Here is a 56,645-nt window from a genome sequence, read left to right on the forward strand (position 1 = left end):
TTCACCGAAGCCCAGGGTCACGATCGCCAAATAGTCACCGCGCAGGCGCAGCACCGGGAAGCCCAGCAGGAAGCCGAACGTGGCCGCCGCCATACCCGCCAGCGGCAGGCAGATCCAGAAGCCCCAGCCCAGGTAATGCGAGAGCAGCGCGTAGGTGTAGGCACCCACGGCATAGAAGCCCACATAACCCAGGTCGAGCAGCCCGGCCAGGCCCACCACGATGTTCAGGCCCAGGCCCAGCAACACGTAGATCAGGATCAGCGTGGCGATGTCGACGGCGCCGCGCGAGCCGAAGAACGGCCAGATCAACGCCGCCACGATCAGGCCGATGATGATGTAGCGCTGGGTGCGCGGCAGGGTCAGGAATTGGCTGACCTTGGGCGACACCAACGGCCCACGGTTGCCCTTGAACAAGGCACCGACCTGCTGGGTGAACAGCACGCGCAGGAACATCAGCACCGAGCACAGGGCGATGATGGTCAGGGTCACAGGACCGGTGCCATGCACTTCCAGGTTGATGCCGACAATGCTCAGCTTGAGGCCGAGTACCGGAAAGGCCACGGCCCATACCAGCAAGGCGCTGAAAAACGCCGATTTAAGATATCTGCTCATACTTTCTCAACCTCCGGACGGCCCAGAATGCCGGTCGGACGGAACAACAGCACCAGAACCAACAGGCCGAACGCCACGACGTCCTTGTATTGGTCGCCGAAGATATCGGCACCAAAGGCTTCAGCCACGCCCAGCACCAGCCCGCCGAGCATGGCGCCCGGAATACTGCCGATGCCGCCCAAGACCGCCGCGGTAAAGGCCTTGAGGCCTACCAGGAAACCGGCGTTGGGGTTGATCACGCCGTACTGCATGCTCAGCAGCACAGCCGCGACGGCCGCCAGCGCAGCACCGATGACGAAGGTCAGGGCGATGATGTTGTTGGTGTTGATGCCCAGCAGGTTGGCCATCTTGATGTCTTCGGCGCAGGCCCGGCAGGCGCGCCCCAGACGGGAGCGGGAGATGAACAGGGTCAGGCCCAGCATCGCCACCAGGGTGACGACGAATACGAGGATCTGCATGTACGAAATCAGCACTTCTTGTGCGCCGCCTGGGCCGAAGGAGAAGCTCCCCGGGATCAGGTTGGGAATGGACTTATCCTTGGAGTCCTGGGACAGCAATACAGTGTTCTGCAGGAAAATCGACATGCCGATAGCGGAAATCAGCGGGATCAAACGGTTGCTGCCACGCAAGGGACGGTAGGCAACCCGCTCGATACTGTAGCCATAGGCACTGGTCACGACGATCGACGCAAGGAACGCGGCGGTCATCAACAGCGGCAGGGAGTGGATCCCCATCATGGCCAGCCCGGCAAGGGCGATGAAGGCCACGTAGGAACCAATCATGTACACCTCGCCATGGGCGAAGTTGATCATTCCAATGATGCCGTAAACCATTGTGTAGCCAATGGCTATCAAGGCATAGGTGCTGCCAATGGTCAGGCCATTAACCAGCTGTTGGAAAAAATGATAGATCTCAGGCATTACAGCGCTCCTAAAAACCCGATACGCATTTCACTGGTGGAGTCATGTTCCGGCCCTGCGCTGTGTTCTATGAGCACATTTGCACAAAGCGTTTGCCAGCGAACCGCTGGTGACGGTTTTAAGATTTTCAGGTGAGCCAGCGCCCGGATCGCGGGTGTCAGGCCCATAAACCTCGTAAAACAAAACCCACTGCTTTCACAGTGGGCTTGTTAACCAGTAAGGCCTGGCTTACTGAGGGGAAACTTCGGTTTTTGGTTTGCCGAAGTGCCATTGGTAGACCACGAACTTGAAGTCCTTCAGGTCGCCCTTGGCATCAAAGCTCAGTTCGCCGGTAGGGGTCTTGAAGGTGCCGGCGTGGATGGCGGCTGCCACCTTGGCGGTGTCTTCGCTCTTCGCGGCAGCGATACCGCCTGCGATGACTTCAACGGCCGAGTAGGCCGGGAACACGAACGGACCGGTTGGGTCCTGCTTGTTCTTGGCGAACGCTTCAACGATGGCTTTGTTGGCAGGGTCGGTGTCGAAGGATTTCGGCAGGGTTACCAGCAGGCCTTCGGAAGCGTCTTGGGCGATTTGCGAGATGGAGTCGTTGCCGACACCTTCTGGGCCCATGAACTTGGCGTTCAGGCCTTTTTCTTTGGACTGACGCAGGATCAAGCCCAGCTCTGGGTGGTAGCCGCCGTAGTAGACGAAGTCGACGTTGGCTTGCTTGAGCTTCTGGATGATCGAGGAGAAGTCTTTGTCACCGGCGTTCAGGCCTTCGAAGACAGCGACTTTCACGCCTTTCTTCTCAAGGGTCTGTTTAACGGCGGTGGCGATGCCTTCACCGTATTGTTGTTTGTCGTGCAGAACGGCAACAACCTTAGGCTTCACGAAATCGGCGATGTAGTTGCCGGCCGCCGGGCCCTGGGCGCTGTCCAGACCGATGGTACGGAAGATCAGCTTGTAGCCACGGGCGGTGATTTCCGGGCTGGTAGCCGCCGGAGTGATCATGATCACGCCTTCGTCTTCGTAGATATCGGTTGCAGGCTGAGTGGAGCTGGAGCAGAGGTGACCGACCACGAACTTGACGCCGTCGTTGACCACTTTGTTGGCGACGGCCACGGCTTGTTTAGGGTCGCAAGCGTCGTCGTATTCTTTGGCTTCAAGCATCTTGCCATCGACGCCGCCCTTGGCGTTGATGTCGGCGATTGCCTGCTTGGCACCCATGAATTGCATGTCGCCGTATTGCGTCACAGGACCTGTTTTAGGCCCGGCGATACCGATCTTGATGGTGTCGGCTGCGAACGAATGGCCAGCAACCCCAGCCAGGACCATAGCGGCAAACAGTTTGGAAATCTGCTTAGTAGCCTTATTCATAGTGCTCCACTCTTACTGTTGTATTTTTTATAGTTCTAGCGGCCTTGTGAGCTGCAGAACCGGATCAGATATCTCGGATATCCCCCCGGCATGCCCTGGCAACTGTACCGGTACAGTGTAGAGCGCCGGTTGATCGCTTGAAAAGCTGGCTGCTGGGGGCAAAACCCGGGCGTGTCGCTTAAATGAAAGAAAAAGACAGAATTGCGGCGGGGTGATGCCAGAATCTCGGGCAATCCTTGGCTTTTCTGACACGTTCTCTCGGTGCCTCATTTGCAACAGGGTTTTTCTACCTGGCTTTTGCTACGAAAGGCACGACGTTATGATTGCGCCGATTTTTTATTCAGGTGAATTCCCATGACGCAAGAACCTAGCACCCTCTATGCCAAGCTGCTCGGTGAAACCGCCGAAATTTCCTGGAAGGAGCTTGAGCCGTTCTTTGCCAAGGGTGCCCTATTGTGGGTCGACGCTGGCCTGGATTTGATCGAAGCCGCCGAGGGAATGGCTGAGGACAACCGCGAGAAAGTCGCTGCGTGGCTGGCTGCGGGGAGCCTTGGCGAAGTGTCTGCGACGCGGGCGTTGGACCTGGTTGAGCGTGATCCGAGCTTGTGGGCGGTGGTGGTTTCGCCGTGGATTCTGATCCAGGAAAGGGCAGTGTAAGAAACGTGCGCCCTAAAAAGGTGCGTGATTTTCGCCGGTGCAAGTGTGTAGCTGAGTAACCGCTGACGCGGTGATGGCATCTTGCCGTAGAGAAAGGTCACAGGTGAGGGTGACGTGCACGTCACGGGAACAGTTTTGCGCGGGGCCGAAGGCTCGGGGAATTGTTTCTGGGTGTGGCGGGGATCTGGATTTTCCTTGTCTGGCAGACAGCTATCGCAGGCAAGCCAGCTCCCACTTTTGATCGGGTTCCACCGTTGGAGTGCGGTCAAATGTGGGAGCTGGCTTGCCTGCGATGGCCGCGCCGCGGTCTACGCAGTCTTGCCGGTATGGTTATTCAACGAAATAACCTTGGTTTTCCCAATCCGATGACGATAGATCTCGCGCAAATACTTGATCGCCTTCTTCACACAGTCCCGTGACAAGCGAATATCGTTGATCGACACGAACTTCTCCTTGTCGTTGATCAACTCCCGATACTTCTTCTCGTACATCGGTTTGATCGCATACCAGTTGGTATCCAGAATCTTCGCCGGGTTCTCAAACTCATTGAGCAGTTCATCGATACGGCCTTCATCGAAGTCTTCATGGATGATGAAATCCAGGATCGAGTTGTCCAGCGTGTCATCAAACCGATACGGATTACGCGCAAAGCAGCGCTTGATAAACGCCACGATCAGCGTGAGGAAGTCGTCCGACAGGCACGGGCTCTTGGCGATCAACGTGGTCAGCGACAAGTTGGCCGAGGCGCCGATCACCAGAGCGTAACGCTTGAGCGTGGTGTTGGGGAACAGGCTGTTGAGGTGAGTCTTGAGCCGGTTCAAGTCCATGTAGGACAGCTTGTAGTCCTTGGGCAACGACACAATCGACACCACCGACGAGCAGTTCTTGAAGAAGTGCAGGTCATGCAGCGCCGCCGCGTCGTACCCGGAGTTCTTGTACTGCTCCAACGACGCCTTGTAACGCTTGGATTCAATCGGCAACAGGCTGATGCCCTCGATCGCCTGGGTGACTTTGTTGAAGTGCGGCAGGTCAATCGAGCGGAAAAACAGGTCATCAATGTTCAGCCGCTGCGGCTCTTTATCGAACACCTTGAACTTGTCGTTCGACGGCGCCGGGGTTTCCGGCACCACCGATTCGGCGTAGGCAATCGCCACCGGCCCCGCCAGGCTCATGAACAGGTCGTTGGCATCCAGGCGGATGGTTTCGCCGATGTCGATGCCGGCGCGACGGAAGTAGTTCTGGTCGTAGTCGGTGGTTACCGCCTGGGCCGTGAGGATGTTGAAAATCTGCTGGGAGATGTATTGGTTGGCGTGTTTTTCCATCGCATTAACGTCAATGTTCTGGATATTGCCGTCATCGCTCTCTTCGGCGTAACGCATGATGTCGTTGGAGATCAGCATCATCGCGTTCCACGGGCGGATGCGGCCTTTCACGCTGGCCTCGCTGCTGTCTTCATTGTCGAAGTTGTACGAAAAGTCCCATTCTTCCGACAGGTATTTGCACAGCAGTCGCCCGGCGTTGATGTGCAGCGCCTCGGACATTTCGCTGCGGTGGTCGGAGATATTCGGCAGCACACAGATGCCGCTGGTGAAGATCGGCTCGAAGACAAACGCGTGGCCGCTCTTGCTGTCGTGCTCGTCGGCGGGCTTGGTGTCGAACGTCTTGTTCATGTACGAGTGCTGCTGGGCCAGCCCGAATTCGGAGGCCATGCCCGAACCCGTGCCGCCGCCGGCGCTGAAGATCGAGAAGTACAGGCGCGACTGGTTGGCCTTGATGCCGCAGGAGTCGATCAGGTACGAGTGGATCATCTTCCAGTCGGGGCTGGAAAAACGTTGGGTGTCTTTGTTGAGGATGATCTTGGCCAGGTACTGGCCGAGGATCGGCGCGTTACCGGCGCCGCCGGCATGCACTTCCGACAGGTCCATGATCTTCATTTTGCTGTAGTCGCGCAGGAAGCCGCTTTTTTCGCCCTTGCGCGAGAAGCGGATGCGCCCGGCGATGTCCTTGTCCAGGTCGCCCAGCATCACCAGCGGCTCGACCAGAAACACCGGCTTGGTGGCCTTGCCGCCGCCCAGGCGCAGGTTGTTACGAAGCCACTGGGCCGGGCTGTAGCCTTTATCGGCTGACTTGTCTTCGGTACTGAATTCGTTCAGGTAGAACTTGCGCGCGTTGTACACCAACTCCGCCACGTCCAAGGCAATGTTGGAGCCGCAGCGGCCCAGGCCGATCAGGCACACCGAGGGGAATTCCTGCTCACTGCGCGCATCGGCGTCGCCTTCCTGCTGGGGCAGGCGCGGGAACACCATGTCGCGCAGGCCGTCGAGGTTGTCGAGGATGCGGTCGGTATTGGTTTCGGTGAAGTACAGGTACTGCTGGGTAGCCAGCGTGCGGGGGCTGCTCAATGACTTTGAACCTGAGGGTTTTTCCGCAGGAGCTGTGGGCAACACGTCGGATACCACGGTGGCAGAGTTATTTTTGGAGGTCATTGGGCGCCATGTGCCTGGACGGATGGCCGGAAAAATCAGGCAGCCATCACTGAATGAGAGTTCGCGACTTTACAGTGCGTCTGAGTCCGGGATGGTCGGGTTTAACCCTTATTTCTCAAGGGGAATCCGGGCCGGACTCTGATGAATCGGCCGTTCGTCGGCGTTCTTTAGCCAAGTGATGGCGAAATGCCAAAGATTCGGCGTCAGCGAATTGGCCTGACGGTAGACGTAGGCCCGATACGGCCTGGGGTGGGGTCTTTCGGCGCAGGGGACTCTCGGTTGCCCTCCACGCTGAACGGGTAGAGCGGGTTGCGCATCTGCATGCCCTGGATCACGCCGACGATGTCACTGAAAGGCACCGCCGGGCTTAGCAGGTAGCCCTGAACAAAATCACAGCCATGTTTGAGCAGCAGTTCGAATTGCGCCTGGGTTTCCACGCCTTCGGTGACGACCTGCAGGTGCAGGGTGTGGGCCATGCCGATGATCGCCTGGACGATCTCGATATCGGCGGTGGACTTGGGGATGTCCTGGATAAATGAACGGTCGATCTTCAAGGTATTGAGCGGCAGGCGCTTGAGGTAAGCCAGCGATGAGTAGCCGGTGCCGAAATCATCAATGGCCAGCGACACACCCAAGGCGCGGATTTGCCGCAACAGCGCCAGGGTGCTGCTGATATTGCCCATCAGCGCGTTTTCGGTGACTTCCAGTTCCAGGCGGTTGGCGCCAATCCCGGCGAAGCGCAAGGCGGCTTCGATTTCATCCGCCAACTCATCACGAACCAGGTTCAGGGCCGAGCAGTTCACGGCCATGGTCAGCTCGGTGTAGCCACGGTCGGACAGCAGGCTCAAATCGTGACAGGCCTGGCGTAACACCCAGTGGTCCAGATCGGCAATCAAGCTGTTGCTTTCGGCGATGCTGATAAACCGCTCGGGGGCCAGCAGGCCGTGTTGCGGATGCTGCCAGCGCACCAGGGCTTCCAGGCGCGTGACCTTGCCTAGCTTCATGTCAAAAATTGGCTGATAGAACAGCACCAATTCGTTACGCCCGCGCAGGGCCGCGCGCAATTCCTCTTCTAATTGCAGTTCCATGAAGGCGCGGGTTTTAAGGTTGGAACTGAAGAAGTTCAGGCTGTTGCGCCCGGCGTCCTTGGACTGGTAAAGCGCCAGGTCGGCGGTCTTCAGCAGCTCTTCGCAGGTCAGGCCATCGTCGGGGAACAGGCTGATACCAATGCTGGTGGTCATCACCATGCGCCGGCCCGCCAATTCAACCGGCTCCTTCATTTTCTGCATGATGCGCTGCGCCATGTGCCGCGCTTCGTCGCGATGGTGAATGTTGATCAAGATGCAGAATTCATCACCGCCAAACCGTGCGACCACGTCGTCATGGCTGCGCACCGAGCTTTTGATATGCCCGGCCAGCACGGTGAGTAACAGGTCACCGGCGTCATGTCCGAGGCTGTCATTAATGCGCTTGAAGTGGTCGATGTCGAGGAAGATGACCGCCAACATGCCGTTGTAAGTGGTTTTTTCTGCGACCTTCTCTGCAAAGATCTGGTTAAAACCCCGGGGGTTAAGCAGGCTGGTCAGCGCATCGTAATGGGCCACCTGTTGCAGTGATGCGCGGGCCTGGTCGAGTTCGCTGAGCAGGGCGTTGACCCGGCGCAGGTCACGCTCCTTGTGCTGCAGTTTTTTGTCCGCCAAGGCGGCGCTGACGCTGCTGCCGATCACCAGCAGGGTGATCACCGCCACGGACAGGCCGAGCTGAATAGGGTTGTTGTCCAGCGGCAATGCGAGGTCAGCCCCGCTGGGCACCAGCATCTGCATGGCGGCCATGCCGGTGAAGTGCATGCTCAGGATACCGGCGCCCAGCACCAGGCTGGCGCCGTATTTGAGCAGTTGATAGAACACGCCGGCGCCGTTACGCAGGTAGCACGACAGCAATAACGCCGCCAGGCTGGCGCCAATCGCAATGCCGACCGAGGCCATGAACAGCCCCGAATCGAAGTACACCTGGGCCTGGGAGCGCATCGCCGACATGCCGACGTAGTGCATCAAGGCGATGCCGAGCCCCATCCACACCGATGCCAACAGGTACTGATGGAACCGTAACTGCGCATGACTGAGGGTTTGCATGGCAAACAGCGAGGCAATCAGGGCGATCACCAGCGAGGCAAACGTCATGAGTAATTCGTAATGAATGGCGATAGGCGCCTGGAAGGCCAGCATGCTGATGAAGTGAGTCGACCAGATGCCGCCTGCCAGGCAACCGGCGCCCACCCAGCGCCAGTGGCGCCGGGCGGTAGGGTCTTCGACATGGCTGACGCGTTCGGCCATGTCCAACGTACCGAACCCTGCCGCACACGCGACCAGGTAGGCCAGCAACACCAGAAAAGGGTTATGACTGCAATTGAGTAATAAATGCCCGTGATCTGGAAGCTCGGTAAAAAAATGCATACCTAGCCATTCCATAGCATGTCCCGTCAAAGTCAGTACGTCATTGCCTGCAGCAATGGCCTATGACATCGAGTATAGAAGCCTCGCGGGATTTGCCAGGAATAATGGCACTTTGCTCTCGATGATTTTGGCATGCCTGCCATAGCGTTTGATGCTAAGCGCTGATCGGCAGGTCCAACTCGAAAGGTGCCGGCAGCGGCGGCAAGCCAAAGGCGGCGCGTGCCTTATCGCAATCGACGTTCTGTTCACCCTGGCTCCACGACGCATCGAACTCGCGACACGGGCTTGAGCGCTGCTCATAGATCGTGCAACGGGTGCCCTTACCGACTTCACCTTCAAGGCTGCAGCAACGCGCGGGTTTCTGGTCGGTACCGATCATCGCCACCCGCGTGGGATTGATCTGCACCACCAAATCATCGGGCACCGTGCCCCCCGATGAGGCGCACTCACCCCAGAAGAAAGACACACGAAAGTGTGAACAGCAGGCACCGCAACTCAGACACGGACTGGCTTCGGACATGGGCGTCATCGATAAGAAAAGTAGGATTGGGGGTGTTACGGAAGGCTCGCCATTCTATCCGTGCCATGGCGGTTGGGAAGGGGGGCGCGAACTTATATTTTTGTAGGCAAAGTCCCGTGATACCGGGTGAAATCATGCCCTATCAGCTTTACGAATCATTACAGACAACCGCCCCCTGCCTGACTATGTTGCACAGACCGGGCAGGATGCATCGGGCATCGCAGCTCTCATAACAATAAAAGAGACGGACCCATGCAGAACTCGACCCAAGCGGCGAATGCCTGGCGCATTCTGTTCCTGCTGTTCCTCGCCAACTTGTTCAACTTCTTCGACCGCACCATTCCCGCGATCATCATCGAACCCATCCGCATGGAGTGGCACCTGAGCGACTTCCAACTCGGCATCATCGGCACCGCCTTCACCATCGTTTACGCCATCGCCGGCCTGCCGCTGGGGCGCATGGCCGACACCGGCTCGCGCAGCAAACTGATGGGCTGGGGCCTGTTTGCCTGGAGCGGGCTGACAGCGATCAACGGCATGGTCGGCAGTTTCTGGACTTTCCTGCTGGTGCGCATGGGCATCGGCATCGGCGAGGCCTGCTATGCGCCGGCCGCCAATTCGCTGATTGGCGACCTGTTTCCCGCCCACCGCCGCGCCCGCGCCATGGGCATTTTCATGCTAGGGCTGCCGTTGGGGCTGTTGCTGGCGTTCTTTACCATCGGTTGGATGGTCAAGGCGTTCGACAGCTGGCGCGCGCCGTTCTTCATCGCCGCCGTGCCGGGGATGATCCTGGCGGTGTTCATGTTCTATATCAAAGAACCCAAGCGCGGCGCGGCGGAAACCGTGCAAGTCTCCCAGGAGCGCGTCGACCGCCCGATCCGCCGCGTGCTGGCGGTGCCGACCTTCCTGTGGCTGGTGCTGGCCGGGCTGTGCTTCAACTTCGCCACCTATGCGTGTAACTCGTTCCTGGTGCCGATGTTGCAGCGTTACTTCCTGATGCCGTTGCAGGATGCGGCCGTCGCCACTGGCGTCATTGTGGGTATCACCGGTCTTGTAGGCCTGACCTTGGGCGGCTGGATTGCCGACAAGATCCATCAGCGCGTCGCCAATGGCCGGCTGTTGTTCGCGGCGTGCAGCCTGATCATCTCCACCGTCACCACCGCTTGGGCATTGCATGCCGGGCGAGTCGAGATTGGCGTGTTTGTGGCGCTGTTCAGTGTCGGCTGGCTGTTTGCCTATAACTTCTACACCTGCGTGTATACGGCGATCCAAGACGTGGTTGAACCGCGCCTGCGCGCCACGGCGATGGCGCTGTTCTTTGCCGGGCTGTACTTGCTCGGCGGTGGCATGGGGCCGATTGTGGTGGGCGGGCTGTCTGATCACTTTGCCCATTCGGCCATGTATGCCGATGGCGCGGCGCAGATGACTGAGGCGTATAAAGCGGTGGGGTTGCATGACGCCATGTACCTGATCCCGGTGGCGCTGTTCCTGACCATGTTGTTTCTGTTTCAGGCGTCGCGCAGTTTTGTGCGTGATGCCAAGCGGATGAAGGATGGGTTGGGGGCGGTGGAGGTGCCAGCGGCTGCGGCTACCGCTTGAGACCGAGGTGACCCCATCGCAGCATAGGTATCTACGCAACTCGGGGTTAGGTAGATATGGGTACATATCCGTTGCTGCGGTAACGGCTGCTATTGGTTCCGCTCTTACAGCGGGTCACTTTTGGAAAAGAGCCCGGAATGCCGGCCCAGCCAAAAGTAACCAAAAGGGCTCTTGCCCCACCACTCGGTGCCTCGCCTAGGCTCGGCATGCCAGAACGAAGGCTTGAATCCGTGGGCCGCCGCGATGGGCCATCCTTGGCCCATCGCGGCTAACCCGGCGTCCTGCCGGGTTACCCACGGATTCAAGCCTGCGTTCGGCCATCGTGGTTAACGGGGCGCCTGAGATCAAGATCAAAAGCAAGAGCACGGCGGCCTAGTAGCCGACCTGAGTGGTAGAAGCAAAAGCAGGGCAAAAGCACAGCAGAAGCAGATCTGCTTTTCTGTGGGAGCTGGCTTGTCGGATCGCCGCACCGCTGCGATGCAGACACCTCGGTCCATCAAGTACACCGAGTTGATGCCATCGCAGGCAAGCCAGCTCCCACATTAGATTGAGTTCAGTTTCAGAGATCAGGTCGGCTGTCAGGCCGCTTTGGCTTCGCTTTTGATCTAACCACTCAGGTCGGCTACTAGGCCGCCGTGCTCTTGCTTTTGATCTTGATCTTAGGCGCCCCGTTAAACCACGGTCCAAAGCCTGCGTGAGGGCACACCGAGCCTAGGCGAGGTGCCGAGTGGTGGGGCAAGAGCGTTTTGGTTACTTTTGCGCTCTTTCAAAAGTGACCCGCTGTAAGAGCGGAACCCATAGCAGCCGTTACCCAAATAACGGATATGTACCCAGCGCCCCCGCGACAACCAAAGAATTCAACCCATAAAAAGATGTGTAGATACCTATGCCCATCGCAGGCAAGCCAGCTCCCACAGGTGACTGAGTTGCAGCTTGGAAATGCATTCCCCTGTGGGAGCGGGCTTGCCCGCGATGAGGCCCGCAAGCCAAACAAAAAAAGGCCCGCATTGCGCGGGCCTTTTTATTAGCAGGGCAGGGCAGTGATTAGCCCGCCACCAACACCCGAATCGCTTCCAGTCGCAGCGCCGCCTTGTCGAGCATGGCCAACCCTTGCTCGCGCTGTTGGCGCAGGGCAACCAGCTCGCTGTCGCGCACGGTCGGGTTGACCGCTTGCAACGCGGTCAGGCGTGCCAGCTCTTCGTCGGTGTCCGCCGCCAGACGGCGCTTGGCCTCGGCCACACGTTCGGCATGGCGCGGGGTGATCTTCTCTTCGCCGGCATTGATGCGCGGCGTGAGTTGGTCGCGCTGGGCCTGGACGAACTTGTTGGCGCTGGCGCGTGGCACGCTTTCCAGTTGGTCGTTCAGGGTTTCAAACGACACACGCCCGGACAGGTCATTGCCATTGGCATCCAACAGGCAGCGCAACGCGGCCGGTGGCAGGTAGCGGCCCAGTTGCAACGAGCGCGGTGCAACCACTTCACTGACGTAAAGCAGTTCGAGCAACACGGTGCCTGGCTTGAGCGCCTTGTTCTTGATCAGCGCCACGGCGGTGTTGCCCATCGAGCCGGACAGCACCAGGTCCATGCCGCCCTGCACCATCGGGTGTTCCCAGGTGATGAACTGCATGTCTTCGCGCGACAGCGCCTGGTTGCGGTCGTAGGTGATGGTCACACCTTCGTCGTCGCCCAGCGGGAAGCTGGCGTCGAGCATTTTTTCGCTGGGCTTGAGGATCAGCGCGTTTTCCGAATGGTCTTCGCTGTCGATGCCAAAGGCGTCGAACAGGGTTTCCATGTAGATCGGCAGGGCGAACTGGTCGTCTTGCTCCAGGATGTCTTCCACCAGCGCATCGCCTTCACCGGCGCCGCCGGAATTGAGCTCCAGCAAGCGGTCGCGGCCGGTGTGCAGCTCCTGCTCCAGACGCTCGCGCTCGGCACGGGCTTCGTCGATCAGGGCTTGCCACTCGCTGTCGTCAGCGTTTTCCAACAGCGGCAGCAGGCGTGGGCCGAACTGATGCTGCAAGGCGTTGCCGGTCGGGCAGGTGTTGAGGAACGCGTTCAGCGCTTCGTGGTACCACTGGAACAGGCGCTCTTGCGGGCTGGTTTGCAGGTACGGCACGTGCAGTTCGATCACATGTTTCTGGCCGATCCGGTCCAGACGCCCGATCCGCTGTTCCAGCAGGTCAGGGTGGGACGGCAGGTCGAACAGCACCAAATGGTGGGAGAACTGGAAGTTGCGGCCTTCACTGCCGATTTCCGAGCAGATCAGCACCTGGGCGCCAAACTCTTCATCGGCGAAGTAAGCGGCGGCGCGGTCACGCTCGAGGATGTTCATGCCCTCGTGGAACACCGTGGCCGGGATGCCGGAACGCACGCGCAGGGCGTCTTCCAGGTCCATCGCAGTTTCGGCATGGGCGCAGATCACCAGCACTTTGGTGCGCTTGAGCATTTTCAGCTGGTCGATCAGCCATTCGACGCGTGGGTCGAAGCGCCACCAGCGGTTTTCTTCCTCAACGTCCGGCTGCGACTGGAAGCTGACTTCCGGGTACAGCTCGGCGTGTTCGCCCAGCGGCAACTCGAGGTATTCGTCCGGGTTCGGCAGCGGGTAAGCGTGCAGCTTACGCTCCGGGAAACCTTGCACGGCGGCGCGGGTGTTACGGAACAGCACGCGGCCGGTGCCGTGGCGGTCGAGCAGTTCACGCACCAGGCGCGCGCTGGCTTCGGTGTCGCCATCGTTGACGGCGGTGAGCAGCGCTTCACCTTCATCACCGAGGAAACCCTGGATGGTCTTGTGTGCGGTCGGCGACAGGCGGCCTTTATCCAACAGCTCCTGCACGGCTTCGGCTACAGGGCGATAGTTCTCGCTCTCGGCGCGGAAGGCGTGCAGGTCGTGGAAGCGGTTCGGGTCCAGCAGGCGCAGACGTGCGAAGTGGCTGTCCTGGCCCAGTTGTTCCGGGGTGGCGGTGAGCAACAGCACGCCGGGAATCACCTCGGCCAACTGCTCGACCAGCGAATACTCAGGGCTGGCTTTCTCTTCATGCCAGACCAAGTGGTGCGCTTCGTCGACCACCAACAGGTCCCAGCCGGCGGCGAACAGCGCGTCCTGGGCTTTCTCGTCGTCGACCAGCCACTCCAGGGCCACCAGCGCGAGCTGGGTGTCTTCGAACGGGTTGGTGGCATCGCTTTCGATGAAGCGTTCTTCGTCGAACAGCGCAACTTGCAGGTTGAAGCGGCGGCGCATTTCCACCAGCCACTGGTGCTGCAGGTTTTCCGGGACCAGGATCAGCACGCGGCTGGCGCGGCCCGACAGCAGCTGGCGATGGATCACCAAGCCGGCTTCGATGGTCTTGCCCAGGCCCACTTCGTCCGCCAGCAATACCCGTGGCGCGATACGGTCAGCGACTTCACGGGCGATGTGCAGTTGGTGAGCAATCGGTTGCGCACGTACGCCACCCAAGCCCCACAGCGAGGACTGCAACTGACGGCTGGTGTGTTCCAACGTGTGGTAGCGCAGCGAGAACCAGGCCAGTGGGTCGATCTGCCCGGCGAACAGACGGTCGCTGGCCAGACGGAACTGGATGAAGTTGGACAGTTGGGTTTCCGGCAGGGTGACCTGCTCGTTCTGCCCATTGAGGCCGTGGTAGACCAGCAGGCCATCGACGTCGTCGACTTCCTGTACGGTCATTTTCCAGCCTTCGAAATGGGTGATGCTGTCACCCGGCGAAAACCTCACGCGAGTGAGGGGCGCATTCCGTAGCGCATACTGACGAGTGTCGCCAGTGGCCGGATAGAGCACGGTCAACAAGCGCCCGTCCTGTGCCAGAACGGTGCCTAACCCCAGCTCTGCTTCGCTGTCACTAATCCAGCGTTGCCCCGGTTGATACTGCTGCGCCATGCTGCCTGACTCCCGCCGTGAAAAAGCCGACTATTCTAACGGAACACGGCTTCCAGACCAAAAGGATTAGGTGCAGCTTCGAGCTTTAAGCTACAAGCGGCAAGAAAAAGGGTGTTAGGTTGGCCCTATAGATGACGATTGGTTCACAAGTTGGCGGCTTGGTGCTCAAGTCGCCACCCTCGCAGCCGACAGTCTGCTGAACAGGAGACTAAACCCCATGCTGCCACCCATGCTGCCCTTGAGTGTTGTGCCGGTCACATCGCAACTTGATCCGGTGCGCCAGAAGCCGGATATCCCGCCCGTGGTGCCAGTACAGCCAGGCTCGAATGAAAGCACGATCGACCTTAAGAAGGGCGACGCCGAGCAGTCGACGTTCTTGTTGCGCGAAGAACAACGCCGCCAGCAGGAACAGCAGAAACGCCGGCGTGAAGCCGACGAAGACCCTGAGGAACACTTGGCGATCCCCGGCGATGTGCTCAACGCCGACAACACCGTGCCGGTGGTGCCATTGATCGAAGATGCGCCGCGCCAGGGTTTGTGGGTGGACGTCGAGGTTTAATCGCGCAATTCGCGCAGCGCCGCGATCAGCACTTCAATGTCGCGCTCGGTGTTGAGCGGGCTCACCGAAATCCGTGCAATGCTGCTCAGGCCACGCGCCTGCATGTCCAACGGCGTATACGCCACGCCATTCGCGCCGATATTGATGCGCTGCAATCCCAGGCGCCGCTTGAGTTCAAAGGCGTCCCAACCCTCAAGGTTGAAGGCGATCAGCCCTGAGTGACTCGCGCCTAAATCATGCAGGGAAATTCCCGGAATCTGACGCAACGCTTCACGGATTCCCTCGCTGAGCTGCAAGACCCTTTCCCACGTCCGCGCCACGCCCAGTCGGTTAACCTCCTGCAACGCATTGCCCAAGCCTGCCAACAAGGCAAACGACACTTCGCTGGTTTCAAAGCGCCGTGCGTCGTCGCGCAGGTTGTAGCCTTCGGCGCTCCATGGCGCCGAAAATACGTCGCGCTGGGCGGGATTCAGCCGCTGGAGAAACTCCGGCCGCACATACAACAACGCGGTGCCGCGTGGCCCGCGCAGGTGTTTGCGCCCGGCCGACTTGAGCACATCACAGTGCAGCGCTTGCACATCCACCGGCAATTGGCCGACGGCTTGGCCGGCGTCGATGAAATAGGGGATGGCGTGACGCCGGGCCACTTCGCCGATCGCCTGGGCGGGGTTGATCAGCCCACCGTTGGCCGGCAGCCAAGTCATGTCGATCAGCTTGACGTTGGCATCGATCATCGACGCCAACGCCACCGGGCAGGCTGCGCCGGTTGCATCGCAGGGAATGACTTCTATCCGCGCCCCCGCTTGCACCGCCAGTTGCATGCTCGCTAGGTTGCCGCCCCATTCATGACGACCAACCAGAATGCGCTCTCCCGGTTGCCATGGGCCCAGTGCCTGAAATGCCATGCTCCAGGCGGTTGAGCCGCTGCTGGCAAAGGCTATGGACGCGGTTGGCGCATTGAGCAATTGCGCGGCTGCGCGCCGGGCTTTTTCGACGAGGATGGCGCCATGCTCGCTGGCTTCCATCGGGCCGTCGCGGGCTTCGCGTTGCAACTGGTCGATGATCGCATTGAGCGTGGCCTGGCTGGGCAGCGAGGCGCCGGCGTGGTTGAAGTGCACGATGCCCGACTGGCAGCCGGGCGTGTCGTCACGCAGGTGCTGGACGTCGAGCGGGCTCACGGCTGCAACTCGAAAATCGCATCAACCTCCACGGCCACACCGGCCGGCAGGCTGGAAACACCCACGGCGGTGCGCACATGTCGGCCTTTGTCGCCGAGGGCGTTGACCACCAGGTTTGATGCGCCATTGGCGACCACGCTCTGGTGCTGGAAGTCGCCGCTGCTGGCAATGAACACACCCAGGCGCAGAATGCGCACCACACGCGACAGGTCATCACCCACTGCATCGCTTAACTGCCCGAGCAGGCCCAGCGCCGCGAGTTCCGCCGCCTGGGCGCCTTCTTCATCGCTGAGGGTGTCGCCTAACCGCCCGACGTAGGCGGGTTTGCCTTCGACCATGGGAATTTGCCCGGAGATGAACAGTTGGTTCTGGCTGATCACATGATTGATGTAATTGGCCGCCGGCTGGCTGGGCGTAGGCAGCGTCAGGCCAAGGGCTTGCACGCGTTGGCGGATGGAGTCGCTCATGTTGAATCCTCGAGGGTTGAGAGGTTTTCAGCATGTTGGTTGCGACGATGGGCGACAAACGGATAGATCTCATCTGACGTATCTAAAAAACTTATGCGTCGCTGCAGGCTTCCTTCAACCACTGGCTGAAGCATTCGGCCGCATCGCTGGCGGGGCCTTGGGGGGCGATCAGCCAGTAGGCGATTTCGCTGTGATAGGGCGGCCAGTCGAAGGCTTCCACCAGGCTGCCGTCCTGCAGCTTGCGTTCGATCAAACAGTGGCGGCCCATGGCGATGCCCTGGCCGGCCACGGCGGCTTCGACCACGATGTTGTAGTCGTGCAGCATCACGCGGGGGTGGCGCTCGAGGTCGACTTGATAATGCGCGGACCAATCGGTCCACTCGAACGGGCGGTGCGAGGTGGCCATCAATAATGCGCCGTTGTGCACTTGGCTGGCCTTGAACGCCGGGCTGCACACCGGCGAGATCACCTCAGGCATCAGCTTCGTGGCCTGTACATCGGGCCAATCACCCTTGCCGTAACGGATGGCCAGGTCGACCTCGGCGGCGGCCACGTTGGCAAACTGAATCGCCGGCAGCAACTCCACCTGGATGTGCGGGTAACGGTTGAGAAACCCGGCCAGGCGCGGCGCCAGCCACAGGGTGGCAAAGGATGCCAGCAGGCCGACGCGAAGCACGGTGGTACTGGGTGCTACTTTCTGGGCGCGGGTGGCGGCGGCGATGGCGTCGAGGGCGGGGCGGATTTCGGCGTAGTAACGTTGGCCATCGGCGGTCAGATCAATCGCTCGGGTGCGTCGGATAAACAGCGGTTTGCCCAGATGCTGTTCGAGTTTTTGCACCTGATGGCTGAGGGCGCTCTGGGTGACCGACAACTCGTTCGCCGCCTTGATAAAACTCAAGTGCCGCGCCACGGCTTCGAAAGCGCGCAGGGCCAGCAGCGGCGGAAGGTCATTGTGCAGTGCCAACTGAATGCGCCTACAGAAAAGGGGGGAAGTTTCGATTTTGGGCGATGTCCTACCTTTTGTCGCCCTCTGATTCTGCTGTCGAAGCTAGTCGATATTTCTTACATCCCCTCGGGCATTAGTGCGCAAAGCTTTGTGTCTTTTTTTGACACGGTAGAGCGATGAAAAACCCTATGAAGGCAAATGTGATCGGGTTGGCCATGGCTGTCGGCCTTTGCGGGGCCGCAGCAGCGAGTGAATCACCGCTGGTCGGCGCCTGGAAGCTGATCGGTTATCAGGTCGAATCCCAGGAGACCCGTAAGAAAATCCCCGCGATGGGCAGCAGTCCTGCCGGCCGGGTTATTTTTACGGCGGATCATCGGGTGGCGTTCGTGTTGACCGGCGAGGGAAGGCAGGCGGGCTCTACGGACGCGGAAAAATCAGCGCTGTTGAGTACCCTGGTTGCCTACACCGGTATTGAGCGGGTTGAGGGGAACCAATGGTGCACGCAAGTCGATGCTGCCTGGAACCCGGATTGGGTCGGCACGGTGCAGTGTCGCGACTTTCACATCGAGGGCGACACGCTTGAAGTGCTGACGCCTTGGCGGCAAATGCCGAACTGGCCGGGGATCACGCGTTCCATCATCACGTTTGAGCGCGATAAGTAAGCCAATGGGTGGGGCGCGTTGGGGATTTTTATCCCGGTATTTGCCGTCGGGCGGGGGAGGCCGCATTATTGAGGTATTCCCGCCACTACGTAAGCCAAGCCATGAGTGATGACGACAAGCTGGTCGACCTGAATGCCGAACGTGCCAAACGTGTGCATGACCTGAATGACAAACGCCTGAATGAAGTTCGCCAGGCGTTTGAACAGGCGATGCCACTGGGCAAGGTTAAGAAAAAGTCGAAAAACAAGCCGAAAAAGCGATGAACTGACCTGAATCTGTTGATGCAGGTCAGTTATTGCCCTTCTTTACGCCCCGTTGCGGGCGACATTGATCCCCGTCAATTTTCCACTCGGCCTTCTCCGTTAACTTAGCCCTATCGCAACAGGGCACGAGCAGGAGGCCGGTCATGTTTTTCGATAATGTGGTGTTTGCCGGAGTGTTGACTGTCAGCCTCATGGTGCTGTTTTTTGTAGGATTTGGGATTTTTATCTGGAAGGACGCTAATAAGCGTAAAGAACCGTAAGTTCTTCTGGGTTACATGAGCACGCAAGGCATTTTGGGCGACTTCGGTCGCCCTTTTTTTGGGCTGCGTTTTTTGTTTTAGCGAGTACATACCCGTTGCTGCGGTAACGGCGGCTTAGGGTTCCGCTCTTACAGCAGCTCATTTTTGGAAAGACCGGAATGCCGGCCCAGCCAAAAGTAAGCCGCTGTAAGAGGGGAAGCCTTATCAGCCATCACCCAAATAACGGATATGTACTCAATCAACCGCCCATAAAAAAAGGCGCAACCCCCAAAGAGATCGCGCCTTCTTTCTCAGCCGCAGCCTATCAGCTACCCAACGCCTTGGAAGCCAGCCAGAACAACCCGGCCGACAGGCCCACAGTCGCCGGCAAGGTCAATACCCAAGCCATCAGAATGGTCTTCACCGTGCCACCTTGCAGGCCGCTTTTGTTCGCAACCATGGTCCCGGCAACACCCGAAGACAACACGTGAGTCGTGGAAACCGGCAGGCTGAAAATGTTGGCCAGGCCGATCATGCACGCCGTGGTGATCTGCGCCGACATGCCCTGGGCATACGTCATCCCTTGCTTGCCGATCTTCTCACCGATGGTCAACACCACGCGCTTCCAGCCCACCATGGTGCCCAGGCCCAAGGCCAGTGCGACCGCGAGGATCACCCAGAACGGCGCGTACTCGGTAGTGGCGGTCAGGTCTTTGCGCAGCTTGTCCAGGTCGGACTTCTCACGCGCATCCAGGCCCGGCAGCTTGCCGACTTTCTTCGCAGTGTCGTCCAGGCACAGCAGGTAGCGGCGCACTTCAATACGGTGATCAGAGGTCAACGAGTGGTAGTCGGAAACCCCTTTCAACGTGTCCATCAGCGCGCTGATGGTTGGCTCCGTCTGCTGCGGGTTGCACCGGAACTTGCCCGGCAGGTCATCCTTAACACTTTTACCCAGTGCCAGGAACTCGCCAAGCGTGGCGTTGTTGCGCTGGTAGAACTGGCTCAAGTGCACGGTGGCGTCACGGGTGCGCTCGATCTGGTAGGTGGTGCTGCCCAGGTCGAGTACGAACTGCGCCGGCACGATACCGATCAACACCAGCATGATCAGGCCGATACCTTTCTGGCCATCGTTGGAGCCGTGCACGAAGCTCACGGCCATCGCCGAAATCACCAGGACCAGGCGGTTCCAGAAGGGCGGGTGTTTCTTGTCGTCGACCTTGCGGCGCTGGTCCGGGGTCTTGTGCATCTTCGACAGCGGGCGCCACCATTTCAGGCCGAGCAGCACCAGGGCTGCGACCAGGAAACCGGCCATCGGCGAGAACACCAGGGACGCGCCGATATCGATCGCTTTCTGCCAGTTCACACCGTCAGCCAGGGGAATATCGTTGATCAGGGCGTTGGCCAGGCCTACGCCGAGGATCGATCCGATCAGGGTGTGCGAGCTGGAGGCGGGGATACCGAAGTACCAGGTACCCAGGTTCCAGGTGATCGCCGCGGCCAATAAAGAGAAGACCATTGCCAAGCCATGGCCGGTGTTCACATTGATCAGCAACTCCACCGGCAGCAAATGCACGATGGCGTAGGCGACACCCACACCACCGAGCAACACGCCGAGGAAGTTGAACACCCCGGAGAAGAACACGGCCAGATGCGGCGGCATGGCTTTGGTATAGATGACTGTGGCCACCGCGTTAGCGGTGTCATGAAAGCCATTGATGAACTCGAAGGCGAGGACAAAGGCGAGGGCGAGCAACAGGCTCACGAGAACCCAAGCATCCAGTCCGCTGAATAAATCGATCATGAAGGTTTTCTGACCCGTTCGTAAGGGGGCGCGATTATGCCAGAAAACCTCAGTAATCGATGCATTAGCTGCTCATCGGTAACAATCTTCACTGAAAAATCATGGCGCACAGGCACGCATCCCAGGGTTTTCGGGGCTTTGGCAAGTCTTTGATTTATAAAGCGAGGTCTCGTAAAGACGGTTTTTTCTGACCGAAATGTGACGTTTGAAACATTTGTACGAAATTTCGCTCGGGGTGGTAGGAGCCTGGCGAAAATCAGGCTGCCCACCGCTGGCAATGCGCCAGCAGTGGTGGCAAAACCTTGAAGCCCAAATCGAAGCGCTTATGGCTCTTCGGTTTTGAGTTCCTGTTCAATCTTTTGGATTTCCTGGGCAAATGCCTGATCCAGCAAGCTGGCTCGCTTGCGCCATGGCTTGCGCTCAGGCTCAGGCTGGGCGGCGTAGGTGGTGACTTCCCCGCCGTAAACGTCCTTGTAACGTTGCTCCTGGCGCTCAAGTTCCGCGCGCAGTTCGTCTTTCGTCACAGTGTTACCTAATTGAGTTGAGTTTATAGATTGTGCAGCGTCATGCCTGAAAGCCGTCCTCGGGTTATTTCACATTGAACAGTGCAGCCGTCCAAGTTTGAAAGAGGGGCCGGAGGGCAAAACTTTTAGCGACTACTTGTGACCGACGCTGCATACAGCCCGCAACGTCTGGCGAGCTCTAATCCCGATTGTGGTACCGGGCTGACCTCTGCACACGCTGCATTATAGCGGCGCATTTGAATAACACTATCACCGTGAAGTTAAAAAGCGTCAACGCCGAGTGAGGCTTTTGTTACATGCAGGCGTCAGTCTTTGGAAACGTCAGCGTTTTAAAATCTGTACTCTTCTAAATGTCAGCATGATTACTCCAACTTGATAAATCCTACGGCGCGGGTGAAAACGTGACGTGTCGCGCAAATTGCGATAATCGAATGATCGTCCGATAATCGCCCAATGTTGCCGGCCCCGCCTTGTACATCAATGTCTGCGCGGCTTGTAATAGCGGCCAACCCTCCCAGCGGTTGAAAATAAGAGAAAGGACCCTGAAATGAACGATCAATTGCGCAACTCCTTCGCGTCAGTGGCGCCGCCGATCGTGGCTTCCCCGGCCAAGCGCATCCAGGCGTTTACCGGTGATCCGGACTTCATGACCTCCCTGGCCCGTGGCCTGGCCGTGGTGCAGGCCTTTCAGGAGCGCAAGCGCCACCTGACCATCGCCCAAATCAGCCACCGCACCGAAATCCCCCGCGCCGCCGTGCGCCGTTGCCTGCACACCTTGATCAAGCTCGGTTACGCCACCACCGATGGGCGTACGTACTCGCTGTTGCCCAAAGTCCTGACCTTGGGCCATGCCTATCTATCCTCCACGCCCTTGGCGGTCTCAGCCCAGCCGTACCTGGACCGCATGAGCGAACAACTGCACGAAGCCTGCAACATGGCGACCCTGGAAGGCGACGACATTCTCTATATCGCCCGTTCCGCCACCACCCAGCGCCTGATTTCCGTGGACCTGTCGGTGGGCGGGCGCTTGCCGGCGTATTGCACGTCGATGGGCCGTATCCTGCTCGCGGCGTTGGACGATGCCTCGCTGCAGGACTACCTCGATCACGCTGACCTGCAAACCAAGACCAGCCGCACCCTGACCACCCCCGAAGCCTTGTTCGAATGCCTGCAACAAGTGCGTCAGCAAGGTTGGTGCATCGTCGACCAGGAACTGGAGCAGGGCCTGCGCTCCATCGCCGTGCCGGTGTACGACGCGTCCGGCCAGGTGTTGGCCGCGCTGAATGTCAGTACCCACGCGGGGAGGGTCAGTCGCAGTGAGCTTGAGCAACGTTTCCTGCCGAGCATGCTCAGCGCCAGCCGCGAGTTGAGTGCGCAGCTGTTTGCCTAAGTGTTCGGTGACCGCACAGATCCCGGCTTGATCAATTGACGGTGATTCCCCTGGCTTATTAATGTGCGGCAGCGCTGTTAGCGCCGCCCAATAATAAGTAATGACGACCTCAGGTCGTCAGCCCGCCATCGGTGTGGAAATAAAAATAATGAATCAACCCTCTGTCGGTACCAACCTGGACGTGCAGTCCTTTATCAATGCCCAGCCACTGTCGCGTTATCAGTGGCGCGTGGTGATCCTGTGTTTCCTCATCGTCTTCCTCGACGGCCTCGACACCGCGGCCATGGGCTTTATCGCCCCCGCGCTGTCCCAGGATTGGGGCATTGACCGCGCCAGTCTCGGCCCGGTGATGAGTGCCGCGTTGATCGGCATGGTGTTCGGCGCGCTGGGTTCCGGACCGCTGGCTGACCGCTTCGGGCGCAAAGTGGTGTTGGTGAGTGCAGTGTTGGTCTTTGGCGCGTTCAGCCTGGCCTCGGCCTACAGCACTAACGTCGACCAGTTGCTGGTATTGCGCTTTCTCACGGGGCTGGGCCTGGGCGCGGGCATGCCGAATGCCACCACGCTGCTGTCCGAATACACCCCTGAGCGCCACAAATCGTTGCTGGTGACCAGCATGTTCTGCGGTTTCAACCTGGGCATGGCCGGTGGCGGGTTCATTTCCGCCAAGCTGATCCCGGCGTTCGGCTGGCACAGCCTGCTGCTGATCGGTGGCATCCTGCCGTTGATCCTGACGGTGGTGCTGTTGGTGTGGCTGCCGGAGTCGGCGCGTTACCTGGTGGTGCGCAACCGCGGCACCGACAAAGTGCGCAAGACCTTGTCACCCATCGAGCCCAACCTCGTCGCCCAAGCCACCAGCTTCAGCGTGCCCGAGCAAAAAACCGTCAAGGCGCGCAACGTGTTTGCGGTGATCTTCTCCGGTACCTACAGCGCCGGCACCTTATTGCTGTGGCTCACCTACTTCATGGGCCTGGTGATTGTGTACCTGCTGACCAGTTGGCTGCCGACCCTGATGCGCGACAGCGGCGCCAGCATGGAACAGGCCGCTTTTATCGGTGCGTTGTTCCAGTTCGGCGGTGTGCTGAGTGCGGTCGGCGTGGGTTGGGCGATGGACCGCTTCAATCCGCATAAAGTCATCGGCACGTTTTACCTGCTGGCCGGGGTGTTTGCCTACGCCGTAGGGCAGAGCCTGGGCAATATCACGGTACTGGCGACCTTGGTGTTGGTGGCCGGCATGTGCGTCAACGGCGCGCAATCGGCGATGCCGTCCCTGGCCGCGCGCTTCTACCCGACCCAGGGCCGCGCTACCGGTGTGTCGTGGATGCTCGGCATCGGCCGCTTCGGCGCGATCCTGGGTGCGTGGATGGGCGCGACGTTGCTGGGCCTGGGCTGGAACTTCGAGCAAGTGCTGACTGCACTGGTGATTCCAGCCGCATTGGCCACGGCAGCCGTGTTGATCAAAGGCATGGTCAGCCATGCGGATGCGACCTGAGGCCTGACCCCATTTTGTGGCAGCCAGGAGGCTATGTGGGGGCTGGCTTGCCTGCGATGCAGACGACTCGGCCCAACAGGTAAATCGAGTTGATGCAATCGCAGGCAAGCCAGCTCCCACATTGTCCGTGCCCAGTTGAGTTGACGGTTTTGCACAAAAGATTAGCTAGACAACAATCTGTTCGATAATCGAACACTGAGTCGATTATCGGATTGTTCGACCCATTGCCCCGGCTTAATCTTCAAGCACTTCGGCGCCACCTCAGCGCCTTTTTCGATCAACACCGGGAGCCCAACCCCCATGGCTGAAATTCTTGCGCTGCGTGACGCGGTGAAGCAATTCGTGAATGACGGCGACACCGTCGCACTGGAAGGCTTCACCCATTTGATCCCTACGGCAGCGGGTCATGAAATCATTCGTCAGGGCAAGAAAGACCTGACGCTGGTGCGTATGACGCCCGACCTGGTCTACGACCAGTTGATCGGTGCCGGCTGCGCGCGCAAGTTGATTTTCTCCTGGGGCGGCAACCCCGGCGTGGGCTCTTTGCATCGCCTGCGTGATGCGGTGGAAAAACACTGGCCGCAACCGTTGGAGATCGAAGAGCACAGCCACGCCGACCTGGCGAATGCCTACGTTGCCGGTGCATCGGGCCTGCCGTTCGCCGTGCTGCGCGCCTACGCCGGTTCCGACCTGCCCAAGGTCAACCCGCTGATCAAGACCGTGACCTGCCCATTCACCGGCGAAGTGCTGGCGGCAGTGCCGTCGGTGCGCCCGGACGTCACCGTGATCCACGCACAGAAGGCCGACCGCAAGGGCAACGTGTTGCTCTGGGGCATTCTCGGTGTGCAGAAGGAAGCGGCGTTGGCGGCCAAGCGCTGCATCGTCACTGTCGAAGAAATCGTCGACGACCTGAATGCACCGATGAACAGCTGCGTGCTGCCGACCTGGGCGCTGACGGCGGTGTGCCATGTACCCGGTGGTGCACACCCGTCCTACGCCCACGGCTACAACGAGCGTGATAACCGCTTCTACCAGGCGTGGGACCCGATCGCCCGCGACCGTGGGACTTTTACCGCCTGGATCGACGAATACATCCACGGCACCGCCGACTTCAGTGAATTCCAGGCCAAGCTGGCCGCCGCGCAGGAGGCCAAGTAATGGCTTACTCGACCAATGAAATGATGACCGTCGCCGCCGCGCGCCGCCTCAAGAACGGCTCGGTGTGCTTCGTCGGCATTGGCTTGCCCTCCAAGGCCGCCAACTTGGCGCGCCTGACCTCATCGCCCGATGTGGTGCTGATCTACGAGTCCGGCCCGATTGGTGCCAAGCCCAGCGTACTGCCGTTGTCCATCGGCGACGGTGAGCTGGCGGAAACCGCTGACACCGTGGTGCCGACCGGTGAGATTTTTCGCTATTGGCTGCAGGGCGGGCGCATCGACGTGGGCTTTCTCGGCGCGGCCCAGGTCGACCGGTTCGGCAATATCAACACCACCGTGGTTGGCGATTACCATCAGCCCAAAGTGCGCTTGCCGGGTGCCGGCGGCGCGCCGGAGATTGCCGGCTCGGCCAAGAGCGTGCTGATCATCCTTAAGCAGTCGGCGCGTTCGTTTGTCGACAAACTGGACTTCATCACCTCGGTCGGCCATGGCGAAGGCGGCGATTCACGTAAACGCTTGGGCCTGCCGGGCGCAGGTCCCGTAGGGATTATTACCGACCTGTGCATCATGGAGCCGGAAGAGGGCAGCCATGAATTCGTGGTCACTGCGCTGCACCCTGGCGTGACGCGCGAGCAAGTGGTCGCGGCCACCGGTTGGGCAATTCGGTTTGCAGACCACGTAAGCACCACCGACGAACCGACGGACGTCGAACTGACGGCCCTGCGTGATCTCGAAGCCCGCACCGCCGCCGCCCATGGCCAAGCGCCAGGAGACGCCTGATGCGTGACGTATTTATCTGTGATGCCATCCGCACGCCCATCGGCCGGTTTGGCGGTGGTTTGTCCACGGTGCGCGCCGATGACTTGGCGGCACTGCCGATCAAGGCGCTGATCGAACGTAACCCGTCGGTTGACTGGAGCGCCGTCGACGAAGTGTTCCTCGGTTGTGCCAACCAGGCCGGTGAAGACAACCGCAACGTCGCGCGGATGGCGCTGTTGCTGGCGGGCCTGCCGCAAAGCATTCCCGGGGTGACCCTCAACCGTCTGTGCGCCTCGGGCATGGACGCCATCGGCACCGCCTTCCGCGCTATCGCCAGCGGCGAAATGGAGCTGGCGATTGCCGGTGGCGTCGAGTCGATGTCCCGTGCGCCGTTTGTGATGGGCAAGGCCGACGCAGCGTTTTCACGCAACATGAAGCTGGAAGACACCACCATCGGCTGGCGTTTTATCAACCCGTTGATGAAGGCCCAATACGGTGTGGATGCCATGCCGCAGACCGCCGATAACGTCGCCGACGACTACAACGTGTCCCGCGCCGACCAAGACGCCTTCGCGCTGCGCAGCCAGCAACGGACTGCCGCCGCGCAAGCCGCCGGGTTCTTTGCCGAAGAAATTGTGCCGGTGCGCGTCGCGCATAAAAAAGGCGAGACCGTGGTCGAGCAGGATGAGCATCCGCGCGCCGACACCACTCTGGAGGCTCTGGCTAAACTCAAGCCAGTGAATGGCCCGGACAAGACTGTCACTGCTGGTAATGCTTCCGGCGTGAACGATGGTGCGGCGGCACTGATACTGGCCAGCGCCGACGCGGTAAAGAAACATGGCCTGACCGCCCGCGCCCGTGTGCTGGGTATGGCCAGTGCCGGTGTCGCGCCGCGAGTGATGGGCATCGGCCCGGTGCCGGCGGTGCGCAAACTGGTGGAACGCCTCGGCCTGGCGGTCACCGACTTTGATGTCATCGAACTCAATGAAGCCTTCGCCAGCCAAGGCCTGGCGGTGCTGCGTGAGCTGGGCATCGCCGACGACGCCCCGCAGGTGAACCCGAACGGCGGCGCCATTGCCCTCGGCCATCCGCTGGGCATGAGCGGCGCACGGCTGGTATTGACGGCACTGCACCAACTGGAAAAAACCGGCGGCCGCAAAGGCCTGGCGACTATGTGCGTGGGCGTCGGCCAAGGCTTGGCCCTGGCGATTGAACGCATCTAATAAGAGAGGATTGCTCCATGAGTGACAAGCCCGGATATCGGCGCCCGCAAGCGGGCACTCAACCTGATTACCTGCACCCGGCCTACCAGTCGACGAACCTGCGTTCGCCGTCCCAGCCGTTGGTGTTCCTGCCGCATTCCTTGTCGGAAATCACCGGCCCGAGCATCGGCGCCGAGCGCGTCAATGAGCAGGACAATGACCTGACCGCCCAGCATGAAGGCGAGCCTGTGGGCGAACGCATCATCATTCACGGCCGCGTGCTGGATGAAAACGGCCTGCCGGTGCCGGGCATTCTGGTGGAGATCTGGCAGGCCAACGCCGCCGGCCGCTACAACCACAAGCGCGACCTGCATGACGCGCCGCTGGACCCAAACTTCACCGGCACCGGCCGCACCGTGACCGACGCCGATGGCGGGTATCAGTTCCAGACCATCAAGCCCGGCGCCTACCCGTGGGGCAACCACCACAATGCGTGGCGCCCGGCGCATATCCATTTTTCGCTGTTCGGCCCAAGCGTGCTGACCCGCCTGGTCACGCAGATGTACTTCCCCGGCGACCCGCTGTTGGAATACGACCCGATCTACAACTGTGTGCCGGACACCTCGGCCAAGCAGCGCCTGATCGCCAGCTTCGACTTGGAAAAAACCATTCCTTCCTATGCCCTCGGCTACCGCTGGGACATCGTCCTGCGCGGCCGCGACGCCACGCCGATGGAGAAATGAGATGACACTCTATGCGACCACGTCCCACACCGTCGGGCCGTATTACCACATCGGCCTGACCTGGCTGAACCGCGAAGACCTGACCGTGCCTGCGACCTTGGGCGAGCGCGTGGCGATCAGCGGGCAAGTGGTGGATGGCAACGGTGATGTCGTCAACGACGCCATGCTCGAAGTCTGGCAGGCCAACGCCGCCGGCAAATACGACCACCCGGAAGATGAACAGGACAAAGCCGTCGACCCCAACTTCGAAGGCTTTGGCCGCGTGCCGGTGGATGCCGAAGGGCGTTTTCGCTTTACCACCATCAAGCCGGGCAGCGTGCCAGGGCTGGCGGGGACGACCCAGGCGCCGCATCTGGTGGTGTTGGTGTTTGCGCGTGGGTTGGTGAAGCACTTGCTGACGCGGATTTATTTTGACGGTGAGGCGTTGAACGCGGATGACCCGTTGTTGGCGTGTGTGCCTGCTGAGCGGCGCAGCACGTTGATTGCCAAGACGGATGCAGGCGGTGTGTATCAGTGGAATGTGGTTTTGCAGGGCACAGATAAGGAAACGGTGTTCTTCGACTATTGAGTTGGCTTGAGATCTGATCGTTCCCATGCTCTGTGTGGGAATGCAGCCGAGGACGCTCCGCGTCCCAAAGCGTGACGCAGAGCGTCACAAGAGGCATTCCCACGCGGAGCGTGGGAACGATCATCAAATATCGAAAAGTCTGCTTGCGGAACATGGTTGTTGCAAAGTATGTCTAGGCTATAACCGTTTCCACTGAGTGAAAAAACATGACAACAAAAACGATTCACTACACCGGAGAAGAACGCAGCAAACGGATTTTTGCCATTGTCGGCGCATCCTCCGGCAACCTCGTCGAGTGGTTCGACTTCTATGTCTATGCCTTCTGCGCGATCTATTTTGCCCCGGCATTTTTTCCGTCGGAGAGCCCTACCGTACAACTGCTCAGCACCGCCGGGGTGTTCGCTGCCGGTTTCCTGATGCGACCTATTGGCAGCTGGGTGTTCGGCAGTTTGGCCGACAAGCACGGCCGAAAAAATTCGATGATGATCTCGGTGCTGATGATGTGCGCCGGCTCGCTGGTTATTGCGTTTTTGCCGACCTACAAAGACATCGGGATCTGGGCACCTGCGCTGCTGTTGGTGGCGCGCCTGTTTCAGGGTTTGTCGGTGGGCGGCGAGTACGGCACCACCGCCACCTATATGAGTGAGGTGGCCCTCAAGGGCCAGCGCGGGTTCTTTGCCTCGTTCCAGTACGTGACCTTGATCGGCGGGCAATTGCTCGCGGTGCTGGTGGTGGTGATCCTGCAGCAATTCCTCAGCGAAGATGAACTGCGCGCCTGGGGCTGGCGGATTCCGTTTGTGGTCGGTGCCGTCGCAGCGCTCATCTCTCTACTGCTGCGCCGCACCTTGAAAGAGACCACTACCAAGGAAATGCGTGAGCACAAAGACGCCGGTAGCATTCGCGCATTGCTGCGCAACCACACGGCAGCCTTTATCACGGTGCTGGGTTACACCGCGGGTGGCTCGCTGATTTTCTACACATTCACCACTTACATGCAGAAGTACCTGGTGAACACGGCCGGGATGCATGCCAAGACGGCCAGCTACATCATGACCGGCGCGCTGTTCCTGTACATGTGCATGCAGCCTTTGTTCGGCATGTTGGCGGACAAGATCGGCCGGCGTAATTCCATGTTGTGGTTCGGCGCGCTCGGCACCCTGTGCACCGTGCCGATCCTGCTGACCTTGAAAACCGTCAGCAGCCCGTTCCTGGCCTTTGTGCTGATCACCCTGGCCTTGGCGATTGTCAGCTTCTACACCTCCATCAGCGGCCTGGTCAAAGCGGAAATGTTCCCGCCGCAGGTGCGTGCGTTGGGCGTGGGCCTGGCCTATGCGGTGGCGAATGCGGTGTTTGGCGGTTCGGCAGAAGTCGTCGCGCTGAGCCTCAAATCCATCGGCCTGGAAAACGCCTTCTATTGGTACGTCACCGTGATGATGGCGGTGGCCTTCCTGTTTAGCTTGCGCCTGCCGAAAGAGGCGGCGTACTTGCACCACGATTTGTAAGGGATGAGTTATGACACTGCGCACGAGCAACCAATTGTTCGACGCTTACTTCACCGCTGACAGCATGGCTGAGGTGTTCTGCGACCAGGGACGCCTGCAGGGCATGCTGGATTTCGAAGCGGGGCTGGCCCGGGCCGAGGCCCAGGTCGGGTTGATTCCGCAGGCCGCCGTCGCTCCGATTGCTCAGGCGTGCCTGGCGTCTTTGTACGACGTGGATGCCCTCGGCGTGGCGATTGCCACGGCAGGCAACTCGGCGATTCCGCTGGTGAAGGCGCTGGGCAAGTTGATCGCCAGTGAAGATGCCGGCGCCGAACGTTACGTGCACTTGGGGGCGACCAGCCAGGACGTGATGGACACCGGCCTGGTGCTGCAATTACGGCGTGCTTTGGAATTGATCGAAGCGGACTTGGCGCAGCTGGGCGAGATTCTCGCTGCGCAGGCCCAACGTTATGCCGGCGTGCCGTTGGCCGGGCGCACGTGGTTGCAGCACGCGACGCCGGTCACCCTGGGAATGAAAATCGCCGGTTGGCTGGGGGCGGTGACGCGCAGTCGCCAGCGCCTTGCCGAGTTGAAACCGCGCTTGCTGGTGCTGCAATTCGGCGGCGCATCCGGCACCTTGGCGGCGCTGGGCGAACACGCTATGCCGGTGGCCGAAGCTTTGGCGGCTGAGTTGCAACTGAGCTTGCCCGAGCAACCCTGGCACACCCAACGGGATCGATTGGTGGAATTTGCCAGCGTGCTCGGCCTGATCGCCGGCAGCCTCGGCAAGGTGGGCCGCGATATCAGCCTGCTGATGCAGGCCGAAGCGGCGGAAGTGTTCGAGCCTTCGGCGCCAGGCAAGGGCGGTTCGTCGACTATGCCGCACAAGCGCAACCCGGTGGGCGCCGCGGTGCTGATTAGCGCCGCCACCCGTGTGCCAGGGTTGGTGGCGACGATGTTCAGCGCCATGCCTCAGGAGCACGAGCGTAGCCTGGGCCTGTGGCACGCGGAATGGGAAACCTTGCCGCAGATTTGCCGGTTGGTGTCCGGCGCCTTGAAGCACGCGCTGGTGGTGAGCGAAGGGCTGGAAGTCGACGCTGAGCGCATGGCGCACAATCTCGATCTGACCCAAGGCCTGGTGCTGGCCGAAGCCGTCAGTATCGTGCTGGCCCAGCGCCTGGGCCGCGACACCGCGCACCATCTGTTGGAGCAATGTTGCAAGCGCGCCGTCGCAGAGGGCCGCCATTTGCGCGCGGTACTCGCGGACGAACCGCACGTGACCGCCGAGCTATCAGCGGCTGAATTGGATCGCCTGCTTGACCCGGCGCACTACCTGGGCCAGGCACACACTTGGGTCACTCGCGCGGTGACCGACCATTTTGCATTGATCGCGTAAGGAGAACGCTGTGGCTTTTGTACAACTCGCCGAGGGCGAACTGCATTACCAACTGGATGGGCCTGTGGAAGCGCCGGTACTGGTGCTCTCCAACTCCCTGGGCACCGATCTGCATATGTGGGACATCCAGATCCCGGCGTTCACCGAGCATTTTCGCGTGTTGCGTTTCGACACCCGTGGCCATGGTAAATCCCTGGTGACCGAGGGGCCGTACAGCATCGAGCAACTGGGCCACGACGTGATTGCGCTGCTGGATGCGCTGGATATTCAACGCGCGCATTTCTGCGGGCTGTCCATGGGCGGCTTGATCGGCCAATGGTTGGGCATCAATGCCGGTGAGCGTTTGCAGCGGCTGGTGGTGTGCAACACCGCGGCCAAGATTGGCACACTGGATGTGTGGAACCCGCGTATCGAGACGGTCCTGCGCGATGGCGCGGCGGCCATGGTGGCGCTGCGTGACGCGTCTATAGCACGTTGGTTCACCGCCGATTTCGCTGCTGCCAACCCGCACCAGGCCAAGCAGATTACCGACATGCTTGCGGCCACATCGCCCCAGGGGTATGCCGCCAACTGCGCAGCGGTGCGTGATGCCGATTTTCGTGAGCAACTGGCCTCGATCAAAGTGCCGACACTGGTGATTGCCGGCACTGAAGATGCCGTCACGCCGCCGGCCGGTGGTCACTTTATCCAGAACAACGTGAAGGGTGCCGAATACGCTGAGTTTTACGCGGCGCACCTGTCCAACGTCCAGGCCGGGGCTGAGTTCAGCGAGCGTGTATTGGAATTCTTGCTGGCTGATTGACCCTTGTGGCAAACCCACTCGCCACAACAAGCCCGCTTGCCACAACTACAGATGAGCGGGCTGATATCTAATTGAACCAGGAGCTTTTTGTGGACGAGAAACAACGTTACGCCGACGGCCTGCAAGTGCGCCGTGAAGTGCTGGGTGATGCCCATGTCGACCGCAGCCTCAATGCCTTGACCGAGTTCAACAGCGAGTTCCAGGAAATGATCACCCGCCACGCCTGGGGTGATATCTGGACCCGCCCCGGCCTGCCTCGTCACACCCGCAGCCTGATCACCATCGCCATGCTGATCGGCATGAACCGCAGTGAAGAACTCAAGCTGCACCTGCGTGCCGCCGCGAGCAATGGCGTGACCCGCGCCGAGATCAAGGAAGTGCTGATGCAGAGCGCGATCTACTGCGGGATTCCGGCGGCGAACGCGACGTTTCACCTGGCGGAGTCGGTGTGGGATGAGTTGGGCGTGGAGTCGCGTCAGCAAGATTGAACCTGAAATGCGCTCAACTGTAGGCGCTGGCTTGCCTACGATAGCCAAAGGTATCTATGCAACTCTTTGGTGTTGCACGAGTAGACCTGTGGCTAGGGAGCTTGCTCCCGTGACGGGCTCTGGGCTGGCCATTTTCTTCAGGTTGACCGACCTGAGTGGTTGAAGCAAAAGCAGGGCAACAGCACAGCAGCATACTCTCTGTCTGATGTACCGAGATCTAAATGTGGGAGCTAGTCGAATCGTCGCACCGCCGCTCCCTCAATTTGACCGAGTTCGGCTGCCAGCACCGCAGTGCTTTGCTTTTCTGTGGGAGCTGGCTTGCCTGCGATGCGGGCACCTCGGTGTATCAGGCATAACCAGTTGAGGCCATCACCGACAAGCCAGCTCCCACATTAGATCTACATGGGCCTGCTGGATCAGCGAGAATCCGCATCCCATATCCAGTTCCACACACCCGGCAAGTGCACCTCTTCACTCACATCCTTCACCGTACGCGCCATTGCTGCGCGTTCCAGTGTGGCGTGGTCGGTGTAGAACGGCTCGGCGGCGGTTTTCATGCCGTTGATGCGGGCGCTGTCCATCAGGATCTGCAAGTACTCCTGCAAGTGCCGCGCGGTGTAGCGGTTGATATCGTGGAAGGTCACCACCACCGGTATCACGCCATCCACGGTAGGCAGTTCACCCAAGGCTATGCGTTCGCGCACCACCGACAGTTGCCGATACAAGTTCGCCCGTCGACGCGGGCTGCCGTTGAAACCCCAGATTTTGCCGTCATTGGCACTCAAATCTGTCAGCAATACGTGCATCCCGTGGCGCTGGTAGGCGGCGAAGGTGCGTCTGTCGTAGTTCCAAAAGGGCGGGCGCACCAGCGTGGGCGGCGCGCCAGTGATCGAGGTGATATCCGCCGCGCCCAGGCTGAGGGCGCGTTCAAGTTCGGCATCACTGAGCCAGCGGTGATTGGTATGAAACCCTGTGGCCGTGTGGAAGGCCAGGACGTGCCCGGCCGCGTACTCGCGTTCCATGGTCTTGCGCCCGCGCGCGCTGCCGCCGGAACGGGACGCTGCGGTCTGCAGGAAAAACACCGCCTTGATGCTCGGCAATACCGGGTTTTTCGCCAGGTCGGCGATCACCGAGCGGCTCGGGTTGTTGTAGCCCGAGGCGCTGGGGCCGTCATCAAACGTCAGCAGGAAACGGATCGGCGCTTGGGTTTGCAGGCGTTGTGCGGTCTGCGGAGTCAGGGCAATGGGCGCGCTGATGCAGCCGGTGAGCAGAGTCGACAGAATGACAATCAGGTATTTCATGGCAGCCTGGGTTCAGAGAGAGTCATCCGTTTCGTTGAGGTCCGTGTGCCGGGTGAAGGGCGCGTGCACGATACAGCATGATTGCGCCGGCTATAACGGGTAAATGCTGCCGCTTGTCTTAAGGGTAGCGGGCCGTTGTCTCAGCCCGCTTTTCAGGTGTCATGCATAGCGTGTTCGAAGTGGATTGCCCATTTCTGCGTGCAGACTATTTTCAGTAAAGGGGGCGGGGTTGGTAGCAGTGGGTGGGGTAGCAGGGTCGTTATCGAAATCGAATCCCGGCGCGTCAGTGGGCAGGCCGACAGCCTGCAATTCGAAATTGGGTGGGCCGGGATGCTCAGGTTCATCGGGCGTCGGTGCACTCAGACCTGGGAGCAACGTTCCGTTGGAGGCGTTCCAGCCATGTACCATTTCATGGAAGAGCTGGACAATCGGAGACACCGTTACTTCGTTGTCGATTTTATTAATTAGGCTTGGGTTGTAGAGAATTTTAATTTGATCCATGTGGGCGCCCGCCACCCCATCCTTTATAAAGCCCTGTTTCGGATCAAAGTCTTCGAGGGCATTGCTCTCCTCTTCGCTCATTGCTTGCAGTTGAGTACTAATGAACAGGATAAAATTGGTGGGCAGGGGCATATTTTCGAGGGTGATGGGTGCGCCATTTCTCTCTGCTGCTTTATCCAGCGCCTCCAGCAGTTTCTGCCCTGCGGGCGATGCGCGAAGTAGTTCCAGGTCATCTTCGACCCGCTGGATGAAATCGGGTGGCCCTATGATTTTGAAGGCTTGTCGGCCCGCTTCGGTCGGCGTTACGTGGGTAATCGTTGAACCTTGAGTACCGATCAGGCGATCCGTCTTTTGTGCATAGATACGCGCCTTGAGTGCGTTGGCTCGCACAGTGTCGCGGCCCGGCCCGGTGTAAAAAGTGGTCTGGTCGTACCCCACCATCAGGTCTTTATCCCGGCCACCATTAAGCACCGTATGCCCATTGCCCGCGTACAGCTGGTCGTCGTCGGCGCCGCCATCCAGGTGGCTGCGTTTACTCGCCGGCCCGCTGCCTGCGTACAGGCGATCTTTGCCAGCATTGCCGTACATGACCGCGTGGCCGGTGCCACCCATTATCGTGTCGTCGCCCTCATTGCCTTCTGCATAGCCTATGCCGCTGCCAAGACGAATATGGTCATTGCCGCGCCCGCCATAGATGCTGGTGGGGCCGCCGCCTGCCTGGACGAAGTCGTCGCCATCTTCGGCCTCGATCTCCACTCGCACGGTGACATTGGGGTCAAGGGTAATTCGATCGTCACCCGCTCCGGTTTTGATGTGGAGAAAGGTCGGAACGTTAGAGCGGCCGTCGAAGGTATTGAAGGCATAGTCGCGCCCGTTTATCCGCGCGTACAGCTGGCCGTCAGGGCGCTGGCTGATATGGATATGGTCAGCTTTGTCACCTGTTTCGATGACCAAAATATTCGCTAGGGTCTCAGGATGCTCAGGTTTTTTGAGACCCTCGATCAGCTTCTGGCTGACACGCAGGTAGCCGTCATCCACCAACATCTGTGTGTTGGTACGAATGGGGGGAGGGCCGGGGCGCGAGCTAGGTTGACTGTCGGTTGGGGGCAGCGGGGGCGCCATGGAGTGGCTGTGATGTGAAGTGACTGTGGTCATAGGCGGTTAACCTCTTGTCGGATGGTGTGATTTTCTGAGTCGGCATTTGCCGCACAGGTGCACATCCTTCAGTCGAGCTATGGGCAGGAAACGTTCCTGCTCTAAGGGCGGCTATTTGCTACAAAAACAGCCGCGAACAATTAACGTGCGCGGCTGTAGCGCGGGCTGATCGGGCAGCTGACGATCACTCGGTTCGTCTGCTCCCCCAGGCACGGTCCCTGAACAGCCGAGTAGTATTTACGACACAGGGTTGTAGTTCTGGAACGTGTACCGTTGAGCCTGGCGATCCTCCTCGGCCCGGGAAGTGAAACCACCGCCCCTGTACAGCGAACCACTTTTGTCTTCGCCCGGGAGGATGTACGAATAGTTTTTGACGTTGGAATCGATGATGATTTTATCCTCACCGTCCTGCGTTGAGATGAATAGCCTTGAGTGACCGGTTGCATCGTTTTTAATCGGCAGCAAGAATTTCTCGCCATTGATGTCTGCAACCATGGAGCCGTCTTCAGCCGCCATAATTCGGACGTTGTCTGCTTCTTTGCCGGTCTGGATGTAAACAACGCCGTCACCGAACTGGAGGGCGTCTGTATTCGGGGTGAAATTGATGATTACATCACCGTGTTTAAATACGTAGTCATCACCTTTTGGTCGCATCTGCGAGAGTACCGGGATGACACCCGGCTCCAGGAAGGTTTTCTTGTTGGCAGATTCCGGCGCGGAGATGTAGCCATTGACCCCGGCGACCCGATGGTTGTTATTGAGGCTGACGGTGGTTTCGAACCATATATTGTCAGCGACGTTAACCTCATCGTTACCATCGTTGGTTTTTATTTCGAGATGTTGGCTCATGGCGCCTATGTTTGTAATGGGCAATTCATAAGCTTTCCCATTAATTTCGGCAACTACGCCGCCCGTGGTAAGTGTCTTGATTTCAACAAGGTCATCTTTATTACCCGTTTCAATGGTGACTTTGTTTCGCTGAATTTCAATGCCATTGAAACTCCATTGGTGCAGGGGAGAGGACGTTATCTTGACGTTGCCATTGTCAAACTCATGCGTAACCGGTGCACCCGTCAGCGACTTTGGTATTTTTACAAGGGTTGTAAAAATAGCTGCAGGTTCCTTGACGGGCTCGGCCGCGCCGGCTTGGGGCTGATTAAGTTTTTGCTGAGTAAGGCTGTTGGCGGGCTGCTGCTGTGGACGGAGGCGGCCAGTATTTTTGCTGCTCTCCATTTGAGTGTGTGGTTGAGTGTCCTGAATGGCAGCGGCGGGGGTAGTTGTTGAAGGTTTTTGAATTGATTCTTGCCAGGCAAGCCAGATTGGATTAACTGGATTGCTAGAAGCATTGATGGTCATGAATTCGTTCCCTGTTTAATCGTTGAGTGATGTCGCTGGCTCGACAGTAAGGCTCCGTCTTGCTCCCTGTAATTGGTCCGACAGAAGATTCGGTTCCTGCGTGGCTTATTTCATATTCTTACAGGGAGCGGTGCGATGAACGATTAAGGTTGGGGGTTTTTACTTCAATGATTCATAGCAATGGCTGAAGGTTTATATTCTCAAGCAGTGTAGGCAGTGTGCCGTTAGAAAACAGGTCGCCATATATTGAGGCTGTATGAATATAGCCCTGTTATGGCGACTGATGTTTTAGTGGTGTTAAAGCAGCGAAATAGGATAGCTGACGATCAAGCGGTTTTCGTCGAACTCGTTGTTACTGTAGTCGCGGCGCATGCTGGAATTACGCCAGCGCACGTTCAAGTCCCTGAGCGCGCCGCTCTGCACCGTGTAGCCCAATTCGCTCTCGCGGCCCCACTCCTTACCGTCGGTGACGGTGCCTGTGTGCACGTTGCTGCCGCTGATATAGCGGTTCATCAAGGTCAGGCCGGGTATGCCGAGGGCGGCGAAATTGTAGTCGTGGCGCACCTGCCAGGATTTTTCCTGGGCGTTGTCGTAGCTGGAGTTGTAACTGTCGTTGGCCAGGGTGCCGCCGCTGGTGCCGTTGACGCGCATCCAGGCGTTGTTGCCGGTGAGTTTTTGCAGGCCGACGTAGAAGGTGTTGCCACCATAGCGGGCGGAGAACAAGCCGGACAAAGTCTTGTTATCCAAGTCACCCGCGCGAGCGCTGCCGTCGTCTTTGCCGTAGAAGAACCCAAGGTTGGCGCCCAGGGTCCAGTCGCCCACAGGCTGGCTGTGGGTCAGGTTGACGAATTGCTGGCGGTAGATGTCCTTGAGTTGGGCATTCCACAGGCCGATCTGGGTGCGTTTGTCGTTGAACGCGTACTCGCCGCCCTGGAAGTTGAAGCGGTCGGAGGTGAAGGCGGTTTTACCGACCATCGACATGTCCGTCATGCTGCTGTCGTCGCGCGGGCTGTTGGCGCGGAACTGGCCGCCATAGAGGGTCAGGCCGGCGATTTCCTTGGAGGTGATCTGCCCGCCGCGCAAGGTTTGCGGCAGGGAGCGGCCATCGTCGGAACGCAGGATCGGCAGCACCGGCATCCACTCGCCGACCTTGACTTCGGTCTTGGAGATCCGCGCTTTGAACGCCACACCGAGGCGTCCGAACTCATCCGCCGGGCGGCCATCGTGGTCCAGCGGCAACAGCTGGGTGCCGCCGGTGCCACGCCCGCCATCCAGTTTCAGCGAGTACAACCCCAGCACATCCACACCGAAACCCACGGTGCCCTGGGTAAAGCCGGATTTGGCGTCGAAGATGAAACTTTGCGTCCACTCCTGTGCGCCGCCCTGGGCTTTGGTCGGGTTGGTGTAATTGCGGTTGAAGAAGAAGTTGCGCAGGTTGAGGTTGGCGCTGGCGTCTTCGAGAAAGCCGTGTTCTTCGGCGACGACGGGCATGGCAAGACTGGCGACAGCAGTCGCCAGCAGCAGCCGGCGCGGGTTGAAAGTGCTCATGGTGTAGGACCTGTTGTTATTGGGGTTATGCAGGTGCCGGCCATGTTGCTTGGCAGTGTGGGTGCGATGAAAGTGGGGAGAGGCGGGTTGTGGGCGATGATCGAACGCAAGTTGGCGGGCCTGTGCATTGCGCTCAGGCCCGGTGCGCAGGGTCAGCGTTTGGACCAATCGAAGTGGGTCCAGGGCACGGCGGGCAAGTAGTGCTGGGCGGCAATAATCACCGCCACCATGACCACCAGGAACACGGCTTGCAGCGGGCTCCAGAACGCCCAGTGCAAACCGTTCAGCCACGGGTAGTTGTGGCTGAAGGTATGGCTCATGTGGCCGATGCGTTTTTTGTGTAGCAGGTTGATCAGCAACATCCCGGCATAGGTCACCATGCCCAATATTCCCAGCATCAGCGCGCAGGCCAGAAGCATGGCCAACTGCGGCACGCCATGGCGTAACACCAGCCAGTATTGGTTGGGGTTGAGCCGCTTGGGGATCAAGTACTGGCTCAGCCATAGGTCCTGAACGATAAAGGACGAACTCATCCCGGCCCACATCTGCGTGATGCGAAAGCCAATAAACGCCGGCGCGATCGCCAGCACCAGGAAGATGAACATGACACCAACGTCCAGTTTTTCGGGCTTGTCACGGACGAGGTTCAGGCCGACGGCCAAGACGAAGATAGCCCAAAGCCGGATCAACACCTGGGTGTAGATCGGCCTTGCAACAAATTTTCGCCAGAAAAAACGTCGCTCTGGGGCAGGCGCTCGGTCAGTTGTGGGTAGCGCCACGTGAGGGTGTCCCCCAATTGCTGGCAGGCGTTCCACTCGTTTTCGCCAAACCGTTCGATGATGCGCATCTGTTGGGTCGCGGTCATGGGCGTGAGCAGCAAGCGCGCAGCCAGTGCATCAGCGCTGGTGCGGCGGGTGTCCTGGGCCTTGTCTTGCAGGTTGGTGTAAAAACTTTCCTGCTCGCAGCGCGACACCAGGCCACGCCACATCCAGGCCGGTTCCGGGTACACACCTTTCTGGTCGTCCCAGCCAAACGCCTGGCACACGCGTTCGAACAGCGGCACGCTCCATTGGGTTTCGTGCAGCAGTTGCAAGACGATGCGCTGCCACTGTTGCTGCTGGTCGAACACCCGCAGCCAGGGCTGGCTGTTGTACTGCGTCAGTTGGTTGACGAACTCGCGCTCGGCTTTTTGCTCCAGCAGTTCCTGCAAGGTGCTGCGATAGTCCTGGAGCAGCTCGCTGGTGAGGGCTTCGTGCTGCCAGGGCGTCATGGTCACCCGTTGCCAGGGCGTCAGCCATTCCAGGTGTTGCATCGCCCAACCGACGATTGCACTGCGCTCGCCGGGGGCTTCGAAGCAATGGCGCAGCAGGCCGGCCTGGAACGCCTCTTCACAGCCCTGCTGTTGGGCCTGGGCCCAGCGTTCATCGAGGTTGTGCACGTTCAGGCCGGTGAGCAGCGCGAGGGCCGGGTCTGGCTTTGGCGCTTCAAACGCGGCGGGGCTGAGCGGGCTGATGTTCATCAGCTCGGCGAGGTCATACGCGTTTTTCACCACCGGCGGTTCGAACGGCGCAGGGCTCAAGGGGCGAACGTCCATCAGCTCAGCCAGGTCGCTGAGGTTGCCGTGAGCCTGTTCGGCCACCGGCGCCTCGACGGTTTCCAGCTCCTCGTTGTCGGCCCGCCAGCGCGCTTCGCTCAGCGCTTGTTCATAGGCCTCGCGCAGGCGCTGGAAACCCTCGGCGTCATCGTCCGGGCGGCAGCTTTTCAGCAACCGCGCGTAGGTGCGCTTGATGGTGCGCTCGTCGGCATCGTCTGCCAGTTGCAACACTGTCCAACAGTCCATGTCGTTATCTCTCAGCGCCAGAACCCGTTGTCGAGTTGCTCAAGTTGACGGGTCAGCTCGCTGCGGGCCTCACGGATCCGGCGTTCGTCCTGGGTGTCGAGCACTTGCTGAAACTGTGCGGCCCAGTGCCCGAGCTGCTCACGCAATTCGCCGAGGTTTTCCTGGTAGAGCCGTTCGAGGCGGGCGGTCAGCACCGTGTTGACCTGCTGGTCGCGTGGGTGAATCTTCAACAGCGCCAAGGCTTGCAGGCGTTGCTGGATCTCCTGCGGGCTGAGCACGCCGGGGTTGTTCTCGATCACCAGCGAATGCTGCTCGCCGGTCAGCGGGATGTTCACCTGGGCTTCGAGCAAGCCGTTGTTGTCGTAGGTGAAGCGCACGTCCAGTGTGACTTCGCCGGCCTTGCGCTTGGGCACGGTGATTTCCAACTGGCCCAGTTCGATGTTGTCTTTCACCAGGCGGCTTTCGCCCTGGTAGATTTTCAGCAACACGCGGGTCTGGTCGTCGTAGAGGGTGACCACACTCTTGACCCGGCTCACCGGCACGCTGCTGTTGCGTTCGATCAGCGGCAGGTAATGCCCGCTTTCGATATGGCCGCCGTACTGGTTCGAGGTTTCGATGCCCAGGGTGTAGGGGCAGACGTCGGTCAGCACGATCTCTTCCAGTGCCGCCGAACGAGCTTTGAGCGCCGCCTGAATCGCCGCGCCGTGGGCAACCACCTGGTCCGGGTCGAGGCTGATGGACGGGAAACGCCCGAACAAACCAGCGGCCAGTTTGCGCACCAGCGGCATGCGCGTGGTGCCGCCGACCAGCAGGATTTCATCCAGGTCGCCCACCCGAATTCGTGCATCACGCAGGGCGCGTTCGATGGGGGCGCGCAGGCGTTCCAGTAGCGGCGTGTAGAGCTTGGCGAGTTCGGCCTGGGTGATGGTTTTGGCCCACTGCTGGCCGTCGACGCGCAGGGCGAACTCGGCGCTGTCGTCCTGGCCCAAGGCTTTGCGCACGCGCTCGGCTTCGCGGCGCAGGGCCTGCAACACACTGCTGGTGGGCGGGAAACCCTGAGCGTTGCGCTGGCTGTCGACGAAGTGTTCCAGCAACAGGGTGTCGAAGTCTTCGCCGCCCAGGAAGTTGTCGCCGGCGCTGGCGCGTACTTCCATCACACCGTCGAACAGCTCGATGATCGAGACGTCAAAGGTGCCGCCGCCGAGGTCGAACACCAGGAACGAGGTTTCCTTGTCACGCTGGTGCAGGCCATACGCCAAGGCAGCGGCGGTGGGTTCGTTGATCAGCTTTTCCACGTTGAGCCCCGCCAGTTCACCGGCGATGCGCGTGGCTTTGCGCTGGCCGTCGCTGAAGTAGGCGGGCACGCTGATCACCGCTTCAGTGACGGTGTGGCCGTAGGTGCGCTCGATGTCTTCTTTGAGGCTTTTGAGGACCAGCGCCGACAGCTCTTCGGGGCGGAACGAGCGGTCGCCGAGGCGCACTTCGGTGGCACTGCCCATGTAGCGCTTGAACAGCGACGTGGTCAGGTGCGGGTGGGTGTGCAGGCGTTCCTTGGCGGCTTGGCCGACCAGGATACGGCCTTGATCATCCAGGCCGACCACGCTTGGGGTCAGCAACTGGCCAAGGGCATTGGGCACCATTTCGGCGGCATCGCCGCGCCATACGGCGGCCAGGCTATTGGTCGTTCCCAGGTCGATTCCTACGATCATTACGACAAGCTCCCTCTGTGGTCTGTAAGAATCTGTTACCAATTTTACCCTGAAAGGTTGAAGGGAGCGCAAGGTGCACTCAACTCGTCAGGTTCAGGTGTTCAGGGGCAGGTGTCTACTGTCAGGGTTGACAGTAGACACCCGCTTTCAAAGGCCTATTTTGTGGAGGGTGGCAGTTACTATCAGGTCTTGAAGAGAGAATGGATCATGAGCTTTGGATCAGGTATAGGGAGTTTTTTAACCACTGTGAATAAGTTCAGTGGGGAATTGATCAACGCAGATGGCGAGAAGATCGCGCTTGATTTCGATAGCGTCAAGTTGAGCTACATTGAGGATTATCAATTTTTCGTTAGCTTAGGCCTTGAGGACAATCCTGGTTCGAAAAATGAACTGACCCTTGAAGCGGGCAAGCTCCAGCTTGAACCGAGGCAGACATACCCCATCGGTCCAAAACTGCCCATAAAGGCCAGCTTTGGGTGGGAGGGCTATATCGAGTACCTCCCGCCGGACTACTCGGGGAGTTTGAGTATCGAAGACATCTCTGAGGACGAGAATGGCAAGATTGGTTTGACTGTGAGTTTCTCTCTCTATTATGGAGAGGAAATGGAGGTCAAGTTCTCGACGCTTAAGTTGAGTACATGAACCCATTTTGAGGGTGAACAAAAAGCCGAGACATAAAAAAACCGCTTCCTGTGAGGGAAGCGGTTTTTTTACGACAGCACGATCAGAACAACTTCAGTGCCGGTGCTTCTTCTTTCAACGGCTCGTTCTTCGCGGTCTGCTCATTCCAGCCACCGCCGAGGGCCTTGTACAGGTTGACCTCGCTGTTGAGCTGCGCCAGGCGGTCGGTGATCAGCGATTGCTGGGCACTGAACAGCTGGCGTTGGGCGTCGAGGAACGTCAGGTTGCTGTCGACACCAATGCGGTAGCGACGCTCAGCCAGGCGGTAGTAATCCTGGTTGGCCGCGACGAAGCCACGTTGGGCATCCAACTGCTGCTTGTAGGTCTCACGCGCGGCGAGGCCGTCGGAAACTTCCTGGAAGCCGGTCTGGATCGCCTTCTCGTAGGTCGCCACGTTGATCTCTTTCTGAATCTTCGAGTAGTCCAGGCTTGCGCGCAGGCTACCGGCGTTGAAGATCGGGATGTTGATCTGCGGGGCAAACGACCAGGTGCCCGAGCCGCCTTTGAACAGGCCGCCCAGGGTCGGGCTGGCAGTACCGGCACTGGCGGTCAGGCTGATGCTTGGGAAGAACGCTGCACGTGCCGCGCCGATATTGGCGTTGGCGGCCTTAAGGTTGTACTCGGCCTGCACAATGTCGGGACGACGTTGCAGCAGGTCCGATGGCAACCCGGCTGGCACTTCGCTGAGCAGGTTATCCGACAGCGGCTTGCTGGCGATATTCGCCGGCAGGCCGGTGCCCAGCAGCAGGGTCAGGTTGTTTTCGTCCTGGGCCACCTGGCGGGTGTAGCGCGCCAGTGCAACCCGGGCGTTTTCCACTGAGGTACGCGCCTGGCTGAGGTCGAGGGCCGAGGCCACGCCGACTTCGTTGCTGCGCGAGGTCAGTTTGTAGCTTTGTTCGAACGCGCCCAGGGTGTCTTGGGTCAGCTTGAGCAGCTCCTTGTCGGCCTGCCAGGTCAGGTAGGCGTTGGCCACACTGGCCACCAAACTGATCTGGGTGCTGCGTCGCGCTTCTTCAGTGGCGAAGTACTTTTGCAGTGCTTCTTCACTCAGGCTGCGCACGCGGCCGAACAGGTCCAGCTCATACGAGCTGATTCCCAGGCCAGCCGAGTACTGGCTGGCGATGGTCGCCTCGCCAGACTGCGACAGTTTGGCCGGGGTGCGCGAACGGCTGCCGCTGCCCGTGGCCGAGATGGCCGGGAACAGGTCGGCACGCTGGATCTGGTACTGCGCCGCGTAGGCGTCGATGTTCAGGGCCGCGACACGCAGGTCACGGTTGTTCACCAACGCGGTCTGGATCAGCTGTTGCAGGGCAGGGTCATGGAAAAACTGCTTCCAGCCCTGCTCGGCAGCGGCCTGGCCCGGCGCCTGGGCCGACGAATACGCCGGCCCTTGCGGGAACTGGGCAGCCACCGGTGCTTCAGGGCGCTGATAGTCAGGTATCAGCGAGCAGCCACTGAGCACGAATGCCGTGACGGCTAGGGAAAGTAGCGACTTGCTCATTGGCCAGCCTCTTTAGGAGTTTCAGGAGTAACTTTCTTTTTACGCTCGCCAGCAGCCGATACGGTTGCGAAGAACAGTGGCACCCAGAAGATCGCCAGGACGGTGGCGGTGATCATACCGCCAATTACGCCGGTACCGATCGCGTGCTGGCTGCCTGAACCTGCACCGGTGGAGATCGCCAGTGGCAATACGCCGAGGACGAACGCCATGGAGGTCATGATGATCGGTCGCAGACGCATGCGGGACGCTTCAATGGCTGCCTCGACGATGCCCTTGCCTTGTTCGTGCAGCTCTTTGGCAAACTCCACGATCAGGATGGCGTTCTTCGCGGCCAGGCCCACCGTTACCAACAGGCCCACTTGGAAGAACACGTCGTTGGACAACCCGCGCATGCTGGTTGCAATCAACGCACCCACAACCCCTAGCGGCACTACCAGGATAACGGCGATCGGGATCGACCAGCTTTCGTACAGTGCTGCGAGGCAGAGGAACACCACCAGCAGCGACAAGGCGTACAGCGCAGGTGCCTGGGAGCCGGACAGACGTTCTTCATACGACAAACCCGTCCATGCATAGCCAACACCCGCCGGCAATTGCTTGGCAATACGCTCGACTTCGGCCATGGCGTCACCGGTACTGTAGCCCGGAGCCGGCGTACCAAGGACTTCCATCGCCGCTACACCGTTGTAGCGCGAGAGTTTCGGCGAACCGAAGATCCACTTGCCCGAAGCGATGGAGGACAACGGCACCATCTTCCCGGAGTCGCTGCGCACGTACCATTTTTCCAAGTCTTCAGGGGACATGCGGCTGGCGGCGTCACCTTGCACGTACACCTTCTTCACACGACCGCGGTCGATGAAGTCGTTGACGTAGCTGCCACCCAAGGCAATCGCCAGGGTCTGGTTGATATTCGACAGGGTGATGCCTTGGGCGCTGGCCTTCTCGTCGTCGACGGTAAGCTCGTACTGCGGCTCATCGTTCACGCCGTTGGGGCGCACACCTGCCAGAATCTTGCTTTGTGCTGCCATACCGAGGAACTGGTTACGCGCCGCCATCAATTTGTCATGGCCAACACCGCCCTGGTCTTGCAGGAACACGTCGAAGCCGGTGGCGTTACCCAGTTCCAGTACAGACGGCGGTACGATGGCAAATACCATGGCGTCCTTGAAGGTCTGCATGAAGTAGCCCTGGGCGCGCTTGGCGATCTCGAACACCGAGTTGGAGGCGTCACGCTCGCCCCACGGCTTGAGCATCACAAATGCCAGGCCGGAGCTTTGGCCACGACCGGCGAAGTTGAAGCCGTTTACGGTAAACACCGATTTCACGCCTTTGCCTTCGCCTGGCTCGCCTTCTTTGTCGTTGAGCAGGTACGCACGCATATCGTCGATGACTTTCTGCGTACGTTCAGCCGTAGAACCGACCGGCGTCTGCACCTGGGCAAAGATTACGCCCTGATCTTCATCGGGCAGGAACGCAGCAGGGATGCGCATGAACAGCCAGATCATGCCGACGATGATCAGCGCGTACACCAGGAACGCCGGGATCTTATGCTTGATCATGTTACCCACGCCGCGCTCGTAGCTCAGTACGCCACGGTCGAAGGTGCGGTTGAACCAGCCAAAGAAACCACGCTTGGGTTGGCCGTGTTTTTCCGGGTCGATCGGCTTGAGCATGGTGGCGCACAAGGCCGGGGTGAAGATCAGGGCAACCAGTACCGACAACGCCATGGCCGAAACGATGGTGATGGAGAACTGTTTGTAGATCACACCGGTAGAGCCGCCAAAGAACGCCATCGGCAACAGTACCGCCGACAGAACCAGGGCAATACCCACCAGGGCGCCTTGGATCTGGCCCATGGATTTGACCGTCGCCTCCTTGGGCGACAAGTGTTCCTCGGCCATCACCCGCTCGACGTTTTCCACCACGACGATGGCGTCATCCACCAGCAAGCCGATGGCCAGGATCATGCCGAACATGGTCAGGGTGTTGATGGTGAAACCGAACGCGGCCAGGATCCCGAAGGTGCCCAACAGCACCACCGGTACGGTCATGGTCGTGATGATGGTGGCGCGGAAGTTCTGCAGGAACAGGAACATCACCAGGAACACCAGCACGATCGCTTCGACCAGGGTGTCGACTACACCAGAGATCGACTCGGTCACAACCGGGGTGGTGTCATACGGCACCACCGCCTTCATGCCTGGCGGGAAGAACGGTTCAAGCGACGCTACGGTGGCGCGGATGGCCTTGCCGGTGTCCAAGGCGTTGGCGCCCGAGGCCAGCTTGATCGCCATACCGGAAGCCGGCTTGCCGTTGAACTGCGCAGCGATGCTGTAGTTCTGACCACCGAGTTCAATACGCGCGACATCCTTCAGGCGTACCTGTGAGCCGTCGGTATTGACTTTCATCAGGATATTGCCGAACTGCTCCGCAGTCTGCAGGCGGGTCTTGCCAATGATGGTCGCGTTCAACTGAGTGCCGGGCAGGGCTGGCAGGCCGCCCAGTTGGCCGGTAGCCACCTGCACGTTCTGCGCCGAGATCGCCGTGCTGACATCCACCGGCGTGAGCTGGTAGTTGTTCAGCTTGGCCGGGTCCAGCCAGATACGCATGGCGTACTGCGAACCGAACACCTGGAAGTCACCCACACCCGCGGTCCGCGAAATCGGATCCTGGATGTTCGACACGATGTAGTTGGACAAGTCGTCCTTGGTCATGCTGCCGTCTTCCGACACCAGACCGATCACCATCAGGAAGTTCTTCACCGACTTGGTCACGCGGATACCCTGCTGCTGCACTTCTTGCGGCAGCAGTGGGGTCGCCAGGTTCAGCTTGTTCTGCACCTGAACCTGGGCGATATCCGGGTTGGTACCCTGGTTGAACGTCACGGTGATGGTCATGCTGCCGTCGGAGTTACTGTCCGAGGAAACATAACGCAGGTTGTCGATACCGTTGAGCTGTTGCTCGATCACCTGCACCACGGTGTCCTGCACGGTTTGTGCAGACGCGCCTGGGTAGGTCACCTGGATGTCGATGGCGGTCGGCGCGATGGCCGGGTATTGGTTGATGGGCAACTTCATGATCGAAAGTGCCCCGACCAGCATGATCACCAGGGCAATTACCCAGGCGAAAATGGGGCGGTCGATAAAAAATTTCGACATGGGTTACTCCCCTTTACCGGCAGCGGCAGCAGGAGCAGCAGCACTGCCAGCATCAGCAGGCTTGGCGTTGTCGGCCGGCTTGACCTTGACCTCGACGCCCGGCTTGACGTACTGCAAGCCTTCTGTGATCACACGGTCACCGGCGTTCAGGCCTTTTTCCACCAGCCAGTAGGCGCCGTAAGTGCGGTTGGCCACCAGTTCACGCTGCTCGACCTTGTTGTCGGCGTTGACGATCAGCGCCGTTGGAATGCCTCTCAGGTCACGGGTCACGCCTTGCTGCGGAGCCAGGATGGCCTTGCTGTTCACACCGGCTTGCAGTTGGGCGTGTACGAACATGCCTGGCAACAGTGTGTGCTCAGGGTTAGGGAACACGGCGCGCAGCGTCACGGAACCGGTGGTCTGGTCGACCGACACTTCCGAGAACTCCAGCTTGCCATCCAGACCGTAAGCGGTGCCGTCTTCCAGGGTCAGCTTGACCTTGGCAGCGTTGTCGCCGGCTTTTTCCAGCTGACCGCTTGCCAGGTCGCGGCGCAGTTTCAGCATTTCAGCCGAAGACTGCGTGACGTCGACGTAGATCGGGTCCAGTTGCTGGATCACGGCCATGGCATCGGTCTGACCATTGCTGACCAGCGCGCCTTCGGTGACCGAAGAACGGCCAATCCGCCCGGAGATCGGCGCGAATACTTTGGTGTAACGCACGTTGATCTGGGCGGTTTGAACGTTGGCTTCGGCGGTCATGCGATTGGCGACGGCGGTGTCGTATTCCTGACGGCTGACGGCTTGCTCATCGACCAACTGCTTGTAGCGGTCGCTGATGGATTTGGTCTGGGTCAGGCTCGCTTGTGCGCTTTTCAGGGTAGCGTCATACACCGACGGGTCGATCTGGTAGAGCTGTTGCCCTTCCTTCACGTCGCCGCCTTCCTTGAACAGGCGCTTGAGAATGATGCCGTTGACCTGCGGCCGAACTTCCGCAATGCGATAGGCCGTGGTGCGGCCCGGCAGTTCGGAGGTCAGGGTAAAGGCTTGCGGTTGAATAGTGACCACGCCGACCTGAGGGGTTTGAGCGGGCGGAGCCGCTTCTTCCTTTTTACATCCGCTGAGCAGCGATGCCAGGGCGACGGCAGTGACCAGAGCGGTAACAGCTGGCTTAAGTTGCATGAAGATCCTCGGGTCAGGCGCGCAGAATGCGCACAAGAAGGGTGGAAGGGTAAAAATCAAGGTGTGAGTGGATAAGTAGCTTGCTACGCAATATACTTACGTTCATGGTTGTTTGTAAACTCTTGACAGGCTTCGCAGATTGTTGACAAAGCAGCTGCCAAAGCCTCGATTTTAGTACGTTCGGTGCCCATGACGGTGTCGTCCCACAATTATTCAGATGATCGTTACCGCCTATTAAAGCAGCGTTACCGAGCGTCCCAAGTATTCTGATTGAGGTTTTACTGCCATGGTTCGTCGCACCAAAGAGGAAGCTCAGGAAACGCGCAGCCAAATTCTTGCCGCCGCCGAACAGGCGTTTTATGAGCGCGGCGTCGCGCGGACCACGTTGGCGGACATTGCGGCGCTGGCGGGTGTGACGCGCGGTGCTATCTATTGGCATTTCAGCAATAAGTCCGATTTGCTGCAGGCACTGCTCGACACGCTGCACGAACCCCTGGATGAATTGGCCCGGGCCAGTGAAAGTGAGGAAGAAGCCGACCCGCTGGGCTGTATGCGCAAGCTGTTGATTCATCTTTATCATCAAGTGGCCCTGGACCCGAAAACCCGGCGCATCAACGAAATCCTGTTTCATAAGTGCGAGTTCACGGATGAAATGTGTGACATGCGGCACCAACGTCAAACCCACAGCCTGGAATGCAACCTGCGTATCGGCCTGACCTTGCGCAACGCGGTCCATCGCGGGCAACTTCCGGAAAATCTGGACACTACGCGTGGCGCGGTGTGCATCCATGCCTTCATCCACGGCTTGATTGGCCAGTGGCTACTGGTACCCGACAGCTTCCAACTGCATCAGGATGCCGAACGCTGGGTTGATGCGGGGCTGGACATGCTGCGCTTGAGCCCCAGCCTACGCAATTAAGACAAAATGCGTAATTACATCCAAGTGTGTCAATAGTAAAGACCAGAGACAGTCAATCGTCCCTTCGCAGGATTTGTGGGGTGACTTTATATACGTGCACGCGGGCGGTTGATAGGTAGCCGACTAAGTATTTTGTAGCGATATTGTTGCAATGCTGTGAAGGAATGTTTCCCGACCTTTGTACGATCGTTCCCATGCTCCGCGTGGGAATGCATCCTGTGACGCTCCGCGTCACGCTTTAGCAGCAGACGCAAAGCGCCCAGGGCGGAACGATCAAGGCCCCAATGAAAAAGCCCCAGTTCCTGCGAACTGGGGCTTTTTCGTTTCAGCACGTTGCTACGCTGGAGGCGCTGATCGTGGGCAAAGTTTCTACATCCAGATGACGCTGCTTAAAACCGCAATGAATACTGCGCGGTGATGTTTTGATCGCGAAAACGTTCGCCTCGTTGTTGGCTGAAGCCCAGGTCCAGCGAGCTGTCGCGAGTCAGGCGGGCGGTGGCGCCCAGTTCCAGTCGGGTGGTACGGCGATTGAGTGGCGTACCGCTCACCTGCATAGTTGAACCGCCATCCCAGGCAACCTGAGTAGTGGGTTGCAGGTCGCCGCTGGCCAGGGTGTAGGCCACACCGCCACGCAGGCTCAGCCATGATGGGCTGATCTGCGCTTTGCTCAGGTCAACGTTGAACCGCACGCCACTGGTGGCCAGGTTGATGGTCTCTTTCGAGCGCTGGCCTTTCAGCGCGCTGACACCGCCGCGTTCCTTAAAGCCTTTGCTGCGCTGGCGCACTTGGGCCAGTTGCACATAGGGTTGCCAATCCCACACGCCTTGGTCGAAACGATAATTGGCCTCGGTGAACACTTGCAGGGTTCGGGCAGTGTAATCAGCTGACAATCGCTCGTTGATACCGGAGAAATTGACCCGGCGTTTGGTCTGGATCTCGTGCTGGCCGTACGCCGCGCCGCCATACAGTCCAAACGCGTCCCAGGTATGCCCCACATGCAGGCCGATCTGGTAGGTGTCGATGCTGGCCTTGCCGCGCGAGCCTGCTTTCACCTCCGAGCGTCCACTGCCGAGTACCACGCCCATTCGCGTGCCTTGCTCCAGCGCATGATCAACGCCCACCAGCAGGCCGGTCGTGGTGTTTGCGGTTCGGGCCGTGTTGCCATCGCCCCCTGACGTGGCGGACTGGCGGGGCAGTTGCACCCAGGCGCCCGATCGTGAATCTGCAGGTGTGCGGTTGCGAGGGGCAGGTGTGCTGCGGGCCCGGTCCAGGGCCGCGTCGCGAATAATGCGGCTGTTTTCGACCATCACCGCCTGGCTGCTGGCATGCAGTTCGCCGCTGAGTTGGTCCAGGGCTTGCGGCGCTTGCTCCGGGAACAGCGCAGTCAAGCGCTGGGGCAAGGCCCCGGACATCGCCTCACCGTCAGCGGCACCGGCGACGGCCCGCTGGTTCGGCGTGCTGGCGGCGGACGCCAGGGAGCGGCCCCGTCCCACATCGACCCGCAGAGCATTGGCATCACGCACCTGGTTGAAGCTCAGGAAGGGCGAAAATGCACTGTGCTCAATTGCGCTAAACCCACCGTTCAAACCGCTGTTGGCGTGCAGGATGTTGTAGCGCTGGCCCAAAGGGAAAACACCTTCCTGGCGCACCATGCGCAGCGTACCGCCCTCGACGTTGGCGTGGCCGGTGACGCGCAACGCCCATTGTTCTGCGGTGGCACGGGTCACGGCGACCAGCGTTGAACCGGCGACCTGTTGATAATCGCCATTTACCCTTAATGCCTGGCGATCAGTGCCTGGCATGATCGTGCCTTCGACCCGAGTGCCGGCCAGTACGCCTGCGCCGGTTAGCGTGCCTTTTTCGCCGACGGTGGTGCTGGCACCGAACTGGCTGCCGTTGATCTGGGCAATGCCGCCGTTGACGTTGAGGTCGGTGTTTTGCAAGGTGCCGTTGAGGATGAGCGCGCCGCCTTCTACCTTGACGTCACTGCTCAAGCGACTGACGCCGTCCAGCTCCAGGATGCCTTGCGTGAGCGTGGCCCCGGCGAAGCTGTTTTCACCGCTGAGTCGCAACCAGCCCACACCGGTTTTACCCAGGCGCCCCGGGCCGCCGATGTCGTTACGCCAATCGTCCCAGGCGCCGCCCTGCCAGACTTTTGTACCGCCTGCGTAGCGGTCCATGTTGACGTGGGTATCGACCCGTAACTGGCCGGGGCCGTCGATGGCTTTTTTCAGGTTCATCAGGCCCCAGCCGTACACGTCATCCACACCGGGTGCGCCCAGGTCAGTGGCAGTAGTCAGCAACACGTCGCGGATTTGTGGGTTGTCGAGGTAGGGGAAGCGCTCCATCAGCAGGGCCAGGCCGCCGGTGACATGCGGGGCGGCCATGGAGGTGCCGGATAACGCGCCGTAGCCAAAGGTTGGGCGTTCTGCAGTGACACGGAAGCCATTCACCTCACCGTTAGCGTCGACGTTCAATTCGACGTCGATTTCGCCACCGACAATGGAGGAGGTAATGTTTGTGCCCGGTGCAGCGAGGCACCAGTCTTTGCTCAGGCCACAACGATTGGACTGATCGCTGAGGCTCAAGTCATTGTTTAGATTGACCACACTCAGCCAGTAGGGCTCAAGTTCTGGCCTCAGACGAGGCAGGGAGGCCTCTATTGACGCGATCGGTGCGTCTTGCGGTGAGAGGTTGTTAGCTGTATTACCAGCGGCCCAAACTTGCAGCAGACCGAAATCCCTTGAGCCTTGGGCCAGCGCATCGTTCAAATAGTAGCTCAGCATCAGCTCGTCAAACCGTTCGGGAGTGAGCTCTCCGTAGGCAGTTCCCCAACTGTTGTTGATGACGCGCACATTCTGCGCCCGCATCTGAGCATAGACTCCCCTCAAGGTGTCGGAAGGGACGTTGGTGAATAGCGTGTCGCTTTCGAGGTAGTACGGGGTGAGGGTGTTGCTGTTGGGCCTCATTGTGCTGAGTTCAGCGCCGTAGGCCAGGCCATGCATGCCCGAGCCATCTCGGTTTGCCACCATCGTTCCGGCGACATGGGTGCCATGATTGGAATAGCTCGCCCCGTTAGCGTCGAGGATCTCCTGATATGTCCTTTTTATTTCAGGCGCAGTTTCGCTGCTGGCGAGTATTTCAGTGATGAATTCCAAGTATTGCTGCGAGAAGCCTACGTAGTTGATTTGGGGTTTGTCGCCCTCGGTGAAAAAACACCCTGCGCTATTGCCCAGAACCACTTCGCTGGCACAACCTGGGGCGGCAGCCAGAAGGCTCAGAGGCGCCTTGCCGGCGAACTCGCTATGACGCAAATTAACCCCTGAATCGAAAATACCGACCCGCACTCCATTACCACTCAACCCCCGCGCATAGGCATAGTCCGCCCCTACCGCGCCCAACCCCCAATCCAGCTTGAACTCATCGCTGCGCCAACTCGCGGCATCATTGAGGCGACCCTGTTCGACGTACGCCTGAACCCCTGTCGGCATCAACGCTAGACATCCCAACAGGGCAAGGGCACTGGCCATCCTCGAGATTGGAAAACGGTTTTTCGACCGTTTTAATACGCACAAGAGGCTCTTTTTAATCGGCATCCGTAACGATCCTTCACTTGAAAATAGGCGGAGGCCAGCCTGGGTAATCAAGTGCGAGGTGTGTATAGGAGATGTCTGTAAGTGCGGGGGAGGCGGGGGAAGGAGGCGAGAGTGTCGGAGCAAAAAAGGGCCGCGGCTATGACGCCGTGGCCCTCTCAATCAGCGGATTAGATCAAATTGCCAGCGTCGGGTAGTCGATGTAACCGACCGGACCCTTGGCGTAGAAGGTTTCCGGATGCGCTTCGTTCAGCGGCGCATCGGCTTTCAGACGCGCCGGCAGGTCCGGGTTGGCAATGAACGGTACGCCGAAGGCCACCGCATCGGCTTTGCCCGAGGCCAGCCAGGCGTTGGCGCTGTCCTTGGTGAAGCGTTCGTTGGCGATGTACGCGCCGCCGAAGGCTTTTTTCAGTTGTGGGCCAAGGCTGTCGCCGGCTTCTTTTTCACGCGAGCAGATGAACGCGATGCCACGTTTGCCCAATTCGCGGGCAACGTAGGTGAAGGTCTCGGCCAAGTTATCGTCGCCCATGTCATGGGAGTCGGCGCGTGGTGCCAGGTGCACCCCCACACGGCCGGCGCCCCAGACTTCGATGGCCGCGTCGGTCACTTCCAGCAGCAGGCGGGCACGGTTTTCCAGGGAGCCGCCGTAGTTGTCGGTGCGCTGGTTGGTGCTGCTTTGCAGGAACTGATCGAGCAGGTAGCCGTTGGCACCGTGGAGTTCCACGCCGTCAAAACCGGCGGCCTTGGCGTTTTCGGCGCCGATGCGGTAAGCGTCAACGATGTCGGCGATTTCAGCGGTTTCCAAGGCGCGTGGGGTCGGGTAGTCCGCCAATGGACGCACCAGGCTCACGTGGCCTTTGGGCTGGATGGCGCTCGGTGCCACTGGGGTTTCGCCGTTCAGGTAGGACGCGTGGGAGATCCGGCCGACGTGCCACAGTTGCAGAACGATCTTGCCACCCGCGCCGTGCACGGCCTTGGTCACATTGGCCCAGCCGCGTACCTGGTCGTTGGACCAGATGCCCGGAGTGTCCGGGTAGCCCACGCCCAGCGGCGTCACGGAGGTGGCTTCGCTGAGGATCAGCCCGGCTGAGGCGCGCTGCACGTAGTACTCAGCCATCATCGCGTTGGGTACGCGACCTTCATCAGCGCGGCAGCGGGTCAGCGGCGCCATGATGATGCGGTTCGACAGTTCCAGGTCGCCCAGTTTGATTGGATCGAAAATAGTCGTCATGGGATAACACCCTTCTCTTTAAGTGAATTGCTCAGTGGGTCGCAGGGGCCAGGCCGGCATCGCCGCTCTGACGGAAAGTAATCAGGGTGACCAGCAGGGCCAGAATCGCCAGGGCCGCAGCCGCCAAAGGCACGCTGGTCAGGCCAAAGCCGTGGGCAATTACGCTGCCGCCGACCCAGGCGCCGAGGGCGTTGCCGATGTTGAAGGCGCCGATGTTCAGGGTCGACACCAGGTTCGGTGCGGCCTTGCCGAAGGTCACCACGTTGATTTGCAGCGCCGGTACGGCGGCGAACGACGCAGTGGCCCACAGGAACAGGGTGATTTCAGTTGGGATCAGCGCGACGCTGGTCCAGGTCAGCACGGTGGAGACCACCGCCATGCTGATGAACACGCCTATCAAGGTGGCCGCCAGGCGTTTGTCCGCCAGCTTGCCGCCGATGATGTTGCCCACGGTCAGGCCCAGGCCGATCAGCAGCAGCGTCCAGGTCACGCCTTTGGGCGACACGCCGGTGACATCGCCGAGCAGTGGGGCGACATAGGTGAAGAGGGTAAACATGGAAGCGGCGAACAGTGCGGTCATGGTCAGCGACAGCCAGATGCCGGCGCCTTTGAGGGCGGCGAGTTCGGCGCGCATGTCGAGTTTTTCTTCGTCACACTTGGCCGGCAGGAAGCGGATCAGGCCGATCAAGGCGATCACGCCAATCACGGTCACCGCCCAGAAGGTCGAGCGCCAGCCGGCCTCCTGGCCCAGCGCGGTACCCAGTGGCACGCCGAGCACGTTGGCCAGGGTCAAGCCGGTGAACATCAAGGCCACAGCCGAAGCACGCTTGTTGGCCGGTACCAGGTTGGCCGCAACCACCGAACCAATCCCAAAGAACGCGCCGTGACACAGCGCAGTGACTACACGGGCAACCATCAGCACGTTGTAGTCGCTGGCCAGTGCGCAGAGCAGGTTGCCGACAATAAAGATGCCCATCAACGCTACCAGGGCGGCCTTGCGTGGCAGCTTGGCGGTGGCCAGTGCCATGAAGGGCGCGCCGATGGCCACGCCCAAGGCATAGCCGGTGACCAGCCAGCCAGCGCCGGGAATCGACACGCCCAAGTCCGCCGCCACATCGGGCAGCAAGCCCATGATGACGAACTCGGTGGTGCCGATGGCGAAGGCGCTCAGGGCCAGTATGAGTAGCGAGAGGGGCATTATCTTTCCTTTATAACAACGTTGCGCTGATATCAGCGCTGAGTTCGGTGGTGAGCGCTGCGAGGAAGGCTTGGATCACTTCGTCATTGCGTTTGAAAAAGTGCCATTGCCCGGCCTTTTGGCTGCTGATCAACCCGGCCCGTTGCAAGGTCGCCAGGTGGGCCGACACGGTCGACTGGGACAAGCCGCAGCGCTGGTCGATCTGCCCGGCGCAGATGCCGTATTCATGGTTGTGCACTTGCTCGGGGAACTGCACTTTCGGGTCTTTCAGCCAGGTGAGGATGTCTCGTCGTACTGGGTGCGCCAGGGCTTTTATTATTTCGTCGAGGTCGATGGGCATGGCAGGGTGCTCGGTTGCGTAAAACGTTATATCGCGATGAGGCGAACTTTAAATCGTTACATTCCGATACACCAATATGCTTTTGATCTTAGGACCGGCTATTTCGGTATATCGGGTTATAACGATGCGTGGATGGCAGTGCTAGACTGCGCGGCATGAATTATCTCGCACATCTGCACCTGGGCGGCCAACTTCCTGCACAACTGCTGGGCAGCCTCTATGGTGACTTCGTCAAAGGCCGCCTGCAGGGCCAGTTCAGCCCGCAAATCGAGTCGGCTATCCAACTGCATCGCTCCATCGACCGCTTCACCGACAGCCACCCGCTGGTTTGCGAGGCGTTGTCACGCTTCAGCCTGACCCGCAAGCGCTACGCCGGGATTGTCCTCGATGTGTTTTTCGACCACTGCCTGGCGCGGGATTGGGCGCTGTATGCCAACCAGCCGCTGGAACACTTTACTGCGCAGGTGTACCGCGTGCTGGCGGCCGAACCGCAGCTGCCTGGGCGGCTGGCGCAGATTGCACCGTATATGGCGGAGGATGACTGGCTGGGTTCGTACCGTGAGTTCGCGGTGATGGAGCAGGTGTTGCGCGGGATTTCGCGGCGCCTGACCCAGCCCGAGGAATTGAGGCATGCCATGCACGAGTTGCGGATTCTGTATGAGCCGCTGAGTGAAGACTTTCGGCTGTTCTATCCTGAGTTGCAGAAATTTGCACAATCCCACCTGACGGTTGAGATTTAAACCTGTGGGAGCTGGCTTGCCTGCGATAGCGGTCTGTCAGTCGATAATGGTGTTGCTGACTCACCGCCATCGCAGCATAGGTATCTACACATCTTTTTATGGGTTGGA

Annotated in this window: 44 protein-coding genes and 1 pseudogene (1 of these 45 running past the window's edge); 20 read left to right on the forward strand and 25 right to left on the reverse strand. The window is 59.7% G+C overall.

Annotated elements, in window-relative coordinates:
• The 3 genes from ACI77I_RS06245 to ACI77I_RS06255 form a co-directional block, all read right to left on the reverse strand.
• Positions 1-612, reverse strand: the 5' portion of a protein-coding gene (locus ACI77I_RS06245) for a high-affinity branched-chain amino acid ABC transporter permease LivM (protein WP_064451210.1). 642 nt of this gene lie to the left of the window's left edge; only the first 612 of its 1,254 coding nucleotides appear in the window; it begins with the start codon at positions 610-612; the stop codon falls past the left edge of the window.
• Positions 609-1,532, reverse strand: coding sequence for a high-affinity branched-chain amino acid ABC transporter permease LivH (gene livH, locus ACI77I_RS06250; protein ID WP_003231100.1), 924 nt, complete (start codon positions 1,530-1,532; stop codon positions 609-611). The genes ACI77I_RS06245 and livH overlap by 4 nt, the downstream gene beginning before the upstream one ends.
• A gap of 228 nt (positions 1,533-1,760) precedes the next feature.
• Positions 1,761-2,888, reverse strand: a complete 1,128-nt coding sequence (locus tag ACI77I_RS06255) for a branched-chain amino acid ABC transporter substrate-binding protein (RefSeq protein WP_094952955.1) — start codon at positions 2,886-2,888, stop codon at positions 1,761-1,763.
• A 354-nt stretch (positions 2,889-3,242) separates the two neighbouring features.
• Here ACI77I_RS06255 and ACI77I_RS06260 point away from each other — a divergent pair, with 354 nt between their 5' ends.
• Positions 3,243-3,545, forward strand: a complete 303-nt coding sequence (locus ACI77I_RS06260; protein WP_003211652.1) for a DUF2288 domain-containing protein — start codon at positions 3,243-3,245, stop codon at positions 3,543-3,545.
• A 308-nt stretch (positions 3,546-3,853) separates the two neighbouring features.
• On the opposite strand, the gene ACI77I_RS06265 is transcribed toward ACI77I_RS06260, so the two are convergent.
• From ACI77I_RS06265 to ACI77I_RS06275, 3 genes are all read right to left on the reverse strand, one after another.
• Positions 3,854-6,031, reverse strand: coding sequence for a hypothetical protein (locus ACI77I_RS06265; protein WP_242154811.1), 2,178 nt, complete (start codon positions 6,029-6,031; stop codon positions 3,854-3,856).
• Positions 6,032-6,234: 203 nt separating this feature from the next.
• The gene (locus ACI77I_RS06270) at positions 6,235-8,499 is read right to left on the reverse strand and encodes a putative bifunctional diguanylate cyclase/phosphodiesterase (protein ID WP_406997144.1); all 2,265 of its coding nucleotides are present in this window, start codon (positions 8,497-8,499) and stop codon (positions 6,235-6,237) included.
• Between the two features lie 139 nt (positions 8,500-8,638).
• Positions 8,639-9,004, reverse strand: a complete 366-nt coding sequence (locus ACI77I_RS06275) for a YkgJ family cysteine cluster protein (RefSeq protein WP_094952952.1) — start codon at positions 9,002-9,004, stop codon at positions 8,639-8,641.
• A 252-nt stretch (positions 9,005-9,256) separates the two neighbouring features.
• Here ACI77I_RS06275 and ACI77I_RS06280 point away from each other — a divergent pair, with 252 nt between their 5' ends.
• A complete protein-coding gene (locus ACI77I_RS06280) occupies positions 9,257-10,603 on the forward strand; it encodes a spinster family MFS transporter (RefSeq protein ID WP_406997145.1) in 1,347 nt (448 codons plus the stop codon).
• A 1,044-nt stretch (positions 10,604-11,647) separates the two neighbouring features.
• Here ACI77I_RS06280 and rapA read toward each other — a convergent pair.
• Positions 11,648-14,494 carry an RNA polymerase-associated protein RapA gene (gene rapA, locus ACI77I_RS06285; protein WP_094951554.1) on the reverse strand — a complete coding sequence of 949 codons (2,847 nt, stop codon included), beginning with the start codon at positions 14,492-14,494 and terminating at the stop codon, positions 11,648-11,650.
• Positions 14,495-14,711: 217 nt separating this feature from the next.
• Between rapA and ACI77I_RS06290 the strand changes: the two genes are divergently transcribed.
• Positions 14,712-15,053 carry an aspartate-semialdehyde dehydrogenase gene (locus tag ACI77I_RS06290; protein ID WP_242154814.1) on the forward strand — a complete coding sequence of 114 codons (342 nt, stop codon included), beginning with the start codon at positions 14,712-14,714 and terminating at the stop codon, positions 15,051-15,053.
• On the opposite strand, the gene ACI77I_RS06295 is transcribed toward ACI77I_RS06290, so the two are convergent.
• From ACI77I_RS06295 to ACI77I_RS06305, 3 genes are all read right to left on the reverse strand, one after another.
• On the reverse strand, positions 15,050-16,231 hold the full coding sequence (locus ACI77I_RS06295) for an aminotransferase class V-fold PLP-dependent enzyme (RefSeq protein ID WP_406997146.1): 1,182 nt from the start codon (positions 16,229-16,231) through the stop codon (positions 15,050-15,052). The genes ACI77I_RS06290 and ACI77I_RS06295 overlap by 4 nt on opposite strands.
• Positions 16,228-16,698: a RidA family protein gene (locus ACI77I_RS06300; RefSeq protein ID WP_242154816.1), complete on the reverse strand. Its 471-nt coding sequence runs from the start codon at positions 16,696-16,698 to the stop codon at positions 16,228-16,230. The genes ACI77I_RS06295 and ACI77I_RS06300 overlap by 4 nt, the downstream gene beginning before the upstream one ends.
• 91 nt (positions 16,699-16,789) lie before the next feature.
• A complete protein-coding gene (locus ACI77I_RS06305) occupies positions 16,790-17,662 on the reverse strand; it encodes a LysR substrate-binding domain-containing protein (protein ID WP_406997147.1) in 873 nt (290 codons plus the stop codon).
• A gap of 158 nt (positions 17,663-17,820) precedes the next feature.
• Between ACI77I_RS06305 and ACI77I_RS06310 the strand changes: the two genes are divergently transcribed.
• The 3 genes from ACI77I_RS06310 to ccoM all read left to right on the forward strand — a co-directional run bounded on the left by ACI77I_RS06310 (position 17,821) and on the right by ccoM (position 18,829).
• Positions 17,821-18,306: a lipocalin-like domain-containing protein gene (locus ACI77I_RS06310; protein WP_406997148.1), complete on the forward strand. Its 486-nt coding sequence runs from the start codon at positions 17,821-17,823 to the stop codon at positions 18,304-18,306.
• Positions 18,307-18,407: 101 nt separating this feature from the next.
• A complete protein-coding gene (locus ACI77I_RS06315) occupies positions 18,408-18,569 on the forward strand; it encodes a hypothetical protein (protein WP_094951560.1) in 162 nt (53 codons plus the stop codon).
• A gap of 143 nt (positions 18,570-18,712) precedes the next feature.
• Entirely contained in the window at positions 18,713-18,829 is a 117-nt protein-coding gene (ccoM, locus tag ACI77I_RS06320) for a cytochrome c oxidase subunit CcoM (RefSeq protein WP_017137226.1), read from the forward strand.
• A gap of 304 nt (positions 18,830-19,133) precedes the next feature.
• Here ccoM and ACI77I_RS06325 read toward each other — a convergent pair whose 3' ends face one another.
• Together ACI77I_RS06325 and ACI77I_RS06330 are read right to left on the reverse strand one after the other, a co-directional pair.
• Positions 19,134-20,609: an inorganic phosphate transporter gene (locus ACI77I_RS06325; RefSeq protein ID WP_094951561.1), complete on the reverse strand. Its 1,476-nt coding sequence runs from the start codon at positions 20,607-20,609 to the stop codon at positions 19,134-19,136.
• Between the two features lie 323 nt (positions 20,610-20,932).
• Complete coding sequence (locus tag ACI77I_RS06330; RefSeq protein WP_003189295.1) at positions 20,933-21,133, reverse strand: hypothetical protein; 201 nt, start codon at positions 21,131-21,133, stop codon at positions 20,933-20,935.
• Positions 21,134-21,680: 547 nt separating this feature from the next.
• Here ACI77I_RS06330 and pcaR point away from each other — a divergent pair.
• The 11 genes from pcaR (at position 21,681) to pcaC (ending at position 32,608) form a co-directional block, all read left to right on the forward strand.
• Positions 21,681-22,523 carry a pca regulon transcriptional regulator PcaR gene (gene pcaR / locus ACI77I_RS06335; protein ID WP_025855315.1) on the forward strand — a complete coding sequence of 281 codons (843 nt, stop codon included), beginning with the start codon at positions 21,681-21,683 and terminating at the stop codon, positions 22,521-22,523.
• Between the two features lie 148 nt (positions 22,524-22,671).
• On the forward strand, positions 22,672-24,012 hold the full coding sequence (locus ACI77I_RS06340) for an MFS transporter (protein ID WP_094951562.1): 1,341 nt from the start codon (positions 22,672-22,674) through the stop codon (positions 24,010-24,012).
• Between the two features lie 300 nt (positions 24,013-24,312).
• Positions 24,313-25,170: a CoA transferase subunit A gene (locus ACI77I_RS06345; protein WP_094951563.1), complete on the forward strand. Its 858-nt coding sequence runs from the start codon at positions 24,313-24,315 to the stop codon at positions 25,168-25,170.
• Complete coding sequence (locus ACI77I_RS06350; RefSeq protein WP_094951564.1) at positions 25,170-25,949, forward strand: CoA-transferase subunit beta; 780 nt, start codon at positions 25,170-25,172, stop codon at positions 25,947-25,949. The genes ACI77I_RS06345 and ACI77I_RS06350 overlap by 1 nt, the downstream gene beginning before the upstream one ends.
• Positions 25,946-27,151, forward strand: coding sequence for a 3-oxoadipyl-CoA thiolase (gene pcaF, locus ACI77I_RS06355; RefSeq protein ID WP_263275088.1), 1,206 nt, complete (start codon positions 25,946-25,948; stop codon positions 27,149-27,151). Before ACI77I_RS06350 ends, pcaF begins: the two co-directional genes overlap by 4 nt.
• A 17-nt stretch (positions 27,152-27,168) precedes the next feature.
• Positions 27,169-27,873, forward strand: a complete 705-nt coding sequence (gene pcaH, locus ACI77I_RS06360) for a protocatechuate 3,4-dioxygenase subunit beta (protein ID WP_094951566.1) — start codon at positions 27,169-27,171, stop codon at positions 27,871-27,873.
• 1 nt (position 27,874) lies between these two features.
• Positions 27,875-28,441 (forward strand): protocatechuate 3,4-dioxygenase subunit alpha, encoded by a 567-nt coding sequence (gene pcaG / locus ACI77I_RS06365; RefSeq protein WP_094951567.1) that lies wholly within the window; start codon positions 27,875-27,877, stop codon positions 28,439-28,441.
• A gap of 206 nt (positions 28,442-28,647) precedes the next feature.
• Positions 28,648-29,943 (forward strand): MFS family transporter, encoded by a 1,296-nt coding sequence (locus ACI77I_RS06370; protein WP_094951568.1) that lies wholly within the window; start codon positions 28,648-28,650, stop codon positions 29,941-29,943.
• A 10-nt stretch (positions 29,944-29,953) separates the two neighbouring features.
• Positions 29,954-31,318, forward strand: coding sequence for a 3-carboxy-cis,cis-muconate cycloisomerase (locus ACI77I_RS06375; protein WP_406997149.1), 1,365 nt, complete (start codon positions 29,954-29,956; stop codon positions 31,316-31,318).
• A gap of 10 nt (positions 31,319-31,328) precedes the next feature.
• Positions 31,329-32,120: a 3-oxoadipate enol-lactonase gene (pcaD, locus tag ACI77I_RS06380; RefSeq protein WP_094951570.1), complete on the forward strand. Its 792-nt coding sequence runs from the start codon at positions 31,329-31,331 to the stop codon at positions 32,118-32,120.
• Positions 32,121-32,209: 89 nt separating this feature from the next.
• Positions 32,210-32,608, forward strand: a complete 399-nt coding sequence (pcaC, locus tag ACI77I_RS06385) for a 4-carboxymuconolactone decarboxylase (RefSeq protein WP_056857455.1) — start codon at positions 32,210-32,212, stop codon at positions 32,606-32,608.
• Between the two features lie 416 nt (positions 32,609-33,024).
• Here the strand turns inward: pcaC and ACI77I_RS06390 are convergent, their stop codons facing one another.
• The 6 genes and pseudogenes from ACI77I_RS06390 to ACI77I_RS06415 form a co-directional block, all read right to left on the reverse strand.
• Positions 33,025-33,909: a polysaccharide deacetylase family protein gene (locus tag ACI77I_RS06390; RefSeq protein ID WP_094951572.1), complete on the reverse strand. Its 885-nt coding sequence runs from the start codon at positions 33,907-33,909 to the stop codon at positions 33,025-33,027.
• A gap of 159 nt (positions 33,910-34,068) precedes the next feature.
• Entirely contained in the window at positions 34,069-35,454 is a 1,386-nt protein-coding gene (locus ACI77I_RS06395) for a M91 family zinc metallopeptidase (protein ID WP_406997150.1), read from the reverse strand.
• A 348-nt stretch (positions 35,455-35,802) separates the two neighbouring features.
• Positions 35,803-36,921: a hypothetical protein gene (locus tag ACI77I_RS06400; RefSeq protein ID WP_406997151.1), complete on the reverse strand. Its 1,119-nt coding sequence runs from the start codon at positions 36,919-36,921 to the stop codon at positions 35,803-35,805.
• A 297-nt stretch (positions 36,922-37,218) separates the two neighbouring features.
• Positions 37,219-38,469, reverse strand: a complete 1,251-nt coding sequence (locus tag ACI77I_RS06405; RefSeq protein WP_094951574.1) for an OprD family porin — start codon at positions 38,467-38,469, stop codon at positions 37,219-37,221.
• 152 nt (positions 38,470-38,621) lie between these two features.
• A pseudogene (locus tag ACI77I_RS06410) lies at positions 38,622-40,309 on the reverse strand (J domain-containing protein).
• Between the two features lie 11 nt (positions 40,310-40,320).
• The gene (locus ACI77I_RS06415; protein ID WP_094951576.1) at positions 40,321-42,018 is read right to left on the reverse strand and encodes a molecular chaperone HscC; all 1,698 of its coding nucleotides are present in this window, start codon (positions 42,016-42,018) and stop codon (positions 40,321-40,323) included.
• 111 nt (positions 42,019-42,129) lie between these two features.
• Here ACI77I_RS06415 and ACI77I_RS06420 point away from each other — a divergent pair, with 111 nt between their 5' ends.
• Positions 42,130-42,660: a hypothetical protein gene (locus ACI77I_RS06420; RefSeq protein ID WP_406997152.1), complete on the forward strand. Its 531-nt coding sequence runs from the start codon at positions 42,130-42,132 to the stop codon at positions 42,658-42,660.
• 82 nt (positions 42,661-42,742) lie between these two features.
• Here the strand turns inward: ACI77I_RS06420 and adeC are convergent, their stop codons facing one another.
• Genes adeC through ACI77I_RS06435 form a run of 3 tightly spaced genes read right to left on the reverse strand, consistent with a single transcriptional unit; the run spans position 42,743 to position 48,516 of the window.
• Positions 42,743-44,200, reverse strand: coding sequence for an AdeC/AdeK/OprM family multidrug efflux complex outer membrane factor (adeC, locus tag ACI77I_RS06425; RefSeq protein WP_094951578.1), 1,458 nt, complete (start codon positions 44,198-44,200; stop codon positions 42,743-42,745).
• A complete protein-coding gene (locus ACI77I_RS06430; RefSeq protein WP_242154833.1) occupies positions 44,197-47,358 on the reverse strand; it encodes an efflux RND transporter permease subunit in 3,162 nt (1,053 codons plus the stop codon). Before ACI77I_RS06430 ends, adeC begins: the two co-directional genes overlap by 4 nt.
• A 3-nt stretch (positions 47,359-47,361) precedes the next feature.
• Positions 47,362-48,516 (reverse strand): efflux RND transporter periplasmic adaptor subunit, encoded by a 1,155-nt coding sequence (locus ACI77I_RS06435; RefSeq protein WP_242154835.1) that lies wholly within the window; start codon positions 48,514-48,516, stop codon positions 47,362-47,364.
• 286 nt (positions 48,517-48,802) lie between these two features.
• On the opposite strand from ACI77I_RS06435, the gene ACI77I_RS06440 reads away from it, so the two are divergent.
• Positions 48,803-49,435 carry a TetR family transcriptional regulator gene (locus tag ACI77I_RS06440; protein ID WP_406997153.1) on the forward strand — a complete coding sequence of 211 codons (633 nt, stop codon included), beginning with the start codon at positions 48,803-48,805 and terminating at the stop codon, positions 49,433-49,435.
• A 389-nt stretch (positions 49,436-49,824) separates the two neighbouring features.
• Here ACI77I_RS06440 and ACI77I_RS06445 read toward each other — a convergent pair whose 3' ends face one another.
• The 4 genes from ACI77I_RS06445 to ACI77I_RS06460 all read right to left on the reverse strand — a co-directional run bounded on the left by ACI77I_RS06445 (position 49,825) and on the right by ACI77I_RS06460 (position 55,797).
• Positions 49,825-52,926 (reverse strand): S8 family serine peptidase, encoded by a 3,102-nt coding sequence (locus ACI77I_RS06445; RefSeq protein WP_406997154.1) that lies wholly within the window; start codon positions 52,924-52,926, stop codon positions 49,825-49,827.
• A gap of 277 nt (positions 52,927-53,203) precedes the next feature.
• A complete protein-coding gene (locus tag ACI77I_RS06450) occupies positions 53,204-54,259 on the reverse strand; it encodes an alkene reductase (RefSeq protein ID WP_406997155.1) in 1,056 nt (351 codons plus the stop codon).
• A gap of 31 nt (positions 54,260-54,290) precedes the next feature.
• The gene (locus ACI77I_RS06455) at positions 54,291-55,457 is read right to left on the reverse strand and encodes an MFS transporter (RefSeq protein WP_406997156.1); all 1,167 of its coding nucleotides are present in this window, start codon (positions 55,455-55,457) and stop codon (positions 54,291-54,293) included.
• Between the two features lie 10 nt (positions 55,458-55,467).
• Positions 55,468-55,797: a helix-turn-helix transcriptional regulator gene (locus ACI77I_RS06460; RefSeq protein WP_094951584.1), complete on the reverse strand. Its 330-nt coding sequence runs from the start codon at positions 55,795-55,797 to the stop codon at positions 55,468-55,470.
• A 155-nt stretch (positions 55,798-55,952) separates the two neighbouring features.
• Here ACI77I_RS06460 and ACI77I_RS06465 point away from each other — a divergent pair, with 155 nt between their 5' ends.
• Positions 55,953-56,537, forward strand: coding sequence for an ACP phosphodiesterase (locus tag ACI77I_RS06465; RefSeq protein ID WP_094951585.1), 585 nt, complete (start codon positions 55,953-55,955; stop codon positions 56,535-56,537).
• The last annotated feature ends 108 nt before the right edge of the window (positions 56,538-56,645 follow it).

The sequence above is a fragment of the Pseudomonas sp. D47 genome, assembly GCF_045447305.1.
Lineage (GTDB): Bacteria > Pseudomonadota > Gammaproteobacteria > Pseudomonadales > Pseudomonadaceae > Aquipseudomonas.

Bases quoted from the DNA above. Each gene is read 5' to 3' on its own strand.
- ACI77I_RS06255 (WP_094952955.1), bottom strand. From the start codon at position 2,888: ATGAATAAGGCTACTAAGCAGATTTCCAAACTGTTTGCCGCTATGGTC.
- ACI77I_RS06310 (WP_406997148.1), top strand. From the start codon at position 17,821: ATGAAAAACCCTATGAAGGCAAATGTGATCGGGTTGGCCATGGCTGTC.
- ACI77I_RS06460 (WP_094951584.1), bottom strand. From the start codon at position 55,797: ATGCCCATCGACCTCGACGAAATAATAAAAGCCCTGGCGCACCCAGTA.
- pcaH (WP_094951566.1), top strand. From the start codon at position 27,169: ATGAGTGACAAGCCCGGATATCGGCGCCCGCAAGCGGGCACTCAACCT.
- ACI77I_RS06400 (WP_406997151.1), bottom strand. From the start codon at position 36,921: ATGACCATCAATGCTTCTAGCAATCCAGTTAATCCAATCTGGCTTGCC.
- ACI77I_RS06375 (WP_406997149.1), top strand. From the start codon at position 29,954: ATGACACTGCGCACGAGCAACCAATTGTTCGACGCTTACTTCACCGCT.
- ACI77I_RS06370 (WP_094951568.1), top strand. From the start codon at position 28,648: ATGACAACAAAAACGATTCACTACACCGGAGAAGAACGCAGCAAACGG.
- pcaR (WP_025855315.1), top strand. From the start codon at position 21,681: ATGAACGATCAATTGCGCAACTCCTTCGCGTCAGTGGCGCCGCCGATC.
- ACI77I_RS06325 (WP_094951561.1), bottom strand. From the start codon at position 20,609: ATGATCGATTTATTCAGCGGACTGGATGCTTGGGTTCTCGTGAGCCTG.
- rapA (WP_094951554.1), bottom strand. From the start codon at position 14,494: ATGGCGCAGCAGTATCAACCGGGGCAACGCTGGATTAGTGACAGCGAA.
- ACI77I_RS06415 (WP_094951576.1), bottom strand. From the start codon at position 42,018: ATGATCGTAGGAATCGACCTGGGAACGACCAATAGCCTGGCCGCCGTA.
- ACI77I_RS06395 (WP_406997150.1), bottom strand. From the start codon at position 35,454: ATGTTGGTGGATGACGGCTACCTGCGTGTCAGCCAGAAGCTGATCGAG.
- ACI77I_RS06290 (WP_242154814.1), top strand. From the start codon at position 14,712: ATGCTGCCACCCATGCTGCCCTTGAGTGTTGTGCCGGTCACATCGCAA.
- ACI77I_RS06260 (WP_003211652.1), top strand. From the start codon at position 3,243: ATGACGCAAGAACCTAGCACCCTCTATGCCAAGCTGCTCGGTGAAACC.
- ACI77I_RS06275 (WP_094952952.1), bottom strand. From the start codon at position 9,004: ATGTCCGAAGCCAGTCCGTGTCTGAGTTGCGGTGCCTGCTGTTCACAC.
- ACI77I_RS06455 (WP_406997156.1), bottom strand. From the start codon at position 55,457: ATGCCCCTCTCGCTACTCATACTGGCCCTGAGCGCCTTCGCCATCGGC.
- ACI77I_RS06350 (WP_094951564.1), top strand. From the start codon at position 25,170: ATGGCTTACTCGACCAATGAAATGATGACCGTCGCCGCCGCGCGCCGC.
- ccoM (WP_017137226.1), top strand. From the start codon at position 18,713: ATGTTTTTCGATAATGTGGTGTTTGCCGGAGTGTTGACTGTCAGCCTC.
- ACI77I_RS06435 (WP_242154835.1), bottom strand. From the start codon at position 48,516: ATGCAACTTAAGCCAGCTGTTACCGCTCTGGTCACTGCCGTCGCCCTG.
- ACI77I_RS06405 (WP_094951574.1), bottom strand. From the start codon at position 38,469: ATGAGCACTTTCAACCCGCGCCGGCTGCTGCTGGCGACTGCTGTCGCC.
- ACI77I_RS06340 (WP_094951562.1), top strand. From the start codon at position 22,672: ATGAATCAACCCTCTGTCGGTACCAACCTGGACGTGCAGTCCTTTATC.
- ACI77I_RS06300 (WP_242154816.1), bottom strand. From the start codon at position 16,698: ATGAGCGACTCCATCCGCCAACGCGTGCAAGCCCTTGGCCTGACGCTG.
- livH (WP_003231100.1), bottom strand. From the start codon at position 1,532: ATGCCTGAGATCTATCATTTTTTCCAACAGCTGGTTAATGGCCTGACC.
- ACI77I_RS06265 (WP_242154811.1), bottom strand. From the start codon at position 6,031: ATGACCTCCAAAAATAACTCTGCCACCGTGGTATCCGACGTGTTGCCC.
- ACI77I_RS06315 (WP_094951560.1), top strand. From the start codon at position 18,408: ATGAGTGATGACGACAAGCTGGTCGACCTGAATGCCGAACGTGCCAAA.
- ACI77I_RS06445 (WP_406997154.1), bottom strand. From the start codon at position 52,926: ATGCCGACAGGGGTTCAGGCGTACGTCGAACAGGGTCGCCTCAATGAT.
- ACI77I_RS06450 (WP_406997155.1), bottom strand. From the start codon at position 54,259: ATGACGACTATTTTCGATCCAATCAAACTGGGCGACCTGGAACTGTCG.
- ACI77I_RS06390 (WP_094951572.1), bottom strand. From the start codon at position 33,909: ATGAAATACCTGATTGTCATTCTGTCGACTCTGCTCACCGGCTGCATC.
- ACI77I_RS06270 (WP_406997144.1), bottom strand. From the start codon at position 8,499: ATGGAATGGCTAGGTATGCATTTTTTTACCGAGCTTCCAGATCACGGG.
- ACI77I_RS06440 (WP_406997153.1), top strand. From the start codon at position 48,803: ATGGTTCGTCGCACCAAAGAGGAAGCTCAGGAAACGCGCAGCCAAATT.
- adeC (WP_094951578.1), bottom strand. From the start codon at position 44,200: ATGAGCAAGTCGCTACTTTCCCTAGCCGTCACGGCATTCGTGCTCAGT.
- ACI77I_RS06430 (WP_242154833.1), bottom strand. From the start codon at position 47,358: ATGTCGAAATTTTTTATCGACCGCCCCATTTTCGCCTGGGTAATTGCC.
- ACI77I_RS06280 (WP_406997145.1), top strand. From the start codon at position 9,257: ATGCAGAACTCGACCCAAGCGGCGAATGCCTGGCGCATTCTGTTCCTG.
- ACI77I_RS06465 (WP_094951585.1), top strand. From the start codon at position 55,953: ATGAATTATCTCGCACATCTGCACCTGGGCGGCCAACTTCCTGCACAA.
- ACI77I_RS06345 (WP_094951563.1), top strand. From the start codon at position 24,313: ATGGCTGAAATTCTTGCGCTGCGTGACGCGGTGAAGCAATTCGTGAAT.
- pcaG (WP_094951567.1), top strand. From the start codon at position 27,875: ATGACACTCTATGCGACCACGTCCCACACCGTCGGGCCGTATTACCAC.